The following is a 55733-nucleotide window of genomic DNA, read 5'->3' as shown; positions in this document are numbered from 1 at the left end:
GGCCCCGAAGATCGGCACGTAGCCGTCGTTGTAGAGGAAGGACAGCTCCGGCCCCCAGGCCACGAACATCGCCTGCCGGGAGGACAGGACGACGCTGACGATGGTGCGCAGGCTTTGCGGCCAGCCCTCCGGCGGCCCGAGCGCCGTGGACGCCCAGTCGTGGGAGCGCATCCGCTCTCCCATTTCGCCCCCACCGGACAGGAAATCCAAGTCGCGCCCCATCACCGGGCCGCCAACCACCGGCAGATCCGTCATGCGCCAGCCTCGCGGCTTTTGCACGGAATAGGAGATTGAATCCCAAGGATGCTATCGTCGGTCGTGGCTTTCATCGAGCTTTCGGGCCGAGGCGAAGTTGCGTCTGGTGTCTTAACACACGACGCCCGGAAAGATAGCCCGCCGAAGGGCGGTCTTCCCTAAACGTTCCGGCCGATGCGACCTCCGCGCCACGGTGCGGAGGCCGCCGGGCGCGCGCGGACTACTCTGCCGCGAAGCCCTGCGCCTGGAGCTGCCACAACGAGTTGAACAAGCCGCCGCGCCGTCGCAACTCGGTGGGGTGGCCATCCTCGGCGATGCGGCCGTCCACCAGGACCAGCACGCGGTCGAAGGCCGACACGGTGGACAGGCGGTGCGCCACCGCGACCACCGTCCGCCCCTGGGCCAGATCGGCCAGCGCCGCCTGGATCTCCTGCTCCGACTGGGTGTCGAGGGCGGAGGTCGCCTCGTCGAGGATCAGGATCGGCGCGTTCTTCAGGAAGGCGCGGGCGATGCCCAGCCGTTGCCGCTGCCCGCCCGACAGCCGCACGCCGCGTTCGCCGACCAGCGTGCCGTAGCCCTCCGGCAGTTGCCGGATGAAGCCGTCGCAGAAGGCGTGGCGGGCGGCCTCGAACACCTCCTCGTCGCTGGCGCCGGGACGGCCGTAGCGGATGTTCTCCAGGATCGGGCGGTGGAACAGCGCGATGTCCTGGGGCACCACGGCGATCTTGGCCCGCAGGTCGTCCTGAACCAGGGTGGTCAGCGGCTGGCCGTCGATGAGGATGTCGCCGCGCTGCACGTCGTCCAACCGCTGGATCAGGCTGATGATGGTCGACTTGCCGGCTCCCGACGGTCCGACCAGACCGACCTTCTGCCCGGCCGGGATGGTCAGGCTGAAATCCTCCAGCACCTTGCGCCCTTCGGGATAGCGGTAGGACACGCTCTCGAAGGCGATGGCGCCGCCGCCGGGCTTGGCGGGCTCGGCCGGCACGGGGTCGAGCACGTCGTGGGGGCGGGCGATCACCCGCAAACTTTCGTCGATGGCGCTGACCTGCTGGGTGGCGGTGACCAGCGCGAAGGCGAGGTCGCGGGAGCCGTGCAGGATGCGGAAGGTCAGCGCGCTGACGATCACCACGTCGCCGGTGGTGATCGTGCCGTCCCGCCACAGCAGCAACGCCCACAGCAGCATCGACCCGGCCATCACCCACAGGCAGATGTCATGGACGACGCGGGTCTTCTCCAGATGCATCCAACTGCGGCGGTGCGCCCCGGCCTCGACCGTGAAGGCCTGCCTCAGGCGCTCGCGCTCCCCCCCGCGGGCGGAGAAGGCCTTCACCGTCCAGACGTTGGACACCACGTCGACCAGTTCGCCGTTGGTGCGGGCGGACTGTTCGGCGAAGGCGTGGTGCACCGTCCGCCCGCGCAGCCCCAGACCGACGATGGCGACGGCGACCACCACGGCGAACATCACCAGCGCCGCCGCCATGCCCCAGTGGATCGTCAGCAGCACCAGCACCGCCCCCAGGAAGTCGGTGACCGGCGGGACGATGCTCCAGGTCAGCGTGCGGAAGATGGTGGTTGCCGCGTTCTCGGTGGCGGCGATGCGGTTTCCCAGCGACCCGGCGAGATGCTCCGAGAAGTAGCGCATCGAATGGCCGGTCAGGTGCCGGAACAGGTCGAGCCGCATGTCCACGCCGGTCGCCAGCACGGTCCGGCAGCCGAGCCAGCCGCCCAGCCGCCACAGCACGTTCTCCGCCGCGATGAAGCCCAGGAACAGGCCGAGCGGAGTCCAGACATCCGTCGCCGCCCGGTCGGGGGAGGCCATGGCGTCGATCAGCAGCTTCATCCCGTACTGCACGGCGACCGCACAGCCCGCCGCCGCCACGATCACCGATAACAGCCCGCCGAACGACCAGGGCCGCCGTCGGATGTAATGCAGCAGGAAGCGGCCGGGACGGTCCGGGATGGTTTCCGTGTTCGAACCGCTCATTGAGCCGCCTGGTACTGCGGCTGGCTGAGCAGCGCGCCGATGCGGGCCTGAGCGCGCTCCAACGCGGCGGCCAGCGGTTGGTGGAGGCAACGCCCGCCAACCTCGTCGCACAGGCCGTAGAGGCCGGTCTCGCAGTGGCGGTCGTTGGCCCAGCCGGGATAGTCGAGGATCGGGTAGAGGCAGATCCCCTCCACCGGCACATCGGCGCGCAGGGCCGTGACCACCTCCGCCGTCACATAGTCGAGCCAGGGCACGCGGGCGTCGCCCTCGGCTCCCGTCTCGGCCACCAGGACCGGGCGGCCGTAGCGCTGGTGGACCTCCGCCAAAATGTCGGCGAAGGGGCGGTAGCGCGGATCGTCGCGCCCGATGGTGCCGCCCTTCAGGAACCACTGGTTGTCGGAATAGTAGTTGACCCCGATCACGTCCAGATACTCCGGCTTGCCGCCCAGTCCCGGCCAGGCGTAGCCGCCGATCATGTCCCACGCCTCGTACTGGGCCAGCCGGGCGGCCTCAGCGGCCCCGGCGTCGCCCTTGCGGTCGGGGCGGGGGAGGACGTGGATGACCGGATCGACCTGGACGATGCGGGCGCGCGGGTCGGCGGCGCGGATCGCGTCGATGGCCGCGATGCTGGCGCGGACGAGCTGGTGCTTCAGTTCGAACCCGCGGCGCTCGGTCATCGGGTTGAAGCGTTTCATGTCGCCGCCGGCCCAGGCCCAGTAGGAGATCTCGTTGACCGGGCAATAGGCGGGCGTTTCAACGCCCTCGTCGCGGAGCAAGGCTGCGGCGGCCCCGGCGAAGCGGGCGAAGCGCTCCACGAAGGCGGGCCGCCAGATGTCGATGTCGTCCGGCCAGCCGTAATGGCAGAGGTCCCAGACGACCTGGACCCCGGCCTCCCGCGCGGCGCGGACCATAGGCAGCAGGCTGGACCAGTCGTAGTGGCCCGGCGTGGTCTCGATCAGGTGCCAGCGCACGCCGTCGCGCACGCTGCGCAGACCGTGGGCGGCCATGCGCCGGTAGTCCTCGGCGGCCAGCCGGTCGTGGCCGGTCGCCGCGATCAGGTCGAGCCGGCGCCCGTCATGCCGCCGGTGCGTCGAGCATTCGAAGCCGCCGAGGAAGACGCTGTCGAACAGGGTGGGGGTGTGCATGGGGGTGCTCTTCGTGGAGGGCGGGGAGTCGGGGAGGCATTGCCCCCTCCCTAACCCTCCCCCGCTGCGCAGGGGAGGGGATAATTCCCTCCCTTGCCGAAGGCGGAGGAGGGAAGGGGCCCATGCGGAGCATGGGAAGGGTGGGGGCAAGAGAGCGCGCTCCGCCTAATCCCCCATCCCCGCGACCCGAACCTCCCGCTCCGCGCCCAGCGAGCCGAAGGCCCGCGCGGCGGCGGCAAGACCGCGGCTCTGCTGCTCCTCCTTCTCCAGGCGGGCGTAGACCGCCAGCGCCTGCGCCACCACCTGGTCCATGTTGTAGTAGCGGTAGGTGCCGAGGCGCCCCAGGAAGATCACGTCCGGTGTGCCGTCGGCCAGCGCTTGGTACTTGCGGAACAGCTCCTGGTTCTCCGGGCGGGGGATCGGGTAGTAGGGATCGCCCTGCGCGGAGGGGTACTCGTAGGTGATGCTGGTCTTCGGGTGGCTTTGCCCGGTCAGGTGCTTGTACTCGGTGACGCGGGTGTAGGGCACCCCCTCCGACGGCTCGTTCACCACGGCGACCGGTTGGAACCATTCCTGATCCACCGTCTCATGCCGGAAGGTCAGGGAGCGGTAGGGCAGCTTGCCGAAGCGGTGGCCGAAATACTCGTCGATCGGGCCGGTGAAGACGATGCGGTCGTAGGCGATCTCGTCGCGCACGTCGTCGAAATCGGTGTTCAGCATCACCTTGATGTTCGGGTGGTCGAGCATGCTCTCGAACATCCGCGTGTAGCCGTTCAGCGGCATCGCCTGGAAGCTGTCGCCGAAATAGCGGTCGTCGTCGTTGGTCCGCGTCGGGACGCGGGCGGTGACCGCCTTGTCGAGCTGCGACGGGTCGAGGCCCCACTGCTTGCGGGTGTAGCCGCGGAAGAATTTCTCGTACAGTTCCCGCCCGACCGCGCCGACCACCACGTCCTCCGACGTGCGGACGTCGGCGACCGGCTCCGCCTGGCTCTTCAGGAACGCCGCGACGCCGGCCTCGTCGAGGTCCAGCCCGTAGAGCCGGTTGACCGTCGTCCGGTTGATCGGGATCGGGACGAGCCGTTCGTCCACCCGCGCCAGCACCCGGTGCTCGTAGGGCCGCCACTTGGTGAAGCGCGAGAGATAGTCCGCCACCGGCTTGGCGTTGGTGTGGAAGATGTGCGGGCCGTAGCGGTGGATCAGCACGCCCGCGTCGTCGTAGTGATCGTAGGCGTTGCCACCGATGTGCGGGCGCCGGTCGATCAGCAGGACGCGCTTGTTCAGCCCCGCCGCCAGACGTTCCGCCAGCACGCTGCCGGCGAAGCCCGCTCCGACGATCAGGTAGTCGAAGCCGGAGCGGCGGCCGGCGGCGCGCCCGTTGGCGTGCTTGGCCGGGTGCCTGGACGGATGAATCGCCGGTGCCGGGCGGTGGGCCGGCGGTGCGGCGCGCCCGCGCTGGCGGGCCTGCTCCATCAGCGTCTTCATGCGGCCCTGGGTCTTGTCCCAGGACATGTCGCGCAGGACGTGGTCGGCGGTGGCGCGCAGACGCTCCGGGTCGGCGGCGTCGGCCAGCGCGGCCTCGACGGCAGCGACAAAGTCCTCCGGCGCGTCGGCGATCCGCACGACGCCGCTGTCGCCATAGCCGCGCACCACGTCGGTGATCGAGGTGGAGACGACCGGGCGCCCGGCGGCCAGATATTCCGGAGTCTTGGTCGGGCTGATGAAGCGGGTGGACTCGTTGCGCGCGAAGGGCATCAGGGCGACGTCCCAGCCCGCCAGATAGTGCGGCAGGTCGTCGTAGCTCTTCGGGCCGAGATAGTGGATGTTCGGGCGGCGGGGCAGGTCGGCCGGGTCGATCTTCACCACCGGGCCGACCAGGACGAACTGCCAGTCGGGCCGGGCCGCGGCGGCGGCGTCGAGCAGGGCGATGTCCAGCCGCTCGTCGATGACGCCGTAGAAGCCGAGCCGCGGGTGCGGGATGGCCGCTTGGTCGGCGGACTCCTCAACGATGCCGCGGGCGGCGGCGAAATGGGCGACGTCCACGCTGCTAGGGAAAGCGTGGGCGTTGGGGTGCAGGGTGCGCTTGGCCTCATAGAGGCTGACGCCGCCGGTGAACACAACGTCGGCCCGCGCCATCAGCTGCCGCTCGCGCTCGACCAGTTCCGGCGGCGCGCCGTGGAAGGCCGACAATTCGTCCATGCAGTCGTAGACCACCAGCGCCCCGCGCAGATGGCCGGACAGGGCGAGGCTCATCGGCGTGTAGTACCAGAGGATCGGGTCGCTCACCCCCTCCTCGGCCAGATATCGGTCGAGAAGCTGGCGCTGGGCGGTGACGGCCGCCTCACCGTCCATGCCGGCGGGCAGGCGGGGCACCAGGACGAGGACGCCCTCATCCTCGCGCACGTCCAGCCAGGGCTCGGGCGTGTCGTTGTGGATCGGCTCCTCGACGAACAGCACGCGGTGGTCGCGCGCGAATCGCGACATAAGATGTTGTGGACGCTGATAAACAAAGCTCCAGCGCAGGTGCGAAAAGCAGATCAGGGTCTGCGAGGGCAGGGGGGCGATCTCGGAGTGTGGAGAGTCGGCGGTCTGACGTGTTCTTTTTCGGTTTCTGCCGATTGGGAACTGGTGTTGGCCGGCCCAACTCATGTTTCCATCCTCTCTTCAATGACGTATCGTCGGGTTGCCGCCGGGAATTCGCCACGAATACAGTGGATTTTTGCGGCGCAGCGGAATGGCGTCGAAAACCGGAAACCAACAACGGGATCGGCAGGGGTGGGTTCCGTGACAGAAATGCGCTGCGGAAACGGTTCCCCAATTTTTCAACGCTCGTTCTTTTGCGCCGGGTTGGCTGAGGTAAGCGCATATTTCAGCGGGCGGGAGGGTATCCGGGGAAGACCGCGCGTCTCCGGTGCTTTTTGATGCACGCGAATATGATGATGTTTCTGTCCTTTCATTCCACCTGAGCGGGTGGCGTCTTCCGGAAATTAATGCGCGACACGGATTTTCCGTTCATAGTGCATTTAAGGATTCGGAGAAGTTTGGAAGGAGACGAGGGATGTGCCGAATTTTTGCCGGTCAGGACCCGGAGCGCTTCCGCATGGTAACCCGGCGGGTCCGCCTCAGCGGTCATTCGACAAGCGTCTGTCTGGAGGCGGCCTTCTGGGACGCGCTGGAGGAAATCGCGGCGATGCAGGGCGTCTCGCTGGGGCGTTTCTTGTCAAAGTTGCACGATGAAGTCTTGGCCCGCGGGGTGGAGCGGCGCAACTTCGCCGGCCTGCTGCGCTGCGCCTGCCTGACCTACGCCCAGGAGGTCAAGGGCCACCGTCCCTGCGTGGAGGAACTGGAACGGGAGGCGCGCACCGATTTCGCCGCGGTCGCCGCCGCCGGCCTTCCGGCGCGAATTCCGACTGCCTTCACCGCCCCGGAAAAAGAACGCGAGACGGCCTGAGCGCAAAAGAGTGCCCCCCTCCTCCGTCCGGAAGAGAGGGGCTGTAATCCGCGGAAAGTCCCGAATAATGGGACAGAGCAGCGATCAGATCGCGTTCTTGGTCATTTGGCCGGCGATGTAGTCGGCTTGGCGCAGCGCCAGCGCGACGATGGTCAGGGTGGGATTTTCAGCCCCGCCGGTGGTGAATTGCGAGCCGTCGGAGACGAACAGGTTCGCCACGTCGTGGGTCTGGCCCCATTTGTTCACCACGCCGTCGCGCGCCTTCTCGCTCATCCGGTTGGTGCCCAGATTGTGGGTGGACGGGTAGGGCGGCGTCGGGAAGCTGCGGGTCGCCCCCACCGATTCATACAGCGCCATGCCTTGCCGGTAGGCGTGCTGACGCATGGCGACGTCGTTGGGGTGGTCGTCGAAATGGACGTTGGGGATGGGCATCCCGTACTTGTCCTTCTTGTCGGCGTGCAGGGTGATGCGGTTGTTTTCCTGCGGCATGTCCTCGCCGACCAGCCACATGCCGGCCATATGGTCGTAGCCGTCGAGCGCCGAGGTGAATTCCCGCCCCCAGGCGCCGGGGTCGAGGAAGGCGGCCATGAAGGGCAGGCCAAGCGACAGGGTCTCGATCTCGTAGCCGCCGACGAAGCCGCGGTCGGGCTTGTTCTTCGCCTCGTCGCGGATGATGCCGGCCATGGTGGTGCCGCGGTACATGCGCACCGGCTTCTCGAACACGCCGTAGACCGAGCCGGTCATGTGCCGCATGTAGTTCCGCCCCACCTGCCCGGAGGAGTTGGCGAGCCCGTCCGGGAACATGGAGGAGGCGGAGTTCAGCAGCAGGCGGGGGCTTTCGATGGAGTTGCCGGCCACCGCGACGATGCGGGCCTTCTGGCGCTGGATCGCCCCGTCCTTGTCGGCGTAGAGGACACCGGTCACCTTGCCCTTGGCGTCATGCTCGATCTTCAGCACCTGGGCGTTGGGTCGGACCTCCAGCTTGCCGGTTTCCTCGCCCTTGGGGATCTCGGCGATCAGGGTGGACCATTTCGCGCCGGACTTGCAGCCCTGGAAGCAGAAGCCGATCTGCTGGCAGGACCCGCGCCCGTCGCGGGGCTCCGAGTTGATGGCCATGTTGCCGGTGTGGCACTCCGTGTAACCCATCTTGTCGGCGCCGGCCTTAAGGACCTTGAAGTTGTTGTTGCCGGGCAGGCCGGGAATGCCGTTGGTGCGGGTGACGCCCATGCGGTCCTCCGCCTTGGCGTACCAGGGCTCCAACTCCTCCAGCGTGATCGGCCAGTCGAGCAGGTTGGCGCCGGCGACCTCGCCGTAGGTCGTGCGCGTCTTGAACTCGTGCGGCTGGAAGCGCAGCGCGGCCCCCGCCCAGTGCACGGTGGAGCCGCCGACCGCCTTGACGATCCAGGCCGGCAGGCCGGGAAAGTCCCGCGACACCCGCCAGCTTCCCGAGGTGGTGCGCGGGTCGAGCCAGGAGATCTGGGCGAAGCTGGCCCATTCGTCGTTCTGGAAATCCTCCATGTTGTGGCGCCCGCCGGCTTCCAGGATCACCGTCTTGATGCCCTTCAGCGCCAGTTGGGTGCCCAGCGTGCCGCCGCCGGCCCCGGAGCCCACGATCACCACGACGCTGTCGTCGTTCAGGTCGAATTTCGCTTCCATGGCTGAAACATCCTTCCTGAGACGGTGGTCAGAGCCACTCGATGTCGTTGAATCCGCGGTCGATGTAGCCGCCCTTGGCCGCGCTCTCGCCCTCGTAGCCGAAGAGCGGCCAGACCTCCTGGTTGTTGTAGATCCCGGTCACCAGCCCGCCGCGCACCGTCTGGAAGAAGGGATCGGCCTCGATCTCGTGCAGCAGGCGAACCCGGTCGGCTTCCCAGCCGATGTCGGCGTAGGGTGCGTCATGCTTGGCCTTGGCCAGCCGGTCGAGCTTCGCCATGCCGGACTCGTACAGCTCCTTGAGGGCGGCGTCGGCGGACGCCTTCTCGTCCTGCGCCTTCATGGCGACGGCGTAGAAGCGGTCGGCCAGCCGGTCGTGCGGGTAGATGTCCCGCGACACCCGGATCAGCGAGCGCATGGTGTCGGGTGCCAGCGCCTTGGTTTCGTACCCCCAGGCCTCGCGCGGGCAGAGGATCGCCCCGCCCGACACCAGGATGGCCGTCGCCGCGGCGGCGGTGGCCGAGGCCGCCAGGAAGGCGCGCCGGTGCATGGTGGAGTTCGGGGCGGGTTTTGCTGTTGTGCTCGTCGGAGAACGCATCGCTTCCTCCCAAGACCGTTTGTGATTTTTGCTTCGGGTGCCGCGCGCGCTTGGTGTCAGCGGTAGCGGCCGTGGCGCTGGAGGACCTCGATCTTGTAGCCGTCGGGGTCCTGGACGAAGAAGAAGCGGGCCATCAGCGCGCCGTCCCGAGCGAACTCCTTGATCGGGTTGGGGCCGTAGCCGAGCGCCGTGAAGCGCCGGTGCTCCCCATCCAGGTCGTCGACGCAGACGGCCAGATGGCCGTAGCCGTCGCCGTGGGCGTAGGGTTCGGTGCGGCCGTGGTTGATGGTGAGCTCGATCTCGAAGTCGTTCTCGGCGTTGCGCAGATAGACCAGGGTGAAGCCGTCGAAGGCGTAGCGGTCGGCACATTCCAGGCCGAACGCGCGGGCGTAGAAGTCCCGCGACCGCTCCTCGTCGAGGACCCGGATCATCATGTGGATGGCCTTGGCCATGGGGCTGGCTCCGTTCCGGTTGGTGGCTCCAGCGTGAATATTAGGAACACGGATTGTTGGTGTGGCAGTAAGTATCTACTACAGGACAAACGCGAAGGGAGTAGCCCGATCGGCCGCCGCCCATCCCTCCTTTCGGGACGGCTTTCATACCGCGATGGGGTATCCTGACGATCCGGAAAAGGAGCCTTCCATGCGACACAAGACAAGCCGACTCCTCGGCGCGGCGAGCCTTGCCACGCTGCTGGTGATGACCGCACCGGTGGCCCAGGCGGCATCGCCGACATCGGAGTGGCGCGGCTGGCTGTCCGACAGGACGGACGGGCTGCGCGATGGGGCGGAGCGCGCAATCATCCTGGGTGGCGCCCTGCTGTACCAGAACCGGCACATGGTGGCGGGGGCGTCGCTCGGCTGTCTGGCCGGCGGGGCGATGGGGGCGACGGGCGCCGTCGCGGCGGGGGCGGCGACCGGCGGGGCCGCCTTGCCGGCGACCGGCCCGGCCGCGGCGCTGGGCTGCGCCCTGGGTGCTGCGGCGGGTGGGGCGCTGGGCCGCCCGCTCGACCAGCCGATGGAGTAGACGCCACCACCCTGCGTTGGGGAACCATCGCCGCCACCTTCAGTTTGCCTACGAATGGTGAGCGGAACCGACCCTCACCCATCGCAGCACGGAGGACGGCGCATGGCGCGGCAGATCCCTCTCGATTCCGCGGGGCGGGCCGACGATCCGGAGCGGGACCGGGCGCGCGACGACGGCACGCGGGAGATCGCTCCCGACTTGGCCTACCGGCGCCTTGCCATCGTCAACGTCGTCTTCGTCGGCGCGCCGGGGGGCGGCGATCGGCCCGGCAGCGACCGGCCCAACAACGACCGACAATGGGTGCTGATCGACGCCGGCGTGATGGGCACGGCGGGCCTCATCACCAAGGCGGCGGCCGAGCGGTTCGGGCCGGACTCGCGACCTGCGGCCATTGTGATGACCCACGGGCATTTCGACCATGTCGGCGCCCTTGAGGAGCTGGCCGAGCGCTGGGACGCGCCGGTCTACGCCCACGGGCTGGAGCATCCCTATCTCGACGGCAGCGCGTCCTATCCGCCGCCCGATCCCTCGGTCGGCGGTGGCCTGATGTCGCTGATGGCGCCGCTGTATCCCCGCGGGCCGGTGAATGTGGGGAGGCGGCTGCACCGCCTAGCGAAGGACGGCAGCGTTCCGGGCATGCCGGGATGGCGGTGGCTCGCGACGCCGGGGCACAGCCCCGGACACGTCTCCTTCTGGCGCGCGGCGGACCGGACTCTCATCGCGGGCGACGCCTTCATCACGACGCGCCAGGAATCCGCCTACGCCGTGGCCATGCAGGACGCGGAGATGCACGGGCCGCCCATGTACTACACGACGGATTGGCAGAAGGCGCGGGACTCGGTGGTGCTGCTGGCGGGGCTGGAACCCGAACTTGTGGTCACCGGCCATGGCCCCGCCATGCGGGGAGACGGCATGCGGACCGCGCTTCATGAGCTTGCCCGCGATTTCGACCGGATCGCCGTACCGGACCACGGGACCTACGTCGACGTGCCCGCCCGCGCCGAGGACGGCAGCGCCTACCGTCCGCCCTGAACCGCCGGTCGGCTCACCCTTTCCAGAACGGTTTGTCCATCTCCTCCCGCGCCGCCGCCTCGTCGAAGCCGAGATCGGCCCAGAGATGCGCGTCCATGCGGGCCAGGGCGCGGCGCAGCGCCCGCCGCTCCCGCCAACCGTTCAGGCGGGCGAGCCAGGAGAGGGCGGTGGGGCCGGCGGTCGCTCCGCCGCCCCGCTTGTCGTGCGTTCCGCTCATGCTCGTCATGCGGCCCTCCCGCCGGTCGGTCATTCCTCGAAGCCGGAAAATCGCGCTTAGCCGCGTGGACGACAAACCATGCTTTCTCATAAGATGGATGAGCGAGACTCATCCATGGAGCGTACGATGCGGCGTGCCCTGCCGCCCCTTCATGCCCTGCGCGCCTTCGAGGCGGCGGCCCGCCACGAGAGCTTCTCCAAGGCGGCGGACGAGCTGTGCGTGACCCAGGGCGCGGTCAGCCGGCAGATCATGGGGCTGGAGGAGTGGCTGGGCGTGCCGCTGTTCCGGCGGCTGACCCGACGGGTCGAGCTGACCGACGATGGGCGCGCCCTGCTGCCGGTGCTGTCGGAGTCCTTCGACCGTATCGCCGGCACGGCGGCGCGGTTGGCGGCGCGGGGACGGGATTTGCGGATCAGGGTGGCCTTTTCCTTCGGCATCCGCTGGCTGATGCCGCGGCTTGTCCGCTTCCAGGCGCGCCACCCCGACGTGCAGGTGCGGGTGACCGTTGCCTGGAGCAGCGGGCTGGAGTTCGACCCGCAGGAGTTCGACGCCGCCATCCCCTATTGCCGGGAGGTGCCGCCCGGCTTCGCCGCCGCGGAGGTGCTGCCGGAACGCCTGACCGTCGTCTGTCCGCCGGCCCTGGCCGAGCGGCTGCGGGTGCCGATGGACCTCGGCGCCATCCCGCTGCTGCACGGCTGTTCGGAGGGGCAGGACTGGCGGACCTGGCTGGCCGCGGCGGGTCTGCCCTTCTTCGAGGCGCTGCGCCAAGGCGCGGTGTTCGACGCCATGGACCCGGCGATGCAGGCCGCCGCCGCCGGGATGGGCGCCACCGTCGCCGACCGCATGCTGTGCGCCGAGGATGTGGCAGCGGGGCGGCTCGTCCTGCCCTTCCCGGAGATCGAGGCGTCGTCCGGCAGCTATTGGTTCGTCTGTCCGGAGGGGATGCAGGACCGCCCGGCCGTCGCCGCCTTCCGCGGCTGGCTGCTGGAGGAGGCGCGCGGCGAGATGGTGCAACAAAGCGCTGCGGCGGCTGTTTCCCCGGTTTGAGCCGAAATTTTGACCGGGGGAGCGCCGCCATGGGAGCGCAGGGGGAGCCGCAACGGGAGCCGCGCAGAGAACTCGATGAGGACACCATCGCCTTCGCCGGCAAGCTGTTCCATTGGGCGCGCTCCGGCGGCACCGCCGAACTGACCGAGCTGCTGGAGATGGGCCTGCCGCCCAACCTGCGCAACGACAAGGGCGACAGCCTGCTGATGCTGGCCAGCTATCATGGCCATGCCGAACTGGCCCGCAACCTGATGCGCCACGGCGCCGATCCGGAGCTGGCCAACGACCGCGGGCAGACGCCGCTGGCCGCCGCCGCCTTCAAGGGGGATGAGGCGGTGCTGCGCGTCCTGCTGGAGGAGGGGGCCTTGGTGAACGGTTGCGGGCCTGACGGGCGGACCGCGCTGATGACCGCCGCTATGTTCGACCGCGTCGCGATGGTGGACGTTCTGCTGGCCCGCGGCGCCGATCCCGACGCGCGGGACGCCCGCGGCCTGACCGCCCGCGAGGCGGCGCTCGCCATGGGCGCCGCGAACGCCGCCGCCCGGTTGGCGCCCGGCGGGGGAGCCGTCTGACCCGGTCGCCAGCAAGGCAAAGCCGGATTGTCCCGGAAGCAGTGACGCATTCGTACCCGCGGTCGCGTGGGCGCGCTACACTGCGCCTCCGACGCCCTATCTATGGGCCAGCCGAACGGACCGTCATGAGCGCCAGCCGCAATTCTTCCCCTGCCACGCTCCAGGAGACGCTGGCGCAGGCCGTCGTCCATCACCAGAACGGACGGCTGACGGAGGCGCGCCCCCTCTACGAGCGCGTGCTGCGCCACATGCCGGAGCAGAGCGACGCGCTGCATCTGCTGGGGCTGTTGACGGCGCAGACCGGCGATCCGGAGGCCGGGATCACGCTGATCCGCAAGGCCGTGGCGAAGGACGGCGGCCAGCCCATCTTCCGCCTCAACCTGGGCCGCGTGCTGGAGTCAGTCGGGCGCTGGGCGGAGGCCGCGGACGCTTACAGCCACGCCGCCCGCCTCGCCCCGCTGGTCCCCGACCATCACCGGCTGGAGGCTGCCGCCCAGACGAAGCTGGGACAGGCGGAGGCCGCGGCGCGGGCCTTCCGTCGCCTGCTGGCGTTGGCGCCGGAGGATGGGGAGGCCGCGAACGCCCTGGCCGACGCGCTGTACGATCTGGGGCGGCCCGGTCCGGCGGCGGACTGGTACGGGCGGGCGTCGGCGCTCGCCCCCGGTGAGGTGCTGGCTGTCTACAACCAGGGGGCCGCGCTGCGCGACGCCGGGCGTCCGCGCGATGCGCTCGCCGCCTTCCGCCGCGCCGCCGCTTTGGCGCCGCTGCTGGTCCAGGCGCGGGAGCAGGTGACCGGCCTGTGCCACGCGCTGGGCGACATGGCCGGCGCGGCCGATGCCGGACGTCGGCTGATGGCGCTGGAGCCGGGGTACGGCGAGGGCGCGAAGATCCTGGGCGCGGCGCTGGCCGCGGCGGGGCCTTGGCGCGAGGGGGCGGCGTGGCTGGGGCGGTCGGCGGTTCTGGCTCCGGCTCTGGACTCCCTGCTGGTGCTCGGCAATCTGTGGCAGGAGCGCGGGCATCCCGTGGCGGCGCCGCGCTGTTATCGGCGTGCCCTGGCGCTGGCCCCGGAATCCGCCTCGGCGCTGACCGGGCTGGGCATGGCGCTGTCGGCCCTGGGCGCGATGGAGGAAGCCGCGACCGCCGCCCGCCGCGCCGTCCGCGCCGACCCGGAGGAGGCGGGCCACGCCCTCAACACCGGGGCCGTTCAGCACCGGGCCAAGCGTCCGGGGGAGGCGCGGGCGTGGTTCCGGCGTGCGCTGGCCCTGCAACCCGACGGCGCCGCCGGCTGGACCAACCTCGGCACCCACGCCATCGATGCGGGCGCCTTCGACGAGGCGCTGACCCTGCTGCGGCGGGCGCTGGTGCTGCGCGCGGCGGAGCGGGAGGCGCTGGCCAGCTCCAACCTGGGAGTCGCGCTGATGGCGCTCGGCCGCCACGGCGAGGCGGTGGCCGCCCTGCGCGCTGCGCTGGATCGCGCGCCTCAGGACGCGGAGGTGCGCTCCAACCTGCTGTTCTGCCTGTGCTTCGCCGAAGAGGCGGACCTCGGCGCGGTGTTCGAGGAACACAGGCGGTTCGAGCGCGCCGTGATGCCGGTGCCGCCGGCCGTCCCGCGTTTCGACGCGGCGGACCGCGATCCGGAGCGCCGCTTGCGCGTCGGCTACCTGTCGCCGGATTTCCAGCGCTACCCGGGGCCGGGCTATCACTTCCTGCTGCCGCTGGTCGAAGGCCACGACCGGGCGGCGGTGGAGGTGACCTGCTACTACGCCGACCTGCCCAAGGACGCGGCGACGGACCGCTTCGCCGCGCTGGCTGACCGCTGGCGCGCCGTCGCCGCCCTGCCGGACGACGAGCTGGAGCGGCTGATCCGGGCGGACGGCATCGACCTGCTGGTGGACTGCGGCGGACACATGTCGCGCAACCGCATGCCGCTGTTCATCCGGCGCCCGGCGCCGGTCCAGGTCAGCCTGCCGCTCTACCCGAACACGACGGGCCTGACGGCGATGGACTACCAGTTTTCCGACCACCGCTTCGCCGCGGCGAGCGCGGACGCCCTGCACACGGAAAAGCTGATCCGCCTGCCGGGAAGCGTGCTGTGCTACCGCCCCGCGGAGTCCACCGCCGTGCCGCCGGATCGTCCGCCGGTGGAGACGGCGGGGGTGTTCACCTTCGGCTCCTTCAACAACCTGACCAAGCTGAACGCCTCCACGCTCGCGCTGTGGGGTCGGGTGCTGGCAGCGGTGCCGGAGGCGCGGCTGATGCTGAAATGGCGGGGGCTGTCCGGCGGCGGGGTGGCGCGGCGGGTGCTGGACGCCTTCGCCGCCCATGGGGTGGCGGAGTCGCGGCTGCTGCTGCGCGGCACCGCCCCGGACCCCTACGAGGATTACCGGCTGCTCGATTGCGCGCTCGATCCCGTCTTCGCCAACGGCGGAACGACGACCTGCGACGCGCTGTGGATGGGGGTGCCGGTGCTGTCCATCGCGGGGGAGGCGATGATCTCCCGCTGGGGCGCCACCATGCTGGGCAGCGTCGGGCTGGGCGGGCTGGTGGTGGAGCGTGAGGACGATTACGTGGCGCTCGCCGTCCGGCTGGCCACGGACCGCGCCTTTCTGGAGGCGCAGCGCGTGGGCTTGCGCGAGCGCATGGCGCGCTCCCCGCTGATGGACGAGGCGGGGTACGTCCGGGCGGTCGAGGCCGGCTACCGCATGGCGTGGCGGCGCTGGTGCGCCGGTCTGCCGCCCACCCGCATCGACATGAGCGCGGCATGACGGACGCCGTCTTCGAACTTGCCTCCGCCCGGCGCATCCTGGTGGTGAAGCTGGACGAGGCGGGCGACTTCGTGCTCGCCACGCCCTTCCTGCGCGGTCTGCGGACCTCGGCGCCACAGGCACGAATCGTGCTGGCGGTGCGCCCGGCGGTGGCCGACCTCGCCATGACCTGTCCGCATGTCGACGCGGTGGTGGCGCCCCATCCGAAGCCGGGCGGCGGCATCGACCTGCGCGGCGTCACGCCGGGCGGTGCGGCGGCCTTCGCGGAGGCGTTCCGCGCCGGCTTCGACCTGACGCTGGTCCCCCGCTACGATTTCGACCGCCACGGCGCCACGGTGCTCGCCGCGAACAGCCGCGCCCGCGCCGTTGTTGGATTCTCCGAGGCAGTCACGCCTTGGAAGGCGTCGGGCAACGCCGGCTTCGACCGCGCCTACACCCACCGGCTGACGCCGCCGCCGGGCCGCCACGAGGTGGAGCAGAACCTCGCATTGCTGCGCTTCGCCGGCGGTGCGCCGGACGGCGACGGGGTGGAGCTGCACCTGACCGCGGAGGACCGGGCGGAGGCGGCCCGCCTGCTGGCCGATGCGGTGGGGGAGCGGATCGTCGCCGTGGCGCCGGGCGCCGCCGCCGCGCGCCGCGAATACCCGCCGGAGCGGCTGGCGGCGGTGGTCGCCGTGGTGGCGATCGCGCTCGGCGCGCGGGTGGCGGTTCTCGGCACGGAGTTGGAGCGGGCGGCGGCGGAGCGGATCGCCGCAGCCCTGCCGGGGCGCGTGACCGACCTGACCGGGCAGACCGGCCTGCGCTTGGCGGCCGCGGTGATAGAGCGGACGGCGGGGCTGATCGCCATGGATTCCGGCCCTGCCCATCTGGGGGCCGCCGTGGGCGTGCCGGTCGCCGTCTTCTCCTGCCATCCGGAGGGCGGGGACACCAACCACCTCCACGCGCCGGAACGCTTCCGCCCCTGGTGCGCGCGGGCGCTGGTGCTGCGGCCGGCGGCGGCGCTTCCGCCCTGCGCGGCGGAAAGCTGCACGGCGGTGGAGGCGCATTGCATCGCCTCGATCCCGCCGGAGCTTGCGGCGGCGCGCATTCTCGCCCTGTTCGGCGGGAGCGGCGGCGCGTCGCCCTGACCCGTCCACCCATCGATCCCTGTGGCCGATGGGCAACCTTTGACGGCGCCGGCCCGGCAAAGCCCTTTCGGAGTGCCGCTTTTCGGCCTGTGGCAGCGCTGCATCACCCCCCCGATATTTCGCGATACGGAAGCCACGCCCCTGGCACGAACGCCCTCGGAAACCGTATCTTATATGCATTGCAACATCAGCCGGTCCGTGAGGGATCATGAAGTCGTTCTTGTCCTCGCTTCAGCGGGATTGGGCGTCCTGGAGCCCGGTCGAGCGTTTCGTCGCCGTCGGCTTCGTCACGGCGGCTCCCATCGCCTCACTGGCTTTCCTGCTCACCCTCTGACCGGCCTAAATCCGGCGCTGTCCTTACGGCGCCCAAAGGCACGCGCACGCTTCCCTTGGCCCCGTCCTGCGTCCGGTGCGATACAGGAGGAGAAGGAACGGACGAACCGTTCCGGCAGGAGAGGGATGACGAATCATGGGCGATAAGGTTGCCATCATCACCGCGGGCGGCAGCGGCATGGGGGCCGCGGCGGCGCGGCGCCTCGCGGCGGACGGATTCAACATCGCGGTGCTGTCCTCCTCCGGCAAGGGCGAGGCTCTGGCGGAGGAGCTGGGCGGGATCGGCGTCACCGGCTCGAACCAATCCGCCGAGGATTTGGAGCGTCTGGTGACCCGGACGATGGAGCGCTGGGGCCGCATCGACGCGCTGGTGAACAGCGCCGGCCACGGCCCGCGAAAAGGCCTGCTGGAGCTGACCGACGAGGACTGGCACAAGGGGATCGAGGTCTATTTCCTGAACGTCGTCCGGGCGGTCCGGCTGGTGACCCCAGTCATGGTCGGGCAGAAGGGCGGGACGATCATCAACATCTCGACCGCCTGGGCCTTCGAGCCGAGCCCGATGTTCCCGACCTCCGCCGTCGCGCGGGCCGGGCTGGCCTCCTTCACCAAGCTGTTCGCCGACCAGTACGCCGCCGACAACGTGCGGATGAACAACGTGCTGCCCGGCTGGATCGACAGCCTGCCGGCGACCGAGGAGCGGCGCCAGGGCGTTCCGATGGCCCGCTACGGCAAGAGCGAGGAGATCGCGGCGACCGTCGCCTTCCTCGCCTCCGACGGGGCCGGCTACATCACCGGGCAGAACATCCGGGTGGACGGCGGCCTCATGCGGTCGGTCTGAGCACGCATAAAAAAAGGTGCGGATGGCGCTCCTTCCGGAACGCCGCCCGCACCGTGAGGTGAAGCGAGGGGGATCGCCTCAGCTCTTTTCGCCGACGATGGCCTGATACTGCTTCCAGATCTCAGGGTAGCGCCGGACGTAGTCCTGGTTGACCTTGTTGGCAATCTCGCGGAATTTCGCCTGCTCCGCCTCGGGCGCCACGGCCAGCCGCCCGCCCTGGGCGATCATCTGGTCCATGGTCTTCTTGTCGGCGTCGATGGCGCGCTGCCACTGCTTGGCGATGATCTCGTTGGTGGTCGTCTCCACCACCTGCCGCAGATCGTCGGGCAGGCCCTTCATCCACTTGTCGTCGACCAGGACGGAGTAGGTGAGCAGGCTCATGCCCGGTATCAGCGACGCGACCTTGGCGGCGTTGGTGCCGACCATTTCCCAGCCGCCGGCGGACGTGTAGATGCCGTCGATGGCCCCCTGCATCAGCGCCGCCGCCATTTCGGAGGCGGGCATCGACACCGGGCTGGCCCCGAAGTCGCGCATCAGAAGCTGCAGGACCCGGCCGCCGGTCAGGCGGATCTTGCTGCCCTTCAGGTCGCCGACGGAGTCGACCTCCTTGTCCTTGAAGAGGAAGATCAGGTCGGCGGTGCGCATCAGCCCCATGACGCGGATGCCCTTGTCGGACACCAGCCCGGACAGCAGCTTCGAGACCTCCTGCGCGGTTTCCGGCTTGGACATCGCGGCGTCGGTGACGGCGAAGGGCAGGTTCACCACGCCGTACTGCGGGGCGATGCTCTCAAGCTGCACGCTGACCGGCCAGACCATGTGCACGGCGCCCGACCCGAGGGCGGCGACGGCGTCCTTGTCCTTGTAGAGCGTGCCGGAGTGGAAGACCTTCGGCTTGATGCGGCCCTTCGAGCGCTCCTCGATGAGGGCGGCATACTCGTCCATCATCTTGGCGGTCCAGTGGGACGTCGCGATCTCGTCCGTCATCACCATCTCGACCGGCGCCGCCTGCGCGCGGGCCTGGCCCGGCGTCCCGGCGGCCAGCCCGGCCACGGTCATGCCGACCAGCAGCGTCTTCGCCCAGAATGGCCTGAAGAGTGACGGATTCAACATTGGCTTCCCTCCCATGACTGCGTTCGGACGCTTCTGGCCCGCTTGTCCGAACGATCATAGGGGAAAACAGTGGGCGATGCCAACAATATTGTACGTACAACTCTGCGCGATGGGCCTATGACCCCCGCCATCAAGTTTTGCGGCGCGACCAGAACAGGACGGCCGCCGCCCCGGCCAGAGGGAAGGCCATCATCAAGGCGAAGGTCTCGCCGTAGCTGCCGACCGTGTTGAACAGGGTGGCGAACAGCGCCGGACCGACGACCACGCCGGAGAAGGTGAACATCAACGCGCCGCCCGTCGCCGTGCTGGCCGTGCCTTTCGGGGCGACGCGCGCCACCTCCGCCAGGAACACGCCGTTCCAGCCGATGGCGGCGATGCCGAACACCGTCAGCACGCCGATCACCGCGGGCACCGGCCAGCTCGGCCCCAGGCCGGCGGTGGCCAAGGCCGAGACGGCGGACAGCCCGCCGATGCCGCCCAGCACCGCCACGCCGGAGCGCAGCCGGTCGGCCAGCAGCCCCCAGCCGATGCGCGCCGCCGCCCCCGCCGCCTGCATCACCGACACGGCCAGCCCGGCCGACACGATGGACCAGTGCAGGTCGTGCACCAGCATGTTCACCGTGAAGGCCATCAACGACAGCTGGATCGCCGAGAAGAAGAAGCCCATCAGGGCGAAGCCGCGCAGCGCCGGCACCCGCCAGACCAGCCGCGGCCCCTCCATCAGATTGCCGCGGATCGGCAGGCCGGGGCTGCGGTCGTCATCCCACACCCGGCGGCCCGGCGCGAAGAGGACCAGCAGCAGCGCGAACATGCCGGCCACCGCCAGCGCCGCCCCGCGCCAGCCGGCGATCTCGCCGATTCCCGGCAGGGTCAGCCCGGCCAGCACGCCGGCCAGCGGCACGCCAGTCTGCTTCAGCGAGAAGACCAGATTGCGCCGCGCTGGCGGGGTAAAGCGGTTCAACAGGTGGGAGGAGGACGGATTCACCAGCCCGTAGCCGATGCCGAGCAGCACCGACGCCAGCGCCGCGACCCACAGGGACCCGGTGGCGAGCCCCAGGCAACCGACCAGACCCAGCGCCAGCGCTAGGACGCCCACCGTCCCGGCGCCCCAGCGGCGGACCACCAGCCCGGCGAAGGCCGACACCAGGGCGGCGGCGCTGTAGATGACGCTGATCTGGTAGCCGACCGCCTCCGACCCCACCCCCAGCGAGGCCGCGGCCAGCGGGGCGACCGTCGCCAGCGTCAGAACCGACAGGGTGGCGACGGTCTGGACGCTGGTCACCTCCGCCAGCAGCAGGGGAAAGGGGGCGGGCGGGGTTTCTTGCGTGGTCATGGGCCCTACGTCTTGTGGAGTCCGGACAAGTGGTGGTGGCGCGGCGCGCGTGAACGGTCGATTCCTGGCCTACAGCATTCCGGCGCGACGGGCCAATGCCAGGATTCGATGGGACCCCAGCACCAGGGGCCGCTCGACCAGCTTGCCGTCCAGCACGCAGACCCCGCCGCCCGCCGCCTCGAAGGCGGCCAGGACCCGCCCGGCGCGCAGGACCGCCTCGGGCGACGGGGTATAGGCGTCGTGGATGGCGGTGATCTGCTTGGGATGGATGGCCGAGCGCGCGGTGAAGCCGTGCAGGACGCTGCGCGCCAACTCCTGGCGGTAGCCCTCCTCGTCGTCCAGCGCAATCCACGGCATGTCCAGCGCGTCCAGCCCGAAGCGGGCGGCGGCGTGGATGATCCGGGTGCGGGCCTGGACCAGCGGCTCCCAGGCCAGCGGCACACGCAGTTCCGCCGACAGGTCGGCCCCGCCGAACATCAGAAAGGACAGGCGGGGGGAGGCCGCGGCGATCGCCATGACGTTCTCCAGCCCGTCGGCGCTCTCGATCAGCGCGGCGAGCGCGCCGGGGAGGTTGCGCTCGTCGAGAAGCCCGGCGGCCAGCCGGACATCCTCGGCCCCGTCCACCTTCGGCAGCAGGATTCCCGCCCAGCGGGGCGCGGCGCCGTCCGGAGGATCGGTCAAAGCGAGGATGTCGAGCAGGCCGGTGCGGCTGCGCACTGAATTGGTTCGGACGAAAACCGCCGGGCCGCCCGCGCCGTCATGTTCCCGCAGGAAGGCGCAGACGGCGGCGCGGGCGCTGTCCTTGTCGCCGGGGGCCACCGCGTCCTCAAGATCGATGATGACCGCGTCGGCGCCGGCCCCCAGGGCCTTGGCGAAACGGTCCGGGCGGGCGCCGGGAACGAACAGGTAGGAGCGGCGGACCGGCGATTCCGGCGTCGTTGCTGCGTTCTGCGGATTGTTGGGCATGAAAACGCTTTCCAAGGGTGAGGGGGCGTGTTATTTGTACGTACAACATGCTATCACACGCGCTGAACATGTCACCTTGAAATGATCGGCGCCCCGCACTCACCCCTCCGATCCGCAGACAAGAGACGCCCGCCCATGCCCGATGTTCAGGAACCGCGGACCATCGTCGCCGACCTTGGCCGCTACCTCGAGGATTTCACCGTCGGCGATGTCTACGAGCACCGCCCCGGCCGGACCATCACGGAAGCGGACAACATCCAGTTCAGCCTGCTGACGATGAACCGCCACCCCATGCACTGCGACCACGCCTTCGCCGAGAAGTCGGAGTTCGGCAAGCCGCTGGTCAACAGCGGCCTGACGCTGGCCATGGTGCTGGGCATGACGGTGGACGACGTCTCCTACAAGTCCGTCGCCAACCTCGGCTGGAAGGAGATCAAGCTGGTCGCCCCGGTCTTCCCCGGAGACACGATCTACGCGCGCTCAAAGGTGCTGGACGTGCGCGAATCCAAGAAGCGCCCGACCCAGGGCATCGTGACCACCTACACCGAGGGCTACAAGGCCGACGGCACGGTCTTCCTGACCTTCGAACGGGCCAGCCTCGTCCCCAAGCGGGGCCATGGCATCGGCGACTGATCCGGGGCGACTGATCCGGAGCGACTGATCCGGACAATCCCAGACAAACAGATAGCCCGAGAAGAACAAAAGGGAGGAACCATGCCCGCCACCGATCCGACCATGGAATCCATTGCCGCCACGCTGGCGGCCTTCGTCGCCGACACCCCCGACGACGCCATTCCGGCGGAGGTCCGCGCCCGCGCGCCGCACCACATGCTGGACGCCGTGGGCATCGCGCTCGCCTCGACCCGCTACGACTTCGCCCACAAGACGCTGACCGCCCTGCGCGGGCTGGCGGGGGAGGGGCCGGTGCCGGTGATCGGCATGCCCGCCTCGCTGCCCGCCCGCGACGCGGCGACGGTCAACGGGCTGCTCTGCCACGGCCTCGACTACGACGACACCCACATCGGCGGCGTCATCCACCCGACCGCCAGCGTGATGCCCGCCGTGCTGTCGGCGGCGGCGATGACCGGGGCGGACGGCCGTTCCGTGGTCAGCGCCTATGTGCTGGGCGTCGAAGTGGCGGCCCGGCTCGGCGCGGTGGCGCGCGGCGGCTTCCATCAGGTGGGCTTCCACCCGACGGGCATGATCGGCGTGTTCGGCTGCGCGCTGGCCGCCGGCCGTCTGCTCGGCCTGACCCGCGCGCAGCTCGCCGCCGCCCAGGGCATCGCCCTGTCGATGGCGAGCGGCAGCCTGGAGTTCCTGGAGGACGGCGCCTGGAACAAGCGCCTGCATCCGGGCTGGGCAGCGGCGGCGGGCATCACCGCGGCGGCGCTGGCCCGGGAGGGCTTCACCGGCGTCACCCGCCCCTACGAAGGCCGCTTCGGCCTGTTCAACGCCTATCTCGGCAAGGAGGCCGGGCGCGCCGAACTGGGCATCGCCACCGCCGGCCTCGGCGAGACGTGGGAGCTGATGGCGACGGCGATCAAGCCCTATCCGGCCTGTCACTTCACCCACGCCTGCGTGGATGCCGCCCTGGAGCTGCGCCGCGACGGCCTCGACCTCGCGCGCATCCGCCGCATCGAGGCGCTGGTGCCCGAGCAGGTGGTCAAGACCGTCTGCGAGCCGGAGGCCAACAAGAAGCGGCCCTCCAACTCCTACGACGCACAGTTCAGCGTGCCCTTCCTGGTCGCCGCCGCGCTGGTGCGCGGGCGCCTGACCCTGGCGGAGCTGGAGAACGACGCGCTGGGCGACGCGGCGATCCTCGACATCGCGTCGAAGGTGTCATACCGCCACGACCCCGACTCGCCCTTCCCCAAGGCTTATTCGGGCGAGCTGGTCATCACGCTCGACGATGGGCGGGAGCTGCGCCACCGCGAGCACATCAACCGCGGCGCTGCCGACCGCCCGCTGTCCAATGCCGAGATCGTGGACAAGTACCGCGGCAACGCCGCCATGGCCGTGAACGAGACCGCCGCGGCGCGCATCGCCGACGCCGTCCTCGGCCTCGACTCCAGCCCGCGCGCGGCGGACTCGCTGTCCGTGCTGTCGCCGTCCGTCCGCTGACCATTCAATCCGGGAAACACGCCATGAGCGACGCCAACACCATGACCGACGCGGAGCGCGACGAGCAGGACCGCCTGATCCTCGACAGCGTGGACCGCTTCCTCGACCGCCACGTCCGTCCGGTCGCCCTGAAGCTGGAGCATGACGACGCCTACCCCGACGAGATCGTCGAGCGGATGAAGGAGCTGGGCCTGTTCGGGGCGACGATCCCCGAGGAATACGGCGGGCTGGGCCTGCGCCCCTCCACCTACGCCAAGATGATCGAGCGCATCTCGTCGGTCTGGATGTCGTTGTCCGGCATCATCAACTCGCACCTCATCATGGCCTTCATCGTCACCAAGACGGGGACGGAGGAGCAGAAGGCCGCCTTCCTGCCGCGCTTTGCCACCGGTGAGCTGCGCGGCGGCCTCGCTTTGACCGAGCCGGACTGCGGCACCGACCTCCAGGCCATCCGCACGGTGGCCAAGCGCGACGGCGACGACTACGTCATCAACGGCTCGAAGACCTGGATCACCAACGGCATCCAGGGAAGCTGCTTCGCCCTGCTGGTCAAGACCGACCCGACGGCGCAGCCCCGCCACAAGGGCATGACGATGTTCCTGGCCGAGAAGGGGCCGGGCTTCAAGGTCAGCCGCAAGCTGGAGAAGCTGGGCTACAAGGGCATCGATTCCGCCGAGCTGGTCTTCGAGGACTACCGCGTCCCGGCCGACCGGCTGATCGGCGGGGTCGAGGGCCGCGGCATGGCCTGCGCCATCTCCGGCCTGGAGCTTGGCCGGGTCAACGTGGCGTCGCGCGGCGTCGGCGTTGCCCAGGCGGCGCTGGACGAATCCGTCAAGTACAGCCAGCAGCGCAAGACCTTCGGCAAGCCGATCCACGAGCATCAGGCCGTGGCGATGAAGCTGGCCGACATGGCGACCCGCGTCTCCGCGGCGCGGCTCCTCGTGCAGCAGGCGGCCAAGGCGCTCGACCGCGGCGAGCGCTGCGACTACGAGGCCGGCATGGCCAAGCTCTTCGCCTCCGAGGCGGCGGTGGAGAATTCCCTGGACGCCATGCGCATCCATGGTGGCTACGGCTACTCCAAGGAGTTCGTGGTGGAGCGGCTCTACCGCGACGCCCCCCTGCTGTGCATCGGCGAGGGCACCAACGAGATCCAGCGCATCATCATCGCCAAGCGGCTGATCGAGCAGAATCCGGTGTGAGGGGAGGGTGATCGCGTCGGGCCCCCACCCTAACCCTCCCCCGCTGACGCAGGGGAGGGAACTTCTCTCCTCCCCCTGCGAAAGCGGGGGGAGGTCGGGAGGGGGGCTCCAGCGCAGCTACGCCCACACCACACACCCCGCACACCCCCATCAGGGAGACACCGCGTGCTACCCCTCGAAGGCGTCACCGTCATCGCCGTGGAGCAATACGGCGCCGGCCCGTTCGGCACCATGCTGCTGGCCGATCTCGGGGCCGAAGTCATCAAGGTCGAGAATCCCGCCGAAGGCGGCGAGGTCGGCCGGCATGTCGGCCCCCATTTCTTCGGCCCCGGCAACAGCCACTTCTACCAGTCCTTCAACCGTAACAAGCGCAGCATCACCCTCAACCTGAAGCACCCCGAGGGCATGGCGGTGCTGCACGAGCTGGTGCGCCACGCCGACGCCGTTCTGGACAATCTGCGCGGCGACCTGCCGGACAAGCTGGGCCTGACCTACGAGCATCTGAAGGCGGTCAACCCCAAGATCGTCTGCGCCCACCTGTCCGCCTACGGGCGCACGGGGCCGCGGCGGGCCTGGCCGGGCTACGACTATCTGATGCAGGCGGAGGCCGGCTATCTGTCGGTGACCGGCGAGCCGGACGGCCCGCCCGCCCGCTTCGGCATGTCGGTGGTCGACATGATGACCGGCCTGATGACCGCCTTCGGCCTCGTTTCCGGCGTGGTCGGGGCGCGGGCCAGCGGCAAGGGCTCGGACGTCGACGTCAGCCTGTTCGACACGGCGCTGCACAACATGACCTACCTCGCCACCTGGTACCTCAACGGCGGCCACAACCAGGGGCGGGAGCCGCGCTCCGCGCATCCCTCGCTGACCCCGTCGCAGCTCTACCGGACGCGCGACGGCTGGCTGTTCGTGATGTGCAACAAGGAGAAGTTCTGGCCGGTCTTCTGCGACAAGATCGGCAAGCCGGAATGGGGGGACGACCCGCGCTTCCGCAGCTTCAAGGACCGACTCGCCAACCGCGAACTGCTCACCGTCCTGCTGGACGAGGTGCTCGGCCAGCGCGACACGGCGGAGTGGGTGGAGATCCTCGGCGGTGCGGTTCCCGCCGCCCCGGTCCTCGACATCGCCCAGTCGCTGGAGAATCCCTTCGTCCGCGACAGCGACCGGGTCGCCGATTTCGCCGACCCGGACGGTGCCAACGGCGTGCGGATGCTGACCGGGCCGGTGCGCATCGGCGGCGAGCGGCTTCCCACCCGCCCCGCCCCGGCGCTGGGCGCCGACACCGAGGACGTTCTGGGCCGCATCGGCATCGGGCCGGAGCGGATCGCCGCGCTGCGCGAGCAGGGGGCTCTGTGAAGTCCGCCGTTCGCCCGGCCTCCGTCCGCCCGTCCGCCGCGGAGGGGCCGCGCTTCCAGGAGATCCTGGAGGCGCTGCGCGCCGACATCGCGGGCGGGCGGGTCGGGGTCGGCGAACGGCTGCCGACCGAGCAGGAGCTGTGCCTGCGCTTCTCCGCCAGCCGCTACACGGTGCGGGAAGCGCTGCGCCGGCTCCAGGATCTCGGCCTGATCGCGCGCCGCCAGGGCTCGGGATCGGTGGTGACCGCCGCCCGTCCCGACGGGCGATTCCACAACACGCTGTCCAGCCTCGCGGAGATCGGGCAGTACGCCTCCTCCACCCGGCTGGAGGTGCTGGCGGTGGAGAAGATCCTGGTCGAGGGGCGGACGGCGGAGCTTCTGCGCTCCCAGCCGGACACCCCCTGGGTCCGGGTGGTGGCGCTGCGCCGCCAGCCGGGGGAGCGGACCCCGCTCTGCTACACCGAGGTCTTCCTGCCCGCCGCCTTCGACGACGTGGCCCAGGCCATCGGGACCTTTCCGGTCGCCGTCTACGCGGTGCTGGAAAGCCGCTACGGCCTGCGCATCGAGGAGGTCGTGCAGTCGATCGAGGCCACCTCGGCGGACGCCAACCTGGCATCCCGCCTGTCGGTGGAGGTCGGCACCCCCATCCTGGTGGTGATCCGCCATTATCTGGACGCCGAAGGAAACGCGCTGGAGGTGGCGGTCAGCAGCCACGCGGCCGGACGATACCGCTATGAAATGACGCTGCAACGATCCGGGTAAGGGGGCCATTAAGGCCCTGCCCGCGGCGAACGGCCGGAAGAGCCGCGCGGGGACAGCACCGGAAGGGAGGGAAGGAATGACGGAAAACCTCATCGGGGACGCCGCTGATTGCGCACGGACCCTGGCCAGGATCCAGGGCGTGTCCCTGGACGATGCCGACGCCGCCCTGTGCGGGCGCCTGCTGGCCGCCGTGCCGGGTGCGCTGACGGCGGCGCATCCCGGCGGTTCGCTGTTCGACGTGCCGCTGGGCGCCCATGCCGCGCTCATCGCCGGGGAGCGGGCATGACCGATCCCACATCGCTGACCCTGACGGAGGCCGCAAGGGCGGTCCGCGACGGCGCGCTGCGGGCGGAAGCCCTGGCCGACGCCTGCCTGGACCGCATCGCCCGGCTGAATCCGACGCTCAACGCCTTCCTGTCGGTCGAGCCGGAGGAGGCGCTGGCCGCCGCCCGCGCCGCCGACGCGGAGGCGCGGGCCGGACGGCTGCGCGGGCCGCTGCACGGCGTACCGCTGGCCCACAAGGACATGTTCTATCGCGCCGGCAAGCGCTGCACCTGCGGCTCCCCGACGATCCGGGGCGGCTTCCGCCCGGAGCGGACGGCCACGGTGCTGGAGCGGCTGGACGCGGCGGGCGCGGTGACGCTCGGCACGCTGCACATGGCGGAATTCGCCATGGGGCCGACCGGGCACAACGCCCATCTCGGGCGCTGCCGCAACCCCTGGGACCCCGACCGCATTACCGGCGGCTCCTCCTCCGGCTCCGGTGCGGCGGTGGGGGGGCGGCTGGCCTTCGGCTCGCTGGGGTCGGACACCGGCGGGTCGGTGCGGCTCCCGGCGGCGCTGTGCGGCGTGGTCGGTCTGAAGCCGACGCAGGGGGCGACGCCGATGGACGGCGTGATGCCGCTGTCGGAAAGCCTGGACTGCGTCGGCCCGCTGGCGCGCAGCGCCGAGGACGCGGCGACGCTCTTCGCGGTCATCACCGGGCGGACGGACGCCGCCTCCGGCCTCGGCCAGGGGGTCGAGGGGCTGCGGCTGGGCATCCCGCGCCAATTCTACTACGACGGCCTTGACCCCGCCGTTGCCGCCGCGCTGGAGCGGGCGCGGGCGGTGCTGGAGCGCGCCGGCGCCCGCATCGTGGACGTGGACATCCCCGACCACGAGCCCTACGGCGACCTCGCCAACCTCGTCTTCACGCCGGAGGCGGCGGCCGTCCACGCGCCCTGGCTGCGCGAGCGTCCGCAGGACTACGGCCCTCAGGTCCGCGCGCGGCTTCTGCAGGGGCTGATGGTGCCGGCGGCCTCCTACCTCCAGGCGAAGCAGCTCCGCGCGCTTCATCTGCGGGCGATGATCGATGGCCCCTTCGCGCAATGCGACGCGCTGTTCGTTCCCGCCCTGCGCGGCCGGGTGCCGACCGCCGCCCAGACCGACGTGGGGGCCGGGCCGGCGATGGCCGCGGTGGTTGCCGGGGTGGCGGCGCTGACTCGCCCGGTCTCTTACCTTGGCCTGCCGGGGCTCGTCACGCCCGCCGGCTTCGATCCGGACGGGATGCCGATCGCCATGCAGCTCATCGCCCGCCCGCAGGCGGAAGCCACGCTGCTGCGCATCGCCGACGCCCACGAGCGCGCTGCCGGCTGGCTGAGCCGCGTCCCCCAGACACAGGTCTTCTCGTGAAGGGAGTTCCACCCATGCCGGGAACCGATACATTGACCCCCGCGTCTCCGCACGGCCATGCCGCCCCTCCTGACGCCCAGGCCCCCGACACCCAGGCCGCCGGTGCGGTCCAGCCGCGCGGCCTGCCGGGCTGGTGGAGCTTCATCGAGGACCGCATCCTCCTGAACGTCGCCACGATCCTGATGATGGCGGCCATCGGCATCATGTTCTACGAGGCGTCCAGCCGCTCGCTCCTGTCGGAGAGCCACTGGTGGGCGGAGGAGCTGGTCCGCTTCCTGGTGGTGTGGAGCGTGCTCCTGTCGCTGGGCGTCGGCACGCGGCACGGCCACTACATCCGCATGGACCTGCTGCTCAACATGATGCCGCAGGGTCTGCGGCTGGCCTTCTCCTGGCTGAACAGCCTGATCGGGCTGGGCTTCAGCGTGCTGCTGGTGGTCGCCGGGATCCAGGAGGTCGCCCACCTCCACGCCATCGGCATGTTCACCGAATCCAACCTCGACCTGCCGCTCTGGATGGTCCGGCTGGTGCTGCCGCTGGGCGGAGTGCTCTACGGCTTCGCCTTCGTCGGCAACATCATCCTGCTGCTGCGCGGCCAGGACCCCGATCCGCCCACCGAAGGCGAGAATCTCTAGGCGGCGATAAGAAAAGGGCAACCCAGTAAGGGGGAAGGAAACACCATGACATCCATCATCGCCGTCGTCAGCCTGCTGCTTCTCGTGGCAGGGGGCGTGCACATCGCTCTGGCACTGGGCGTCATCGCGGTCGGGCTGCTGACCTTCAACTTCAACATCCCGGTCGTCCTGGTCGCGCAGATGGCCTGGGATTCCGTGGACAAGTACGCGCTGGTCTGCATCCCGTTCTTCATCTTCGCCGGCAACCTGATGTCGCGCGGCAACCTCGCGCTGGTCATCCTGGAGCTGGTCGGGACGGTGATCCGTTGGTTCCGCGGCGGCGTCGCCCTGGCGCTGGCCATGTCCAGCGTGTTCTTCGCCGCGGTCAACGGCTCGTCGGTGGCCTGCGCCGTGGCGCTCGGCCCGGCGGCGGTGAAGCTGCTGCCGGCGGAGGGCTATCCGCCGCGTTTCGCCGCCTCGCTGGTGGCGGTTTGCGGCACGCTGGGTCTGATGATCCCACCGTCGCTGACCTTCATCCTGATCGGCTCCATCGTCGGCCTGCCGATCACCGACCTGTTCATCGCCGGCATCGTGCCCGGCCTGTTCGAGGCGTTCCTGCTCGGCCTCACCACGCTGATCGTCAGCCGGATCAACGGCTACGGCCGGGTCGGCGAGCGTCCGGACTGGAAGGGCTTCGGCCAGCGCCTGCCGGGTGCGGCCGGGGCGCTGATGATGCCGGTGATCATCATCGGCACGATCTACATGGGCTGGTTCACCCCGACCGAGGTGTCGGCGCTGGCCGCGGTCTATGCTGTGGTCCTGGTGACGATGGTCTACCGCACCGCCAACCTTGCCGCGGTGTGGGAGACGGCGCGGGAGTCGGTGCTCCAGACGGTGATGATCTACGGCGTGCTGCTCGGCTCCGGCCTGCTGACCGCGGTGCTGACCCGCCTTGGCCTGTCCGCCGAATTGACGGCGATGCTGAAGGAGGCGCAGGTCTCCCCCTTCGAGTTCCTGCTGGCGGTCAACCTGCTGCTGCTCGTCGTCGGCATGTTCCTGGACGGCGTGTCGATGATCGTGCTGCTGGCGCCGATCCTGTTCCCGATGGCGCACGCCGTGGGGGTGGACCTGATCCACTTCGCCGTCATCATGACCGCTCTTGTCGAGGTGGCGACCCTGACCCCGCCGGTCGGCCTGAACCTGTTTGTGATGAGCCGCATCACCAAGATGCCGCTCCATGCCATCGTGAAGGGCGTGCTGCCCTTCTACGGGATGCGGGTGGTGGCGCTGGTCGTCATCAACGCCTTCCCGGCCCTGTCGCTGGTCCTGCTGAAGTAAGCCCAGCCGCGCGGGAGCGTCGTACGCCGGTTGCATCGGCGCCCCGCCTCGTCCATCTTCCGGCATCATGAGGGATGCGATGACGGACGAAGCGGACAGCCTGAAGGACACCAGCGGCACGGACGGCGCGGCGGAGCGGGGGGAGACTCCACTCTACCAGGAGATCGTCCGCAGCCTGCTGGAGGAGATCGACGCCGGCACCTACGCCGTCGGCGACCGCCTGCCGACCGAGCAGGAGCTGTGCAGCCGCTTCGCCGTCAGCCGCCACACGGTGCGCGAGGCGCTGCGCCGGCTCCAGGAGATGGGCTACATCCTGCGCCGCCAGGGATCGGGGTCGGTCCTGGCGGCGCGCCGCGCCGATGGGCGCTTCGTCAATTCGATCAGTTCCCTGGACGAGTTGGTGCAATACGCCACCTCGACCCGCCTGGAAATCCTCTCCGTCGACCGGATCATCGTGGAGGAGGAACTGGCGGGCCGGCTGGGCTGCCGGCCGGACACGCAGTGGTTCCGCGTCAGCGCGCTGCGCCGCACCCGCGAGACGTCGGAGCCCTTCTCCTACGTCGAAGTCTACATCGACGCCGCCTTCTCCGACGTGGTGCGCAACCTGGAGGTGGTGCAGTACGCCATCTACACGGTGCTGGAGCAGCGCTACGGCGTCCGCATCGCCGAGGTGATGCAGGACATCGAGGCCGCCCCGGCTAGCCTCAACGTCGCCTCGCGCCTGCATGTCCCGCCGCAGTCGCCGATCCTCGTCATCACCCGGCGCTATTTCACCGACGACGGGCGTCTCGTGGAGATCGCCGTCAACACCCATCCTGGCGCCGGTTTCCGCTACACCATGGCGCTGCAGCGGCGCTGACCGCGCCTCAGTCGCCGCCCGGCGCGCAGCCGCCGGGACGCGGCTGGCAGAGTTCGGCGTTTCCCTGGCAGCAATTCTCGGTCAGGAAGCCGAGCAGCGCCTGGAAGCGCCCGACATCGACGCTGTAGATGATCAGCCGGCCCTGGCGGCGCGACGCGACGAGGCCGGCGTTGCTCAACTGCGAGAGGTGGAACGACAGGGTCGCCGGCGCGAGGCCCAGCCGCTCCGCCAGCACGCCCGCCGGAAGCCCCTCCGGCCCCTGCTGCACCAGCTCCCGGAACGCAGCCAGCCGGTGTTCCTGTGCCAGCGCTCCCAGCCCGGCGATGACATCCTTGACGTTCATGGGGCGCAGCCTATCGGACGGGCACCTTGGCAGCAAGCGCGCCGCCGGTCGCCCACGAATTCACTATTCCATATTTTGAAAAATATGGAAATATATGGACCCCAACGGTTTGGCCGGACATCTCCCATGACAACCATCGTCATCTACCACAACCCGGATTGCGGCACCTCGCGCAACACGCTGGCCATGATCCGCAACAGCGGCGTCGAGCCGGTCGTCGTCGAGTATCTGAAGACGCCGCCGAGCCGCCGGGACCTCGCCGATCTCATCCGCCGCATGGGCGTGCCGGTGCGCGCCGTTCTGCGTGAGAAGGGCACGCCCTACGCGGAACTCGGCCTCGACGATCCGGCGCTCGATGATGACCGGATCCTCGACGCCATGATCGCCCATCCCATCCTCATCAACCGGCCGATCGTCGTGACGCCGCTCGGCGTGCGGCTGTGCCGCCCGTCCGAATTGGTCCTGGACATTCTTCCCGACCGGCAGCGCGGCGCCTTCGCCAAGGAGGACGGCGAGGCGGTGGTGGACGGTGCCGGACAGCGCATCGGCCACGTCCGCCGGGAGGATGGCCCGGCATGACCGCTGACGTCCATCGGGAGGTGGGCCAAGTCAACCTGCCGGTGATGCTGTCGGTGGTCCCCATCGTGAAGCGGACCCGCGGCTGGTACGAGCGCGGAGCCGCCGCCAAACAAGGGTGACGCGGCGTCCTCCGCTAGCGCCGTCGCGGGTCGAGTCCCTCGCGCAGCCCCTCGGCCAGCAGGTTGACGGCCAGGGCGATGGCGGCGACGGTGACGGTCGTTGCGGCGATCAGGTGAGGGGCGTCGCGCAGCGCGGCCAACCCGTCGCGGATCAGCGTGCCCAGCGACACCGAAGGCTCCTGGATGCCCAGGCCGAGACCGCTCAGCGTCGCCTCCGCCACCATGACGGGACCGATGGACAGGGCGGCGCGGATGGCGACCGGCCCGGCGACCGCCGGCAGGAGATGGCGGCGGACCGCGTGCAGCGGCCCCGCTCCGAGGGCGGCGGAAGCCCGGACATGCTCGGCGGTGCGGCTCGACAGGGCCAGCGCCCGGCACCATCGAACCTGGGAGGGCCACGACGCAAGGGCGAGCGTCAGCACCATGGCCTCGGTGCCCGGACCGAGCAGCGCTGCGGCGACGATGGCGAGCGACAGCTCCGGGAAGCCGTGCAACAGGTCGGCCAGCCGCAGGACCACGGCATCCGCGCGTCCGCCGATCCAGCCCGCCACCCCGCCCGACGCGACGCCCAGCCCCACCGCCAGGGCGAGCGCCAGCCCGGCGATGGCGAATGAGGTTCCCGTCCCGGCGATGAGCCGGGCGGCAACGTCGCGGCCCAGCCCGTCGCACCCCAGCGGGTGGGTGACGGACGGTCCGGTCCAGGCCTGTCCGAGATCCATGGCGGATGGATCGAGCGGCAGCAGAAGGGCGGCCAGGGCCAGCAACGCAACCAGCGCCGCCGTGAGCAGCAGCCCGGCGCGTCCGGTGGGGGAGCGTGTGACGGTCATGGCGCTCCCGCATCGCCGCGCAGCCGCGGATCGGCAAGGCCGATCAGCAGTTCTGCGGTCAGGCTGATGGCGACCTGCATCAGGACGAAGACCAGGACGGCGGCCCCGGCCACCGTGTGGTCGCGGGCCAGCACCGCCTGGACGGCCAGGCGCCCGAGCCCCGGCAGGGCGAAGACGGTTTCCACCGCCGCCGTGGTGGTGAGGATCGTTCCGGCCACCGACCCGACCGCCGCCGCCAGCGGTACCAGGGCGTTCGGCAGGGCGTGGCGCAGCAGAACGGCGACCCGGCCCAGCCCCTTGGCGCGGGCGGTGCGGATGAAGTCGTGTCCCAGAACCTCCGTGAGCTGGGTCCGCGCCAGGCGGGCGATCATCGCCGCCGCCGGCAGCGCCAGCGCCGCCACGGCCCATGGCGCGGTCCCGGATCCAGCCAGCATCAGCCATGTCGCCAGAGCCAGCGGCGGCACCGACAGAGCCAGCACCGACCCGATGGTGAGGGCCGTGCCCGGCCATGCCCGGCGGTCGTCGGCGGCGGCGAGGCCCAGCGCGAGGCCGACGGGCAAGGCGAGGGCCGCCGCGCCCGTCATCAGCCCCAGCGTCACCGGCAGCGCCCCGCTCAGCAGCGCTGTCACCGGAACGCCGCCGTAGCGCAGCGACAGGCCGAGGTCGCCCTGCAGCAGGGCCAGCGCGTAGGAGAGGAACTGAACGCCCAGCGGCTGATCCAGACCGGCGCCTTCCCGCAGCCGGCGGATCATCTCCGGGTCGGCGGCCCGCCCGTCGACCATCAGCATGACCGGGTCACCGGGAAGCGCATGAGAGGCCAGGAAGCTTGCCAGCACGGCGGCTCCGGCCAGAAGAAGAAGCCCCGGCAGGCGCCGGGTCAAGCGCCAGGACAAGCGCCGGAACAGACCGCGGCGGTCGGGCCGGCATCCCGTCATGGCAACCGGGCGGAGTGGTAATCCGTCGTGCCGTCGGGCCGGATGACCACGCCGGTCACGCCCGGGCGCACCAATGCCACGAATTGCGGCGTGGCAAGGGGCACCGCCACCGCTTGGTCCCGGAGCAGGGCCTCGGCCTCCCGGTAGAGCGCGTTGCGGGCGACGGGGTCGGCGAGGCCGCGCGCCCGCTCCATGAGCCGGTCGAAGCCCGGGTTGCGCCAGTGGGTGCGGTTGGTCGGGCTTGCGCTGTGCCACTGGGTGGCGAGTTGGTCGATGGGATCGGGGAAATCCGCCGTCCAGCCGTTGATGAACAGCGCCTCCTGCCCCTCGTTGATCGCCGCCACGAAGGCCGCGCGCTCCTGGATGCGCACACCGACCGGAATCCCCAGCACCGCGGTGAGCTGGGCGGCGAAATAGGTGGCCTCCTCGCGTACATTGGGTCCGCCGGCGATCTGGAGCGGCGGCAGACCACGCCCGCCGTCATGGCCGGCCTCCGCCAGCAGCGCCTTGGCCCGGTCCGGATCGCCCGGCGGCAGCGGCACCGCGTCGGGCTGGTAGCCGCCCAGGCCGGGCGTGACGAATCCGTTCGTCAGCGCCGCCCGCCCGGCGTGGAGACCATTGACCGTGGCGACCCGGTCCAGCGCGAGGCCGACCGCCTCGCGCACGCGGCGGTCGCGGAAGGGCGGGTAGAGGTCCTGGTTCAGCGCGAGATAGCGCACCTGAGCGCGGGCGAAGGCCTTGATCTGCCCGTCGTAGCGCGGCTGGCGCACCACGGTGCGTACGGCGTTGTCGGGAAGCGTCGCGACGTCGAGGTCTCCGGCGTCGTAGCGTGCCAGCAGCGTGTTGGTGTCGGGCAGCACCGCCAGGGACACCGCGTCCACCGTGGGGGCCCCGCCCCAATATGCGGCGTGGGCCTCCAGACGCACGGACTCGCCGCGCTGCCAGGACATGAGGCGGAATGGGCCGGTGCCGCCGGACGCCCGCTCGTGCCATGCCGGTCCGTGCTCGCCCTCCATGCCGCGGTCGACAAACAGGAAGGGGTAAAGCGGGAACAGCGCGTCGGGTTCGGTCAGCCGCACGACGAGTGTGTGAGGGTCGGAAATCTCCACGCCGGCCAGTGTGGTGGAGGATCCCTGCCGAAGCGCCGCGGCCCCCTCAACTCCGCGCAGGTAGAAGGCGCTGTAGCCGGGCTGCGGCTTGCGCGTCAGATGATGTTCCCACGTCCACAGGACGTCGGCGGCGGTGAAGAGGCGTCCCGAGTGGAAGCGCGCGTCCGGGCGCAGGGCGAAGCGCCAGGTCCGCCCGCCGTCCGGCGTCTCCCAGCGGGTGGCCAGCGCCGGAACGGTGTTGCCGGCGGCGTCGAACGCGGTGAAGCCCTCATAAACCTGCCGGAGGACGCCGGAGGAAACCAGACCGGGAAAGGCGAACGGGTCGATGGTCGTCAGATCGTCGGACAGGCCGGCCCGCAAGGTTCCCGCCGCCGCCGGAAGCGTGGCGCCGGAAAGGCCGGCTGTGATCGCGAGAAAGGTCAGAAGCAGGCGGAGGACGGCGGGCAGCGGCATGATGCGGGACATTGTGGGGTGGTGGGTGGGGGATGGCAAAACAGACGCCCCTGCCACTTTCACAGACTCCGGCCAGAGCGGAGCCGGAACCGCACCGGACGTCCGCCATATGTATGCACAGGAGTGCGTTCATATCCAGGTATTCGCGCGGCCGGCGATGCCTCAGGCACCATACGCGGATTCGATCAGACGCGCGACCCGAAATGCCAGCAGATCGTCGTCACCTGACGCACGATTCCCGCTTGGTTGCGGAGCCCGGTCTTGCCCAGGATGGACGAAACCTGGTTGTAGACGGTCCGCCGCTCCACCCCGCGGTCCTCGGCGATCTCGTCGACGCTTCGCCCGGAGCACAGGGCCAGCGCGATCTCGGCTTCCGAGCCGGTGATCTGGAGAAGCTCGGCAACGGCGCGTGCCGACACGGTCGGCAGCACGTCCGGATCGACGAGGGTCAGCAGGAGGATGCCGTTCATCGGGCCCGCGCTTCCGACGCTCTGGGCCGGCGGCTCCGACAGGGTGGCGAAATAGGGAGCCGGCTGGTCCAAGCGCGACACGCGCATCGTGATCGGCGTGCGGGTGCGGCGGCGGAAGAAGCCGGCGGCCCGCTTGGCCAACTCCGCCTGTTCGGTCGGTGCGTCGGGAGCGCACAACCGTCCGCCGACTATGGACAGCCCATCCCCCCGCGACAGGATCGAAGCGAAGGACTGATTGCCGTCAATGACTTGACAGCGCGGGGTCAGCAGCGCCGCCGGGTAGGGAAGGGCGTCGAGAAGCCGCACGACGAAGGCGGGCTGGGCCGCTTGCGGCAGGGCTCCACCGCCGTTGAGGGAGATCAGGCTGTCGAAACCGCTCCGGAAATTTTCCAGGACGTTGCTGGTGACGTCGCGGCGGATCTGGTACCACCAGCCGTCCGTGTCATCCAACCTTTCATAGGTGATCTGGATGACCCGGCCATCGGAATGAAGTGTGAAGGACTGCCAGAACCGGTTGAACCGGCGAAGGTTTTCGGCATAGCCGATCCAGCGGTCCGGATCGGAATAGATGGTGTCCGATCCGAATTTCTTATGCTTCACACACTCCCATACGATGTCGCGGAAGGTGACCGCGCGCGAATAGTCGATGAACGGATAGATGGTCTTCTGCTTGTCGTTGGTCGCCAGCAGCGTGTCGCTCTTGTCGAAGACGGCGAGCCCGGCGTTCATGTCCCTGGCGCGGCCGGAAAGATCGTGGACCAGATCAGACACCAATCCCTCCTTCCTCGCGTCGCTGGGGGCTGGCAGGCACCCCCCTGTGCGTGGCCTTGGCCGCCGTCCAGGGGGGCATCCACGAAGCGTGCTGCCATTCGAGTGAATTTAGCAGCAAACGCACCGCATCATGCAACGATCAATACGATCGTATGACGCTCAGGCCGCCTCGACCGTGAGGAAGCAGCCCGCGAGTTCCTCCGTCCGCAGTTCCACGCCAAGCGTCGCCCGGAAGGCGTCCTGGGTGTTGGCGACGGCCTTCTGCCACGCGGCGGCGTCGGGAGCGTCCGGGTGATGACGGACCCGGGCACCGACTAGTCGCATCATGTCCGCTTCGTAGCGGTCCATGAACAGGATGTGCTCGTGCCACGCCGCGTCCGCAGCCTTCGTCGGCACCAGGATCAGGTTCGGCTTCGCCGCCACGACGACGAGGAATTGGCGGTAGGCCTCAACCGATTCCGCGGCCTGCTCCGGCGTGTAGCCGGCCGTCTCCAGCCGCGTGTTGATGAAGGAGAGGTCCAGGTTCGCCGGCTGCACGGACGGGACGCGTTCGCTGTTGTCGTTCATTCTCGATGATCCTTTCAGAAGGGATGAGGTTCACTTCGGTCTTCAAGGACCTCCACCCGATGACGCCGGCCCGAGCGCCGCGGCGGAACTACGGCCGCCCGCACCCGTGGGTCGGTTCAAGCGAGAGGGGTTCTGGCCGGTCGTGCCCAACCGGCCGGCGCGGGGCACCGGTCGGCAAGGTCCGGCTGCCGCCGGAGGCAGACCGCCAAGGCTGCGTTCGTACGCGCAACACGCCCCGTTAGCACCTGCAACAGGCCCGCCATGCGCCCCTCCTGCATACCCGAGTGTATCATAGTATCGGTTGTGCAACCGCTCAAGAGAATATCGCGGATTTGTATTGAATCTGAACCGTATACGTCCTCATGGTCGCATACATACGAAATCTTATCTGGATAAGTTACGAAGGATCCAAAAAATTCTCTTTGTTCGATTGTACTTTTCCCCATGACATCAACGAATGGCTGACGTCTTCTGCAAGAAGTTGCGCTTCGTCCCGGGATCATGGGGGAGTGCCGCCGTGAGGCCGGCGGCTCGCGCCGGGTGAGGCGGTACCGGCTCAGGGCAGCAGGATCGCCGATTGCCATTGCTGCAGGAAACGCTCCCGCTTCAGCCGGTCGAGGAAGACCAGCAGAGCCGGGCTGAGCGCGATGGGGTGCAGCGGTGCCGCGGTGCTGGAGCGCAGGCCCGATGCCGAGGCCTCCCGTTTGATGCCGGAGGAGATGGCGTAGAGTGCGGAGCGCTCGGCAACCACCTCCTGCCCGCGTGGCGACAGCAGGTAGTCGATGAACTGACCGGCAAGCCGCGGCCGTGACGCCGTCCGGGGAATCACCGCGACGCGGGAGATGACCAGCGTGTAGTCCTCCGGCACCACAATGCCGATCGGCGCCCCCGCCGCCGCCCGCGCCCGCGCGTAGGAGCCGAGGACATTGTAGGCAATCAACACCTCCCCCCGCTCCACCAGGTCGAGGATATCGCCGGAGCAGCAGGCCAGCCGCGCCTGGGCGTTGCCCATCATCGCGACGAGCTGCCAGTACTGGCCGAACAGCAGGGCGTCGTGCGCCGCCAGCAGATAGCCGATGCCGCTGGTGGCCGTGTCGTAGGTGGCGACGCGCCGGCCGAAGCGCACCGGGTCGTCGCGCAGCAGCCGGATCAGCGCCGGGCGCGTGCGCGGCGCCTCCGCGTCCGGCAGAAGGTCGCGGTTGTAGGCGATCACCGCCGGCTCGAAGGTGAAGCCGAACGCCTCGTCCCGCCAGTTCGCCCAGTCCGGCAGCGCGTCGGTCAGGGCGGAGCGGTGGGGCTGGGTGTAACCGTCGTTGACCAGCTTCACCTGCAGGTCGGAGGCGGAACTGATGAGCAGGTCGGGCGTCTCCGCCGCTCTCCTCTTGGCCGGCGCGGCCACCGCCTCGGCGTAGAGGTCGGCGGTGTCCATGTCCTTGTATTCGATGGTGACGTCGGGATGGAGCTGCTGGAAATCGAGGACCAGTGGCTCGATGGCCTGACGGTCGGTGGCCGAGTGGATGCGCAGCCGCTCCCGCTCGCCGCCGGGGGCGGGGTAGGTGATGAGCTGCGCCGCCTGCGCCCAGGGGGACCAGAGCAGGGCGCAGAGGACCAGAAGCGGCAGCAAAGCCCGCGCGGCCCCTCCCCCTGCCGTGGTGCCGCCGCCGCCCGCCTCCGGGAAGTCGATGCGCACGATCAGCCCGCCACCGGGACGGTCGAGCAGCGCGAACGCCGCCCCGTGCGCCTCCACCACCGAGGTGACGATGGCGAGGCCGAGGCCGCTGCCCGCCACCCCGGCGGCGGAACTGCCGCGCCCGAACCGCTCCAGCACGCGGCGCTTCTCGGCGTCCGGCACGCCGGGACCGCGGTCGGCGATCTCCACGCGCAGGCCGCGCCCGTTTGGCGAAGGGGTCAGGGACAGGTCGATGGGTCCGGACGGGCCGGCGTACTTCACCGCGTTGTCGAGCAGGTTGGTCAGCGCCTCGCGCAGGCTGATGGCGTCGCCGGGGACGGTGGCCGGCTCCGCCGCGCGGTCGATGTCCAGGCGGATCGCCGTGTCGCCGGCCACCGCGCGGGCGCGCTGGAACACCTGCTCCAGCAGGGCGCCGAGGTCGACGTCCTCCGGCTTCAGCGCCTCGCTGCGGTGGACCACCATGGCGTGGTTGAGGAGCTGGCTGGTGAGCTGGCTGGCTTCCACCGCGTTGCGGTGCACGCGCTGGGCGATGCGGTGCAGGGCGTCGGGGTCGTCCTCGTCGATGGCGAGTTCGGCCTGCAGGCGCAGGCTGGCCAGCGGCGTGCGGATCTGGTGGGCGGCGTCGGCCAGGAAAGTCTGCATGGTGTCGAGATTGGATTGGAGCCGGGCCATGAGCTGGTTGATCGCCTGGACGAGCTGCGAGACCTCCTGCGGCGGCGGCATGGCGATGGGGGAGAAGTCGTGGGGCTGCCGCTCGCGGATCATCCGCTCCAGCGAGCCGAGCGGGGCCAGCGCCTGCCGCACCCCGAACCAGATCAGCCCGCCCGCCGCAACCACGGTGAAGGCGATGGGCAGGAAGGCGTTCGCCAGGATGTCGCGCGCCAGCGCCCCGCGCTCCTCCCGCGTCTGGGCGACGGCGATGGTGACCCAGCCACTGAGGTCCGGCTGTGCCGCGAAGCGCTTCAGGATGGCGACCCGCACCGGCATGCCGCGGAAGGTGGCGTTCTCGAACCGGGTGGCGGAGTCGCCGACGGCCGCCCCGACAACCCCGGCCTTGGCGGGCGTCACCGGCAGGTCGTGGTAGCCGGTGACCAGCTCGCCGTCCGGCGCGGTGATCCGGTAGAACACGCGGTCGCGCCGCGCCTGGGCCAGGATGCCCAGCGAGGAGTAGGGCAGGTCAACGGAAAAGCGCCCATCCTCCACACGCACCGTGTCGGAGATCGACAGCGCCGACGCCATCAGCAGCCGGTCGAAGGCGGCGTCGGCGGCGCGCTGGGCGTAGGCGCTGACGAACAGGAACAGCCCGGCGGTCAGGATCGCCAGCACGCCGAGCAGCCGGATGAACAGCCGCCGCCGCAGCGAGAATCCTTCAGCCTTCGGCACACACTTCCGCCACATACCCCAGCCCCCGAACCGTCCGGATCTCCACCGACGCGCCCTCCAGCTTGCGCCGGAGGCGGGAGACATACAACTCGATGGCGTTCAGCGCCGTGGGCTGGTCGAGGCTGAACAGACGGTCCATCAGATCCTCCTTGGACAGGACCGTGTTCAGGTTGCTGAGGAACAGCTCCAGGAGGCGGAACTCGCGGCCCCCCAGATCGACCGGGCGGCCGTCGACCAGAACTTTCTTGGCCGCGGCGTCGAAGACCAGATTGCCGAACTGCGTGCGCGAGGAGGCGAGCCCGTGCGAGCGGCGCAGCAGGGCGCGGCAGCGGGCCTCCAGCTCCCGCAGGTCGAAGGGCTTGACGATGAAGTCGTCGGCGCCGAGGTCGAGTAGGTCGACCCGGACATTCACCTGCGAGCGGGCGGTCATCACCAGGACCGGCGTCGCGTCGCGGCGCTGGCGCAGGCGGTTCAGCAGCGTCTGTCCGTCCACCCCCGGCAGCATGATGTCGAGCAGGACGAGCTGGTAGGCCTCCTGGCGCAGCAACTCCTCCGCCTCGTCCCCGGTCGGCGCCCAGTCAACAGCGTAGCCCAGCTTGCGCAGCCGGTGGACGATGGCGTCGGCCAGATCCTCGGTGTCCTCGACGACGAGTATGCGCATGGTCCGTCTCCGGCCTTCATAGCCCTTTCCCCTCCGGGGAGAGGGGGCATGAGTCCATGTATCAGTGCGCCATGAAGATGGGAATGGCGGGCGGTTCGCGCAGCACGTCGAGCGTCACGCCGCCCCACACCCGTTCGCGGACACGGCTGTGGCCGTAGGCGCCCATCACCAGCAGGTCGCAGCCGGCCTCCGCCGCCGTTTCCTGCAAGGCCCGCCCGACCGCGCGGCCCGACGCGGAGACCCGGCGGATCGACGCCGCGACGCCGTGCAGCGCCAAATAGGCCGACAGGCGGTCGGGATCGGAAGCGCGTCCGGGGTCGGCGACCTCCGCCGACAGGATGACCGCCTTGCCGGCGCGTTGCAGCAGCGGCAGCGCCGCCGCGACCGCTCGCGAGGCCGCGGCCCCGCCGTCCCAGGCCACGGCGACCGCGGAGCCGACCGACGCCGGTTCGGCCGCCGGGGCCAGCAGCAGCGGGCGGCCGGAACCGAACAGGCTGGCCTCGATGGCCGGCCCCATGGCGTTGGTCCCGTCGGAGGTCTGGGCGATCACCACCAAGTCGGCGAGCCGCGCCTCCTCCGCCAGGGTCTCGGCCAGCGGGCCGGTCGCCTGCTGCCAGGAGGCGGTCGGACCCTCCGCGCCCACGGCACCGCCGGTCAGGCTGTCCGCCTCGGCGGCGGCGAAGCGGGTGCGGAACTCTTCGAACAACTCATGAGCGGAATCGACCACCCGCGCCTGATCCTCTTGCCCGATGCGGATGAGCTGCTCGACCAGCGCCTTGGGGATCGCGGCGCTTTCGACGGAGGTGCGGATTTCGACCTGCGGCATGACGCTCAACCCCTCCACATGGGCGCGGAAGCGGTCGGCGAGCAGAAAGGCCGTGGCGATGGCGCGGCGGTCCAGCGGCCGTCCGGTCAGGGGAACGAGAACCTTCTTGATCATCGGAAGCGCTCCGTCACGATAGCCAGGAGGTGTGCATGAGGACTTCGTTGCTGCCGCGCCAGATCATGTCGAGCGCCACATAGGTGATGATGACGAGACCGACCCAGCCGACCCAACGATGCTTGTGCAGGACATGCGCGATCATGTTGGCCGCGGCGCCCATCAGGACGACGGACAGCAGCAGGCCGATGACCAGGATGGTGGGGTGGTCCTTGGCGGCGCCGGCCACCGCCAGAACGTTGTCGAGCGACATCGACACGTCCGCCACCACGATCTGCCAGATGGCCGCACCCACCGTGACGCCGCCGACCGCGGCCCCGGCGGCGGCGTTTCCCGACACGCCCACCGGCGCGTCGGGGGCCTCCATCGCCTCGTCGGGGGCCACCTCGTCCGTGCCGTGGGAGCGCAGCTCGCGGTACATCTTCCAGCAGACCCACAGCAGCAGGACGCCGCCGGCGAGCGTCAGCCCGATGATGGCAAGAAGCTGGGTGGTGATCAGCGCGAAGAAGATGCGCAGGACGATCGCCGCTCCGATGCCCCAGAAGATCACCTTGCGGCGCTGCGCCAGCGGCACCGCGGCGGCGGCCATGCCGACGACGATGGCGTTGTCGCCGGCCAGCACGAGGTCGATGGCGACCACCTGCCCGAGGGCGGCGAGCTGCGACCAGAGATCGACGCTTTCCATGGAAAAGTCCTTCGCGGGATGACGGTCTTACGTCGCGGGATGGCTGCCGGACGGCGAGGCGCTGTCGCCCTTGCCCGTGCCATTGCCCGCGCCCTTGCCGGCCCCATTGCTTCGGAAGCGCAGGACCATCGGGCCGATCACCAGCAGGGCGGCGATGATCAGCAGGGCCGCCGAGATCGGGTGGGTCAGGAAGACCGAGGGGTCGCCCTGGCTGATCGCCAGCGCCCGGCGGAACTGCTGTTCGGCCAGCGGCCCCAGGATCAGCCCGACCACGCAGGGCGCCACCGGCACGTTCAGCACGCGCATGCCGAAGCCGAGCAGCCCGATCACCCACAGGATGACCAGATCGATGACGTTGTTGTTCAGCGTGTAGGCGCCCAGCGACGAGAAGACCAGGATGCCGGCGTACAGCCAGGGCCGCGGGATCAGCAGCAGCTTCACCCAGAAGCCGACCAGCGGCAGGTTCAGCACCAGCAGCAGCACGTTGCCGATGTAGAGGCTGGCGATCATGCCCCAGACCAGCTCGGGGTTGTTGTCGAACAGCGTCGGGCCGGGTTGCAGGCCGTATTGCTGGAAGGCGGCCAGCATGATGGCGGCGGTCGCCGAGGTCGGCAGGCCGAGCGACAGCAGCGGCGCCAGCACGCCGGCGGCCGACGCGTTGTTGGCGGCCTCCGGACCGGCGACGGCCTCGATGGCGCCCTTGCCGAACTCCTCCGGCTTCTTCGCCAGACGCTTCTCGACCAGATAGGACAGGAAGGTCGGGATCTCGCTGCCGCCCGCCGGCAGGGTGCCGATGGGGAAGCCCAGCAGCGTGCCGCGCAGCCACGGCTTCCAGGAGCGCGACCAGTCCTCGCGGCTCATCCATTTGGAGCCCTTGAGCGCGTAGATTTCCTCCGTCTCGAAGCGGTGGCGGGAGGCGACGTAGAGCGTCTCGCCGACCGCGAACAGGCCGACCGCGACGACCACCGTGTCGATGCCGTCGAGCAGCTCCGGCACGCCGAAGGCCAGCCGCGCCTGACCGGTCTGCATGTCGATGCCGACCAGACCCAGCGCCAGACCGAGGAACAGGCTCGCCAGACCGCGCGCCAGCGAGCTGCCCAGCACCGCGGTGACGGTGGTCAGCGCCAGCACCATCAGCGCGAAATACTCGGCCGGGCCGAACAGCAGGGCCATCTTGACCATCAGCGGGGCGACGAAGGTCAGCGCCGCGGTGGCGATGGTTCCGGCGATGAAGGAGCCGATGGCGGCGGTCGCCAGCGCCTGGGCGCCGCGGCCCTGACGGGCCATGGCGTGACCGTCGATGGCGGTGACGATGCTGCCGGACTCGCCCGGCGCGTTCAGCAGGATCGAGGTCGTCGAGCCGCCGTACATCGCGCCGTAGTAGATGCCGGCGAACATGATGAAGGCGGAGGTCGGTTCCAGCCCGTAGGTGACCGGCAGCAGCAGCGCCACGGTCAGCGCCGGGCCGATACCGGGCAGCACACCGACCGCGGTGCCCACCGTCACGCCGATCGCCGACCACAGCAGGTTGTAGGGCGTCAGCGCCACGAGGAAGCCGTGGCCCAGGGCGGCAAGGGTGTCCATTGTGCAGTTTCCTTCCCGAAGCGGGGCTTTCCGGCGTCCTTACTCGGCGTCGGGCGACGTGAGCCGTTCGACGATGCTGCCCTCGGGCAGGTTCAGGCCGAGCCCGTAATTGAAGGCCACGAAGGTGAAGGCGGCGAGCGCGAGCCCGATGGCGAGATTGACCACCAGCCGCCGGCCGCCGAAGGCGCGGGAGACCGCTGCGAACAGGATGGTGGTGGAGGGGATCCAGCCCAGCGTGTCGAGCAGCAGGAACTGGACTGCCAGCCCCGCCGCGACCAGCGCCACCGCCCAGAGGTCCAGCTCCAGCCCCTCGGCGTGGGCGACGGCTCCGGCGAAGGCCTCGCGCAGCAGGGACAGGCCGACCAGGACGAGGCCGCCCGAGATCAGGTAGGGGAACAGGGCCGGGCCGACCACCGCCCGGCCGACGCTCGGGGTCAGCATGGTTTCGACCGCGATCAAGCCCCCCAGGGCGATCAGCCCGCCGCCCAGCACCGCCTCTCCGGCGCGCATGCTCCGACCGGTGGTCATCGCTTCATCCTCCCAGACTGTTTTTTGCGGACCCGTGGGCGCGGCGACCGCGCCCACCCCTTGCGGTCCTTACTTCACGAGGCCGATGTCCTTCAGCGTGCCTTCGATCTGCGCGCGCTCCTGCTTCAGGAAGGAGGCGAACTCGGCGGAGGGCTGGTAGAGGTCGATCCAGCCGCGCTGCTTCACGGCCTGCTTCCACTCGTCGCTGGCGACGGCCTTGGCGACGGCCTCCTGGAGTTCCTTCAGCTCCGCTGGCTTGGCGGAGGCCTGGGCGAAGACGCCGCGCCAGTTCACGAACTCCAGGTCGACGCCCTGCTCCTTCAGGGTCGGCGTGTCGGAGCCCGGCAGGCGCTGCGGGGCGGAGACGGCGATGGCGCGCAGCTTGCCCGCCTGGAACTGCGGGGCGAACTCGCTGTAGCCACCCATGCCGAGCGTCACATGGCCGCCGAGCGCCGAGGCCAGCAGCTCGCCGCCGCCCGCGGTGGCGACGTAGTTGACCTTGTTGGGATCGACGCCGACCGCCTTGGCGATCAGCCCGGCGAGGATCTGGTCGCTGCCGCCCGCCGAGCCGCCGCCCCAGGAGACCGAGCCGGGGTCCGCCTTGAACTTCTTGAGCAGGTCGTCGAAGGTCTTGATGGGCGATTCCGGCGGAACGACGATGGCGGTGTACTCGCCGGTCAGCCGGGCCAGCGGGGTCACCTGATCGAGCGTCACCGCCGACTTGTTGGTGACGATGGCGCCCAGCATGATCTGGCCGCCGACCAGCACCGTCGGCGAGCGCTTCTTGGCGGTGACGAACTGGGCGAGGCCGACCGTGCCGCCGGCGCCGGGGATGTTCACGACCTGGATGCCCGAGGCCAGCTTCTGGTCCTGGAGGACCTGCTGCAGGGTGCGGGCGTGCTGGTCCCAGCCGCCGCCGGGGCTGGCCGGGGCGATGATCTCCAGCCCCTTGATCTCGGCCAGCGACGGGGTGGCGGCGAGGGCGGCCGTGGCGAGAACGGCGGCGGTCAGGACGCCCTTCACGGCGCCCGGCATGCGGATGGTCATGACGCTTCGCTCCATGGGTGTGTCTTGTTTTGGGCTGTGTTTTGTTTTGAGACGGTGGTCCCGGCGGCCCGCCGCCGGGGGCCGGTCACTTGACGAGGCCGAGGTCCGTCAGCACGCCTTCGATCCGCGTCCGCTCGTCCTTGATGAAGGCGGCGAACTGGTCGGACGGCAGGTAGAGGTCGATCCAGCCGCGCTCCTCGGCGATGCGCTTCCACTCGTCGGTGCGGACCATGGCGCCGACCGCGTCGTCGAGGACCTGCTTCTCCGACGCCTTCAGGTTGCCCGGCGCCATCACGGCGCGCCAGTTCACCAGCTCCACATCCACGCCCTGCTCCTTGAAGGTCGGGACGTCGATCCCGGGAAGGCGCTGCGGGGCGGAGATCGCCAGCGCGCGCAGCTTTCCGGCCTGGAGCTGCGAGGCCATCTCGTTGTAGCCGCCGGTCGCCACGGTGATGTGGCCGCCCAGCACCGAGGCCATCATCTCGCCGCCCGCACCGGCGGCGATGTAGTTCATCTTGGAGACGTCGCCCCCGATCGCCTTGACCAGCAGGCCGTAGAGGATGTGGTCGGGGCTGCCGACGGCGAAGCCGCCCCACGAGACGGAACCGGGATCGGCCTTGAACTTCTTCACGAGGTCGTCGAGCGTCTTCAGCGGAGAATCCGCGGCCACGACGATGGGCTGGTACTCGCCGGTCAGGCGGGCCAGCGGGGTCACCTGATCGAGCGACACCGGCGACTTGTTGATCAGGATCGCCCCGATCATGCCGAGGCCGGAGATCATCAGGCCGGGGTTGCGTTTCTTGGCGGTGACGAACTGGCTGAGGCCGATGGTGCCGCCGGCGCCCGGGATGTTGACCACCTGGACGCTGGAGGCCAGCTTGTGCTCCTGAAGCACCTGCTGCATGGCGCGCGCGTGCTGGTCATAGCCGCCGCCGGCGTTGGCGGGGGCGATGATCTCCAGATTCTTGATCTCCGCGGACGCGGGAACGGCGAACAGGGCGGCAGCGGCCAGCACGGCCGCCGCCAGCATCCCCTTGGCGGGGTTGCCGAGGCTCATGGTGTTTCCTCCGAATGGACTTTTTGCTTTTTGGACGGCGCTTGTTGCGCCTTACGGTGCCTTGGCGGTGGAGTTCTGCGGGCGCGCCTCGTAGAGGAGGACGGAGCCGCCGGCCCCCGCGCCGCAGGCGGCGCCATAAAAGAGCGGGGTCCGCTGGTCCGCCGATGCGGTCTTCGCCGTGGGTTCCGCCGGCTTTCGGGCTGCGGATTCGGTCGCCATGGTGGAGGTTCCGGGAACGGTGGTTGGTTGTTCCAACTGTTTAGCAGGCGAACCTGTCATGAACCTGTCAGCCACCACCCAGGCACGCAAAATTTCGGCCCTCCACCCGGAAGAGGCGGAGACCGGTCATCGGCGGGTTTTCCCCCGCCGGGGTTGAGGGTGGGAGCACTTTGCCCCCTCCCTAACCCTCCCCCGCTCTCGGCGGACCGAAGGTCCGCCTGCCGCGTCAGCGCAAACCAAAGGTTTGCGCGAGAGCTTCGCAGGAGAGGGAACCAAATCTCCCTCCCCTGCGTCAGCGGGGGAGGGCCGGGGTGGGGGCAAGACCCCCCTGAACCTACCCCACCACCAGCAGGAACAGCCCCTGGCCGAGATAGACGGTGCCGGTCAGGGCGACCAGACGCTGGCTCCAGATGCGGAACTGGGCGTCGCTCATGGCGTCCAGCACGCGGCGCGACAGGTTGGTGCCCAGAACGGCCATGCCGATGCACAGGGCCGTCACCGTGATGTCCAGCGCCTCCGCCTCCGACGCCGCGACGAGGGAGCCGAAATAGACCGTCTTGAACAGGTGGCCGAAGACCTGCATCGTCGCCTTGGTCGCGACGACGCTCTGCCGCGACAGGCTGGACTTCACGAAGAAGACGTCGAGCAGCGGCCCCGAGATGCCGGCAATCAGCTGCACGCCCATGCACAGCAGGCCGGCCAGTGTGCTGTGGCCACGCCGCGACACGTTCGGAGACCAATTCGACGGGACGGCCATCGCCATGAAGGGCGACAGGCCCAGCAGGATCAGCGACTCCGCCTTGCCGGGCACGTAGCGGATCAGGGTGAAGACGCCCACCGCCACCGCCCCACCCAGCAGGAACTGGGCCACGATCCCCCATTGCACATGCCGCCGCCACAGCCACGCCCGCCAGCCGTTGGCGGTCATCTGCGTGATCCCGTGCAGCAGCATGGCCGAGGACACCGGCAGCAGCACCAGCAGCAACCCCATCAGCACCATGCCGCCGGCCATGCCGAACAGGCCCGACAGGAACGAGGTCACCAGCGCCGCAAGGCCGAGTCCGAGTGTCAGGGGAACCGTCAGCATCCCGCTCATCCGAAAGTTTTCTTTGGCTGTGGACGGCATCATGCCCCTGGCGCGCTTGCCCCGCAAACGGGATTGTCTGATGCTGACCCCCAGGAAATGTTGGGGTGCGTGGAGGAGGGGATCGGATGCGGCGCCTGCCATCGCTGAACGCCTTGCGGGCGTTCGAGGCCGCGGCCCGGCACGGCAGCTTCACCGGGGCGGCGGGCGAGTTGAACGTCTCGCAGGCCGCGGTCAGCCGCATGGTGCGCCTGCTGGAGGAGCGCATGGGCTTCCCGCTGTTCGAGCGGCGGGCCAACGCGCTGGAGCTGACCGACCGCGGGCGGGCGCTGCAACCCGGCCTGACCGGCGCCTTCGACGCGATCGCGGACAGCGTCGAGCGGGTCGCCGCCATGCGCGACGGTCCGGTGCTGACGCTGGGGGTGGGCGCCACCTTCGCGGTGCGCTGGCTGATCCCGCGCCTGTCGGCCTTCCACGAGAGCCACCCTGATGTGGAGGTTCGCATCGCCACCGGCGGCGCCGGCGCGCCGATCCGCGAGGACTGGACCTGCGCCCTGCTGCTGGGCGACGGGCATTGGCCGGGTTACGAGGTGGAGGAGCTGTTCACCGCCGACATGCTGCCGGTCTGCGCGCCGGCCCTGGCGCGGAGCCTGCGCCGTCCGGAGGATCTGCTGTCGGCGACGCTGCTGTCGGTGTCGCACTGGGCGGACGACTGGCCGCACTGGTTCGCCTCGGCGGGGCTGTCGCCGCCGGCCTCGAAGGGGCTGTCCTTCGGCAGCTACGCCATGACCTTGCAGGCGGCGGCGGACGGGGTGGGGGTGGCGCTGGGGGCGCGGCTCTACATCGCCGACGATCTGGCGGCGGGCCGGCTGGTCACGCCCTTCGCTCTGGCCGTGCCGATGGGGCGGGCGTGGTATCTGGTTTCGCGGCCGGCGCGGCACCGGGAGCCGGGCTTCACCGTTTTCCGCGACTGGCTGCGCGCCGCGGCCGGGTCGCCGGACCCTGGAAAGAAAAGACCGCCGGAGCGTGCCCCGGCGGTCTGAAGTCGCACTTTGGAGAAACGTCACTCGGCGGAACCACGCGCATGGCGCGGCCTGCCGACTGGGTTTCAAAGGATAACCGAACGAAAACACTTATACTAGTATATCACTCTTGGCGCAAGCCCTTTCGCTCACATGACGGCTCCCATCTGCCAGGGCGTGAACTCGTCGGAGCCGAAGCCCAGCTCCTCGCTCTTGGTCTTCCGGCCCGACGCGGTGTCGAGGATGAGCTGGAAGATCGCCCGCCCGACCTCCTCGATGGTGGCGTCGCCGGTGGCGATGGGGCCGCAGTCGATGTCCATGTCGTCGGTCATCTTGCGGTAGAGCGGCGTGTTGGTGGCGAGCTTCAGCGAGGGCGTCGGCTTGCAGCCGAAGACGGAGCCGCGGCCCGTGGTGAAGCACAGCACGTTGGCGCCGCCCGCCACCTGTCCGGTGGCCGAAACCGGGTCATAGCCCGGCGTGTCCATGAAGACGAGGCCCGGCCCGGTGATCGGCTCGGCGTAGCGCACCACCTCGACGAGGTTGGTCGTGCCGGCCTTGGCGACGGCGCCCAGCGACTTCTCCAGGATGGTGGTCAGGCCGCCCTTCTTGTTGCCGGGCGACGGGTTGTTGTTCATCTCGCCGCCGGTGCGGCTGGTGTAGTCCTCCCACCAGCGGATGCGCTCGACCAGCGTCTCGCCGACCGCCGGGCTGACGGCGCGGCGGGTCAGCAGATGCTCGGCGCCGTAGACCTCCGGCGTCTCGCTCAGCACCGCGGTGCCGCCGTTGCGGATCAGCAGGTCAACGGCGTGGCCCAGTGCCGGGTTGGCGGTGATTCCTGAATAGCCGTCCGACCCTCCGCATTGCAGCGCCAGGATCAGGTGGCTGGCCGGCACGGTCTCGCGCGTCACGTCGTTGACGCGGGGCAGCAGCGCGCGGACGCGCTCCACGCTCGCCCGCACGGTGGCGGCGGTGCCGCCGCTCTCCTGGATCGCCAGCGTCTGCAGGGTGTCGCCGACGGTCAGCCCCTCGACCTCGACCAGCTTGTCGATCTGGTTGACCTCGCAGCCGAGGCCGAGCACCAGCACCGCGGCGAAGTTCGGGTGGCGGGCGTAGCCGGCGATGGTCCGGCGCAGCGCGTCGATGGCGTCGCCCTGCGAGCCCATGCCGCAGCCGTAGGCGTGGGTCAGCGCGACCACCCCGTCGATGTTGGGGTAGGCGGCCAGCGCGTCGCCGCGGAACTGGTCGGCGATCATCCGCGCGGCGGTGGCCGAGCAGTTCACCGTGGTCAGGATGCCGATGTAGTTGCGGGTCGCCACGCGCCCGTCCGGGCGGACGATGCCCTGGAAGGTGGCGCGCTCCGCCTCCGGAAGGAGGTCGGTGGGGTGGACGTCGGCGCCGAAGGCGTAATCGCGCTCGAAGCTGTCGCCCACGCCGATGTTGTGGACATGGACATGGTCGCCCGGCGCGATGGGCGCGGTCGCGAAGCCGATGACCTGGTTGTACTTGCGCACCGGCTCGCCGACCGCGATGGCCTGCACCGCGACCTTGTGGCCGGAGGGAATCGTGGTCCGGGCGACGACGCCGGTGTCGGGCAGGGTGGTGCCCTCCGGCAGGTCGGCGCCGGCAACGACGACGTTGTCCGCGGGATGCAGGCGGATGGTCAGCGATGCCATGGTGATGGTCCTTTTCCTGAAGATCCCCTTTCCCGTCCCGGGAGAGGGAGGGGCCCGCCGCGGGCGGCGGGAGGGTGAGGGTGCCGGCAAGGATGGAGACTTTGATCCTTGGCTGTACCCTCACCCGCCCGCTCCGCGGGCACCCTCTCCCGGGGCGGGAGAGGGGCTGTCGTCAGGCTCCGGTCAGAGCTTGTACGCCTTCTTCGCCAGGGTGTAGGCGAGATCCACCGCCAACTCCGCGGCCTCGTCCTCCTCCAGCCGGTGCTCGGCGACGAGGCGGGCCAGGAAGGCGCAGTCCACGCGGCGGGCCACGTCGTGACGGGCCGGGATGGAACAGAAGGCGCGCGTGTCGTCGTTGAAGCCGACCGTGTTGTAGAAGCCCGCCGTCTCCGTGATCATCTCGCGGTAGCGGCGCATGCCCTCGGGGCTGTCGTGGAACCACCAGGCCGGGCCGACGCGCAGCGCCGGGTAATGGCCGGCCAGCGGCGCCAGCTCGCGGGCGTAGCTGGTCTCGTCGAGCGTGAACAGGATGATGGTCAGGTCGCGCTCGTTGCCGACGCGGTCGAGCAGCGGCTTCAGCGCCCGCACATACTCGGTGCCGGTCGGGATGTCGGCGCCCTTGTCGCGGCCGAAGCGCTCGAAGACGCCCGGGTTGTGGTTGCGGAAGCTGCCGGGGTGGATCTGCATGACCAGCCCGTCGTCCAGGCTCATCTTGGCCATCTCGGTCAGCATCTGGCCGCGGAAGATCTCCGCCTCGGCCGCCGTGATGGTGCCGCGCAGCGCCTTCTCGAACAGCCGCTCGGCGTCGGCGTCCGACAGATCGGCGGTGGTCGCCGTGGCGTGGCCGTGATCGGTCGAGGTGGCGCCGCCGACCTCCTTGAAATACTGGCGGCGGTTGCGCAGGGCGGCGAGGTAGCCGGCCCAGGTGCCGGTGTTCTCACCGGACAGCGCGCCAAGCGTCTCGACGTTGGCCTGGAAGCCCTCGAACTCCGGGTCGACGACCGGGTCGGGGCGGAAGGCGGTGATGACGCGACCCGTCCAGCCGCTCTCGCGGATGGCGCGGTGATGCTCCAGCGTGTCGAGCGGGGACTCGGTGGTCGCCAGCAGCTCGATGTTGAAGCGCTCGAACAGGGCGCGCGGCAGGAAGTCCGGCTTCTGCAGGCAGGCGTCGATCTGGTCGAAGATGCGGTCGGCGCTGGCCCCGCTCAGCCGCTCCGTCACGCCGAACACCGTCTCGAAGGCGTGGTCGAGCCACATGCGCGTCGGGGTGCCGCGGAACAGGTGCCAGTTCTGGGCGAGCTGGCGCCAAATCTTGCGGGGATCGCTCTCCACCGCCCCGCCGTCCTTGCGCGGCACGCCCAGGCTCTCCATCGTCACGCCCTGGCTGTAGAGCATGCGGAAGGCGTAATGGTCGGGCACCACGAACAGCGACGCCGGGTTCGGGAACGCCTCGTTCTTGGCGAACCAGGACGGGTCCGTGTGGCCGTGCGGGCTGATGATCGGCAGGTGGCCCACCTCCGCGTACAGCCGACGCGCGATGTCGCGCTGCGTGGGATCGCTGGGGAAGAGGCGGTCGGGGTGGAGCATCGCTCATCTCCGGATAAAGGGATGCCGGACGGGGGTCCGGTGCCCATTTGAATGGGTGGTTCGGGTGTGGCGCGTGGTGCCCGCGCCGGTCGTGCCCCGCATGACGGAATATATTAATATATCAGTTCCGGATGCAAGCACTTTGTGCGTCCCGCCTACAATTCAGTCGGCGCTGCGCGCAATTCAAGAGGGAGGCCGTTCAGAGGCGGCGCGAATCGTGGGCGGCGAAGTCCACGGCCCGCGGGCGGTAGCCGCTGGTGAAGAGGGGGGAGGAGATCACCATGTCGGCGGTCGCCTCGTTGCAGGCCATCGGGATGTTGTAGAGCGTGGCGAGGCGGGTCAGCGCTTTCACGTCCACGTCGTGGGGCTGGGCGGTCATCGGGTCGACGAAGAAGACGAGCAGGTCGATCCGGCCCTCCGCGATCATCGCGCCGATCTGCTGATCGCCGCCCAGCGGACCGCTCTTCAGCGAGGTGATGTCCAGTTGGGGATGGGCTTCCCGGACTAATCGGCCGGTGGTGCCGGTGGACCAGAAGACGTTCCCCTCCAGCGCGTGGATGTTGGCGCCGAGCCAGCCGATCAGGTCGGGCTTGCGGGCGTCGTGGGCGACGAGGGCGATGCGTTTGCGGTCCACGGTGACGGTCCTTACGGCTGTGCGCTCTGCGGTGGAGCTTTTGTCAATATACTAGTATACTGACAGGCGGTGCAACGCGCTTCCCGGTGGGACAAACTGGCGCGGAACCGGGGCGCCGCGCGGGGCCAAGGCGTTTGACCCACCCCGCCGGGTATTAGTATATTGCGATGAAGGGCGGACCGTCTGCGGCGTGAACCAGCGGGTTCGACGCCGGTGTCCCGGAGATCCGGCGCCCTGAATTTTCCTGGCAGGAGCGGGTGTTGAAAAAGGCGGCGCAGACATCGACGGCGGATTCCGAACAGGCCGAGGGCGTCAGGACGCGGACCCGGCGCCGTACGGCGGCGGCGCTCGCCCGCCCGGCCCAGCGCGGCACCACCGTGGCCGCCACGATCTACCGCGACCTGCGCAACGAGATCGTGTCGCTCCGCCGCAAGCCGGGCGAGCCGGTCGCCGAGAAGGTGATCGCCCAGGACTACGGCGTCAGCCGCACCCCGGTGCGCGAGGCCGTGCTGCGTCTGGCGGACGAGGGGCTGATCGAGATCTTCCCGCAATCGGGCACCTTCGTCTCCCGCATCCCGCTGGGCGCCCTGCCGGAAGCCATTGCCATCCGCAAGGCGCTGGAGGAGGCGACCGTCCGCTACGCCGCCAAGCGCGCCACCCGCAGCCAGATCGCCAAGCTGCGCGCCAACCTGGAACTCCAGCGCGAGATGGAGGCCGCCCAGAATTTCGATGGCTTCCACCAGGCCGACGAGACCTTCCACGCGCTGCTGGCGGAGACCGCCGGCTATCCGGGATTCTGGAGCCTGACGCAGCAGGTGAAGGTGCAGGTGGACCGCTACCGCCTGCTGACCCTGCCGGTGCTGGGCCGCGTACCGGACGTGATCGCCGAGCATTCGGTCATCATCGAGGCCATCGCCAACAACGACCCGGAGGCGGCGGCCAAGGCCATCGACCTGCATCTGGACTATCTCCAGGTCACCATCGCCGACGCGCAGAAGGCCAACCCGCTCTATTTCACCGCCCCCTCCGAAGACGAGGCCGAGCCGGTCTGAAGGCTGCTCTGCGCACTTGGCTTTGGACCGTGGCTGATTTCTAATATATCAGTCACCTTCCTCCCAACACCGCGCAAGACAGCCAGGAGACCGCGATGCAATCGCTCTACCGCGCCGATCCGGCCCGCTACACGGGCATGACCTACCGCCGCAGCGGGCGGAGCGGGCTCGACCTGCCGGCCATCTCGCTGGGGCTGTGGCAGAATTTTGGCGGCACTGATGTGTTCGAGACCGGGCGCGCCGTGCTGCGCCGGGCTTTCGACCGCGGCGTCACCCATTTCGACCTCGCCAACAACTACGGCCCGCCGCCGGGCTCGGCGGAGGAGAATTTCGGGCGCGTCCTGGCGACCGACTTCAAAGCCCACCGCGACGAGCTGATCGTCTCTACCAAGGCCGGCTACGACATGTGGCCCGGCCCCTACGGAAGCTGGGGCTCGCGCAAGTACCTGACGGCCAGCCTGGACCAGAGCCTCACGCGCATGGGGCTCGACTATGTGGACATCTTCTACTCGCACCGCGTCGATCCGCGCACCCCGCTGGAGGAGACGATGGGCGCGCTCGACCACGCCGTGCGGCAGGGCAAGGCGCTCTATGTCGGCATCTCCTCCTACTCGCCGGAGATGACCCGGCGGGCGGCGGCGATCCTCAAGGACCTCGGCACCCCCTGCCTGATCCACCAGCCGTCCTATTCGATGCTGAACCGCTGGATCGAGGGCGGGCTGCTCGACGCGCTGGAGGAGACGGGGATGGGCTGCATCGCCTTCTCGCCGCTGGCCCAGGGCATGCTGACCACCAAGTACCTGAACGGCCAGCCCACCGACGCCCGCGCCGCCAAGGGCGGCACGCTGAAGGCGCATTTCCTGTCGCCGGAGAATCTGGAGCGGGTGCGCGCCCTGGACGCCATCGCCCAGCGGCGCGGCCAGACGCTGGCCCAGATGGCCATCGCCTGGGTGCTGCGCGACCCGCGGGTGACCTCCGCCCTGATCGGCGCCCGCAACGTGGAGCAGCTCGACAACTCGCTCGACGCGCTGAAGAACGCTGCCTTCACGCCGGAGGAGCTGGCGGAGATCGACCGCCACGCCATCGATGGCGGGCTGAACCTGTGGCAGAACTCCTCGAACGCCGAAGCAGGCTGATCCGTCAAAGGCGAACAGAAAAGGGCCGCGCCGGGGATGCCGGCGCGGCCCTTTTTCGTGACCCTATGGGCCTCAGCGCATGAGGAGGTGGGGCAGCCAGAGGGAGAAGGTTGGGACGTAGGTGACGAGGAGGAGGGTGATGAAGAGGGCGCCGTAGAAGGGTGTGATGGAGCGCATGACCTGCCCGACCGAGACCTCGCCGATGGCGCA

54 protein-coding genes (1 of these 54 running past the window's edge) are annotated in these 55733 nt (G+C 69.8%); 24 read left to right on the top strand and 30 right to left on the bottom strand.

The genetic code is table 11. The annotated features are described in order from the left end of the window. The 4 genes from FHW79_RS27230 to glf form a co-directional block, all read right to left on the bottom strand. Positions 1 to 255, bottom strand: partial view of a PAS domain-containing protein gene (locus FHW79_RS27230; RefSeq protein ID WP_183181808.1) — the 5' portion only. It extends 2715 nt beyond the left edge of the window; 255 of the gene's 2970 nt are visible here — the first part of the coding sequence; it begins with the start codon at positions 253 to 255; its stop codon lies beyond the left edge, outside the window. Between the two features lie 220 nt (positions 256 to 475). After that, complete coding sequence (locus FHW79_RS27225; protein ID WP_183181807.1) at positions 476 to 2242, bottom strand: ABC transporter ATP-binding protein; 1767 nt, start codon at positions 2240 to 2242, stop codon at positions 476 to 478. Next, the gene (locus FHW79_RS27220; protein ID WP_183181806.1) at positions 2239 to 3387 is read right to left on the bottom strand and encodes a beta-galactosidase; all 1149 of its coding nucleotides are present in this window, start codon (positions 3385 to 3387) and stop codon (positions 2239 to 2241) included. Before FHW79_RS27220 ends, FHW79_RS27225 begins: the two co-directional genes overlap by 4 nt. Before the next feature lie 165 nt (positions 3388 to 3552). Continuing rightward, complete coding sequence (gene glf / locus FHW79_RS27215; RefSeq protein WP_183181805.1) at positions 3553 to 5868, bottom strand: UDP-galactopyranose mutase; 2316 nt, start codon at positions 5866 to 5868, stop codon at positions 3553 to 3555. A gap of 574 nt (positions 5869 to 6442) precedes the next feature. On the opposite strand from glf, the gene FHW79_RS27210 reads away from it, so the two are divergent. Further along, on the top strand, positions 6443 to 6835 hold the full coding sequence (locus tag FHW79_RS27210; RefSeq protein ID WP_145677800.1) for a ribbon-helix-helix domain-containing protein: 393 nt from the start codon (positions 6443 to 6445) through the stop codon (positions 6833 to 6835). Between the two features lie 84 nt (positions 6836 to 6919). Here the strand turns inward: FHW79_RS27210 and FHW79_RS27205 are convergent, their stop codons facing one another. The 3 genes from FHW79_RS27205 to FHW79_RS27195 are packed head-to-tail and all read right to left on the bottom strand — an operon-like array spanning position 6920 to position 9538. Then, positions 6920 to 8491 (bottom strand): GMC family oxidoreductase, encoded by a 1572-nt coding sequence (locus FHW79_RS27205; RefSeq protein WP_183181804.1) that lies wholly within the window; start codon positions 8489 to 8491, stop codon positions 6920 to 6922. Between the two features lie 28 nt (positions 8492 to 8519). Continuing rightward, complete coding sequence (locus FHW79_RS27200) at positions 8520 to 9086, bottom strand: Twin-arginine translocation pathway signal (protein WP_247884627.1); 567 nt, start codon at positions 9084 to 9086, stop codon at positions 8520 to 8522. 56 nt (positions 9087 to 9142) lie between these two features. Further along, the gene (locus tag FHW79_RS27195; RefSeq protein WP_094306072.1) at positions 9143 to 9538 is read right to left on the bottom strand and encodes a VOC family protein; all 396 of its coding nucleotides are present in this window, start codon (positions 9536 to 9538) and stop codon (positions 9143 to 9145) included. A gap of 190 nt (positions 9539 to 9728) precedes the next feature. Between FHW79_RS27195 and FHW79_RS27190 the strand changes: the two genes are divergently transcribed. Next, a complete protein-coding gene (locus tag FHW79_RS27190) occupies positions 9729 to 10112 on the top strand; it encodes a hypothetical protein (protein ID WP_183181803.1) in 384 nt (127 codons plus the stop codon). A 102-nt stretch (positions 10113 to 10214) separates the two neighbouring features. Next, positions 10215 to 11144, top strand: coding sequence for an MBL fold metallo-hydrolase (locus tag FHW79_RS27185; protein ID WP_183181802.1), 930 nt, complete (start codon positions 10215 to 10217; stop codon positions 11142 to 11144). 13 nt (positions 11145 to 11157) lie between these two features. Here the strand turns inward: FHW79_RS27185 and FHW79_RS27180 are convergent, their stop codons facing one another. Next, the gene (locus FHW79_RS27180; protein WP_183181801.1) at positions 11158 to 11370 is read right to left on the bottom strand and encodes a DUF1127 domain-containing protein; all 213 of its coding nucleotides are present in this window, start codon (positions 11368 to 11370) and stop codon (positions 11158 to 11160) included. A 105-nt stretch (positions 11371 to 11475) separates the two neighbouring features. Between FHW79_RS27180 and gcvA (FHW79_RS27175) the strand changes: the two genes are divergently transcribed. From gcvA (FHW79_RS27175) to FHW79_RS27155, 6 genes are all read left to right on the top strand, one after another. After that, positions 11476 to 12408: a transcriptional regulator GcvA gene (gcvA, locus tag FHW79_RS27175; RefSeq protein WP_247884626.1), complete on the top strand. Its 933-nt coding sequence runs from the start codon at positions 11476 to 11478 to the stop codon at positions 12406 to 12408. Positions 12409 to 12437: 29 nt separating this feature from the next. Continuing rightward, positions 12438 to 12980 carry an ankyrin repeat domain-containing protein gene (locus FHW79_RS27170; RefSeq protein ID WP_183181800.1) on the top strand — a complete coding sequence of 181 codons (543 nt, stop codon included), beginning with the start codon at positions 12438 to 12440 and terminating at the stop codon, positions 12978 to 12980. A gap of 125 nt (positions 12981 to 13105) precedes the next feature. Then, a complete protein-coding gene (locus tag FHW79_RS33390; protein ID WP_183181799.1) occupies positions 13106 to 15745 on the top strand; it encodes a tetratricopeptide repeat protein in 2640 nt (879 codons plus the stop codon). Further along, positions 15742 to 16872 carry a glycosyltransferase family 9 protein gene (locus FHW79_RS27160; protein WP_183181798.1) on the top strand — a complete coding sequence of 377 codons (1131 nt, stop codon included), beginning with the start codon at positions 15742 to 15744 and terminating at the stop codon, positions 16870 to 16872. The genes FHW79_RS33390 and FHW79_RS27160 overlap by 4 nt, the downstream gene beginning before the upstream one ends. 208 nt (positions 16873 to 17080) lie before the next feature. Beyond that, positions 17081 to 17206, top strand: a complete 126-nt coding sequence (locus FHW79_RS33385; protein ID WP_257792944.1) for a hypothetical protein — start codon at positions 17081 to 17083, stop codon at positions 17204 to 17206. A gap of 135 nt (positions 17207 to 17341) precedes the next feature. Next, positions 17342 to 18043, top strand: a complete 702-nt coding sequence (locus tag FHW79_RS27155; protein WP_200478674.1) for an SDR family oxidoreductase — start codon at positions 17342 to 17344, stop codon at positions 18041 to 18043. 78 nt (positions 18044 to 18121) lie between these two features. Here FHW79_RS27155 and dctP read toward each other — a convergent pair whose 3' ends face one another. The 3 genes from dctP to FHW79_RS27140 all read right to left on the bottom strand — a co-directional run bounded on the left by dctP (position 18122) and on the right by FHW79_RS27140 (position 21452). Beyond that, complete coding sequence (dctP, locus tag FHW79_RS27150; RefSeq protein ID WP_183181797.1) at positions 18122 to 19153, bottom strand: TRAP transporter substrate-binding protein DctP; 1032 nt, start codon at positions 19151 to 19153, stop codon at positions 18122 to 18124. Positions 19154 to 19283: 130 nt separating this feature from the next. Next, a complete protein-coding gene (locus FHW79_RS27145; RefSeq protein ID WP_183181796.1) occupies positions 19284 to 20486 on the bottom strand; it encodes an MFS transporter in 1203 nt (400 codons plus the stop codon). A gap of 69 nt (positions 20487 to 20555) precedes the next feature. Beyond that, positions 20556 to 21452, bottom strand: a complete 897-nt coding sequence (locus FHW79_RS27140; RefSeq protein ID WP_183181795.1) for a CoA ester lyase — start codon at positions 21450 to 21452, stop codon at positions 20556 to 20558. Positions 21453 to 21587: 135 nt separating this feature from the next. Here FHW79_RS27140 and FHW79_RS27135 point away from each other — a divergent pair, with 135 nt between their 5' ends. The 10 genes from FHW79_RS27135 (at position 21588) to FHW79_RS27090 (ending at position 31368) form a co-directional block, all read left to right on the top strand. Then, the gene (locus FHW79_RS27135) at positions 21588 to 22085 is read left to right on the top strand and encodes a MaoC family dehydratase (protein ID WP_014200021.1); all 498 of its coding nucleotides are present in this window, start codon (positions 21588 to 21590) and stop codon (positions 22083 to 22085) included. Positions 22086 to 22166: 81 nt separating this feature from the next. Further along, positions 22167 to 23573 carry an MmgE/PrpD family protein gene (locus tag FHW79_RS27130; RefSeq protein WP_183181794.1) on the top strand — a complete coding sequence of 469 codons (1407 nt, stop codon included), beginning with the start codon at positions 22167 to 22169 and terminating at the stop codon, positions 23571 to 23573. 23 nt (positions 23574 to 23596) lie between these two features. After that, positions 23597 to 24772, top strand: coding sequence for an acyl-CoA dehydrogenase family protein (locus tag FHW79_RS27125; protein ID WP_051140958.1), 1176 nt, complete (start codon positions 23597 to 23599; stop codon positions 24770 to 24772). Between the two features lie 165 nt (positions 24773 to 24937). Then, positions 24938 to 26128: a CoA transferase gene (locus FHW79_RS27120; protein WP_183181793.1), complete on the top strand. Its 1191-nt coding sequence runs from the start codon at positions 24938 to 24940 to the stop codon at positions 26126 to 26128. Next, positions 26125 to 26889, top strand: a complete 765-nt coding sequence (locus FHW79_RS27115; protein ID WP_183181792.1) for a GntR family transcriptional regulator — start codon at positions 26125 to 26127, stop codon at positions 26887 to 26889. The genes FHW79_RS27120 and FHW79_RS27115 overlap by 4 nt, the downstream gene beginning before the upstream one ends. A 76-nt stretch (positions 26890 to 26965) precedes the next feature. Next, entirely contained in the window at positions 26966 to 27175 is a 210-nt protein-coding gene (locus tag FHW79_RS27110; protein ID WP_183181791.1) for a hypothetical protein, read from the top strand. After that, complete coding sequence (locus FHW79_RS27105; protein ID WP_183181790.1) at positions 27172 to 28560, top strand: amidase; 1389 nt, start codon at positions 27172 to 27174, stop codon at positions 28558 to 28560. Before FHW79_RS27110 ends, FHW79_RS27105 begins: the two co-directional genes overlap by 4 nt. 14 nt (positions 28561 to 28574) lie before the next feature. Next, positions 28575 to 29192, top strand: coding sequence for a TRAP transporter small permease (locus FHW79_RS27100; RefSeq protein ID WP_183181789.1), 618 nt, complete (start codon positions 28575 to 28577; stop codon positions 29190 to 29192). A 45-nt stretch (positions 29193 to 29237) separates the two neighbouring features. After that, positions 29238 to 30509 carry a TRAP transporter large permease gene (locus tag FHW79_RS27095; protein ID WP_183181788.1) on the top strand — a complete coding sequence of 424 codons (1272 nt, stop codon included), beginning with the start codon at positions 29238 to 29240 and terminating at the stop codon, positions 30507 to 30509. A 79-nt stretch (positions 30510 to 30588) separates the two neighbouring features. Next, positions 30589 to 31368, top strand: coding sequence for a GntR family transcriptional regulator (locus FHW79_RS27090; protein WP_183181787.1), 780 nt, complete (start codon positions 30589 to 30591; stop codon positions 31366 to 31368). Positions 31369 to 31375: 7 nt separating this feature from the next. Here the strand turns inward: FHW79_RS27090 and FHW79_RS27085 are convergent, their stop codons facing one another. Next, complete coding sequence (locus FHW79_RS27085; RefSeq protein ID WP_183181786.1) at positions 31376 to 31711, bottom strand: metalloregulator ArsR/SmtB family transcription factor; 336 nt, start codon at positions 31709 to 31711, stop codon at positions 31376 to 31378. 126 nt (positions 31712 to 31837) lie between these two features. Between FHW79_RS27085 and arsC the strand changes: the two genes are divergently transcribed. Together arsC and FHW79_RS33380 are read left to right on the top strand one after the other, a co-directional pair. Beyond that, entirely contained in the window at positions 31838 to 32290 is a 453-nt protein-coding gene (arsC, locus tag FHW79_RS27080) for an arsenate reductase (glutaredoxin) (protein WP_183181785.1), read from the top strand. Further along, positions 32287 to 32409, top strand: coding sequence for a hypothetical protein (locus tag FHW79_RS33380; protein WP_282184036.1), 123 nt, complete (start codon positions 32287 to 32289; stop codon positions 32407 to 32409). The genes arsC and FHW79_RS33380 overlap by 4 nt, the downstream gene beginning before the upstream one ends. A 14-nt stretch (positions 32410 to 32423) precedes the next feature. Here the strand turns inward: FHW79_RS33380 and FHW79_RS27075 are convergent, their stop codons facing one another. From FHW79_RS27075 to FHW79_RS27005, 15 genes are all read right to left on the bottom strand, one after another. Beyond that, positions 32424 to 33236, bottom strand: a complete 813-nt coding sequence (locus FHW79_RS27075; RefSeq protein ID WP_183181784.1) for an ABC transporter permease — start codon at positions 33234 to 33236, stop codon at positions 32424 to 32426. After that, positions 33233 to 34171 carry an ABC transporter permease gene (locus FHW79_RS27070; RefSeq protein WP_183181783.1) on the bottom strand — a complete coding sequence of 313 codons (939 nt, stop codon included), beginning with the start codon at positions 34169 to 34171 and terminating at the stop codon, positions 33233 to 33235. The genes FHW79_RS27075 and FHW79_RS27070 overlap by 4 nt, the downstream gene beginning before the upstream one ends. Further along, positions 34168 to 35733: an ABC transporter substrate-binding protein gene (locus FHW79_RS27065; protein WP_183181782.1), complete on the bottom strand. Its 1566-nt coding sequence runs from the start codon at positions 35731 to 35733 to the stop codon at positions 34168 to 34170. Before FHW79_RS27065 ends, FHW79_RS27070 begins: the two co-directional genes overlap by 4 nt. 185 nt (positions 35734 to 35918) lie before the next feature. Then, entirely contained in the window at positions 35919 to 36974 is a 1056-nt protein-coding gene (locus tag FHW79_RS27060) for a helix-turn-helix transcriptional regulator (protein ID WP_183181781.1), read from the bottom strand. Positions 36975 to 37133: 159 nt separating this feature from the next. Further along, positions 37134 to 37541, bottom strand: coding sequence for a hypothetical protein (locus FHW79_RS27055; RefSeq protein ID WP_183181780.1), 408 nt, complete (start codon positions 37539 to 37541; stop codon positions 37134 to 37136). A gap of 556 nt (positions 37542 to 38097) precedes the next feature. After that, positions 38098 to 40614: an extracellular solute-binding protein gene (locus FHW79_RS27050; RefSeq protein WP_348984286.1), complete on the bottom strand. Its 2517-nt coding sequence runs from the start codon at positions 40612 to 40614 to the stop codon at positions 38098 to 38100. Continuing rightward, positions 40601 to 41275, bottom strand: coding sequence for a response regulator transcription factor (locus FHW79_RS27045; protein WP_014200002.1), 675 nt, complete (start codon positions 41273 to 41275; stop codon positions 40601 to 40603). The genes FHW79_RS27050 and FHW79_RS27045 overlap by 14 nt, the downstream gene beginning before the upstream one ends. Before the next feature lie 61 nt (positions 41276 to 41336). After that, a complete protein-coding gene (locus FHW79_RS27040) occupies positions 41337 to 42215 on the bottom strand; it encodes a universal stress protein (protein ID WP_183181778.1) in 879 nt (292 codons plus the stop codon). A gap of 13 nt (positions 42216 to 42228) precedes the next feature. Then, positions 42229 to 42900 (bottom strand): TerC family protein, encoded by a 672-nt coding sequence (locus tag FHW79_RS27035; protein WP_183181777.1) that lies wholly within the window; start codon positions 42898 to 42900, stop codon positions 42229 to 42231. A gap of 27 nt (positions 42901 to 42927) precedes the next feature. Beyond that, entirely contained in the window at positions 42928 to 44484 is a 1557-nt protein-coding gene (locus FHW79_RS27030; protein ID WP_183181776.1) for a tripartite tricarboxylate transporter permease, read from the bottom strand. A gap of 39 nt (positions 44485 to 44523) precedes the next feature. Beyond that, positions 44524 to 45012 (bottom strand): tripartite tricarboxylate transporter TctB family protein, encoded by a 489-nt coding sequence (locus tag FHW79_RS27025; RefSeq protein WP_183181775.1) that lies wholly within the window; start codon positions 45010 to 45012, stop codon positions 44524 to 44526. Between the two features lie 69 nt (positions 45013 to 45081). Beyond that, on the bottom strand, positions 45082 to 46059 hold the full coding sequence (locus FHW79_RS27020; protein ID WP_247884625.1) for a tripartite tricarboxylate transporter substrate-binding protein: 978 nt from the start codon (positions 46057 to 46059) through the stop codon (positions 45082 to 45084). Between the two features lie 85 nt (positions 46060 to 46144). After that, positions 46145 to 47116 carry a tripartite tricarboxylate transporter substrate binding protein gene (locus FHW79_RS27015; RefSeq protein ID WP_183181774.1) on the bottom strand — a complete coding sequence of 324 codons (972 nt, stop codon included), beginning with the start codon at positions 47114 to 47116 and terminating at the stop codon, positions 46145 to 46147. A 51-nt stretch (positions 47117 to 47167) separates the two neighbouring features. After that, on the bottom strand, positions 47168 to 47335 hold the full coding sequence (locus FHW79_RS27010) for a hypothetical protein (RefSeq protein ID WP_183181773.1): 168 nt from the start codon (positions 47333 to 47335) through the stop codon (positions 47168 to 47170). Positions 47336 to 47669: 334 nt separating this feature from the next. After that, positions 47670 to 48422 carry a TSUP family transporter gene (locus tag FHW79_RS27005; RefSeq protein ID WP_247884624.1) on the bottom strand — a complete coding sequence of 251 codons (753 nt, stop codon included), beginning with the start codon at positions 48420 to 48422 and terminating at the stop codon, positions 47670 to 47672. Between the two features lie 125 nt (positions 48423 to 48547). Here FHW79_RS27005 and gcvA (FHW79_RS27000) point away from each other — a divergent pair, with 125 nt between their 5' ends. Then, a complete protein-coding gene (gene gcvA, locus FHW79_RS27000; protein ID WP_183181771.1) occupies positions 48548 to 49462 on the top strand; it encodes a transcriptional regulator GcvA in 915 nt (304 codons plus the stop codon). Positions 49463 to 49590: 128 nt separating this feature from the next. On the opposite strand, the gene FHW79_RS26995 is transcribed toward gcvA (FHW79_RS27000), so the two are convergent. The 3 genes from FHW79_RS26995 to FHW79_RS26985 form a co-directional block, all read right to left on the bottom strand. After that, complete coding sequence (locus FHW79_RS26995) at positions 49591 to 51114, bottom strand: altronate dehydratase family protein (RefSeq protein ID WP_183181770.1); 1524 nt, start codon at positions 51112 to 51114, stop codon at positions 49591 to 49593. Between the two features lie 183 nt (positions 51115 to 51297). Beyond that, positions 51298 to 52701, bottom strand: coding sequence for a glucuronate isomerase (gene uxaC / locus FHW79_RS26990; protein ID WP_183181769.1), 1404 nt, complete (start codon positions 52699 to 52701; stop codon positions 51298 to 51300). 199 nt (positions 52702 to 52900) lie between these two features. Continuing rightward, the gene (locus FHW79_RS26985) at positions 52901 to 53335 is read right to left on the bottom strand and encodes a methylglyoxal synthase (protein ID WP_014199988.1); all 435 of its coding nucleotides are present in this window, start codon (positions 53333 to 53335) and stop codon (positions 52901 to 52903) included. Positions 53336 to 53595: 260 nt separating this feature from the next. On the opposite strand from FHW79_RS26985, the gene FHW79_RS26980 reads away from it, so the two are divergent. Together FHW79_RS26980 and mgrA are read left to right on the top strand one after the other, a co-directional pair. Continuing rightward, positions 53596 to 54387 carry a GntR family transcriptional regulator gene (locus FHW79_RS26980; protein ID WP_183181768.1) on the top strand — a complete coding sequence of 264 codons (792 nt, stop codon included), beginning with the start codon at positions 53596 to 53598 and terminating at the stop codon, positions 54385 to 54387. Positions 54388 to 54482: 95 nt separating this feature from the next. Beyond that, entirely contained in the window at positions 54483 to 55523 is a 1041-nt protein-coding gene (gene mgrA, locus FHW79_RS26975; protein WP_183181767.1) for an L-glyceraldehyde 3-phosphate reductase, read from the top strand. The last annotated feature ends 210 nt before the right edge of the window (positions 55524 to 55733 follow it).

The organism is Azospirillum sp. OGB3 (assembly GCF_014192915.1).
GTDB lineage: Bacteria > Pseudomonadota > Alphaproteobacteria > Azospirillales > Azospirillaceae > Azospirillum.
Note: the sequence above shows the minus strand (reverse complement) of the source record. Positions and strands in the feature narration are given on the sequence as shown.

Excerpts from the sequence above, each read along its gene's own strand:
- FHW79_RS27225 (WP_183181807.1), bottom strand. The coding sequence starts at position 2,242 with ATGAGCGGTTCGAACACGGAAACCATCCCGGACCGTCCCGGCCGCTTC.
- FHW79_RS27220 (WP_183181806.1), bottom strand. The coding sequence starts at position 3,387 with ATGCACACCCCCACCCTGTTCGACAGCGTCTTCCTCGGCGGCTTCGAA.
- glf (WP_183181805.1), bottom strand. The coding sequence starts at position 5,868 with ATGTCGCGATTCGCGCGCGACCACCGCGTGCTGTTCGTCGAGGAGCCG.
- FHW79_RS27210 (WP_145677800.1), top strand. The coding sequence starts at position 6,443 with ATGTGCCGAATTTTTGCCGGTCAGGACCCGGAGCGCTTCCGCATGGTA.
- FHW79_RS27205 (WP_183181804.1), bottom strand. The coding sequence starts at position 8,491 with ATGGAAGCGAAATTCGACCTGAACGACGACAGCGTCGTGGTGATCGTG.
- FHW79_RS27200 (WP_247884627.1), bottom strand. The coding sequence starts at position 9,086 with ATGCGTTCTCCGACGAGCACAACAGCAAAACCCGCCCCGAACTCCACC.
- FHW79_RS27195 (WP_094306072.1), bottom strand. The coding sequence starts at position 9,538 with ATGGCCAAGGCCATCCACATGATGATCCGGGTCCTCGACGAGGAGCGG.
- FHW79_RS27190 (WP_183181803.1), top strand. The coding sequence starts at position 9,729 with ATGCGACACAAGACAAGCCGACTCCTCGGCGCGGCGAGCCTTGCCACG.
- FHW79_RS27185 (WP_183181802.1), top strand. The coding sequence starts at position 10,215 with ATGGCGCGGCAGATCCCTCTCGATTCCGCGGGGCGGGCCGACGATCCG.
- FHW79_RS27180 (WP_183181801.1), bottom strand. The coding sequence starts at position 11,370 with ATGACGAGCATGAGCGGAACGCACGACAAGCGGGGCGGCGGAGCGACC.
- gcvA (WP_247884626.1), top strand. The coding sequence starts at position 11,476 with ATGGAGCGTACGATGCGGCGTGCCCTGCCGCCCCTTCATGCCCTGCGC.
- FHW79_RS27170 (WP_183181800.1), top strand. The coding sequence starts at position 12,438 with ATGGGAGCGCAGGGGGAGCCGCAACGGGAGCCGCGCAGAGAACTCGAT.
- FHW79_RS33390 (WP_183181799.1), top strand. The coding sequence starts at position 13,106 with ATGAGCGCCAGCCGCAATTCTTCCCCTGCCACGCTCCAGGAGACGCTG.
- FHW79_RS27160 (WP_183181798.1), top strand. The coding sequence starts at position 15,742 with ATGACGGACGCCGTCTTCGAACTTGCCTCCGCCCGGCGCATCCTGGTG.
- FHW79_RS33385 (WP_257792944.1), top strand. The coding sequence starts at position 17,081 with ATGAAGTCGTTCTTGTCCTCGCTTCAGCGGGATTGGGCGTCCTGGAGC.
- FHW79_RS27155 (WP_200478674.1), top strand. The coding sequence starts at position 17,342 with ATGGGCGATAAGGTTGCCATCATCACCGCGGGCGGCAGCGGCATGGGG.
- dctP (WP_183181797.1), bottom strand. The coding sequence starts at position 19,153 with ATGTTGAATCCGTCACTCTTCAGGCCATTCTGGGCGAAGACGCTGCTG.
- FHW79_RS27145 (WP_183181796.1), bottom strand. The coding sequence starts at position 20,486 with ATGACCACGCAAGAAACCCCGCCCGCCCCCTTTCCCCTGCTGCTGGCG.
- FHW79_RS27140 (WP_183181795.1), bottom strand. The coding sequence starts at position 21,452 with ATGCCCAACAATCCGCAGAACGCAGCAACGACGCCGGAATCGCCGGTC.
- FHW79_RS27135 (WP_014200021.1), top strand. The coding sequence starts at position 21,588 with ATGCCCGATGTTCAGGAACCGCGGACCATCGTCGCCGACCTTGGCCGC.
- FHW79_RS27130 (WP_183181794.1), top strand. The coding sequence starts at position 22,167 with ATGCCCGCCACCGATCCGACCATGGAATCCATTGCCGCCACGCTGGCG.
- FHW79_RS27125 (WP_051140958.1), top strand. The coding sequence starts at position 23,597 with ATGAGCGACGCCAACACCATGACCGACGCGGAGCGCGACGAGCAGGAC.
- FHW79_RS27110 (WP_183181791.1), top strand. The coding sequence starts at position 26,966 with ATGACGGAAAACCTCATCGGGGACGCCGCTGATTGCGCACGGACCCTG.
- FHW79_RS27105 (WP_183181790.1), top strand. The coding sequence starts at position 27,172 with ATGACCGATCCCACATCGCTGACCCTGACGGAGGCCGCAAGGGCGGTC.
- FHW79_RS27100 (WP_183181789.1), top strand. The coding sequence starts at position 28,575 with ATGCCGGGAACCGATACATTGACCCCCGCGTCTCCGCACGGCCATGCC.
- FHW79_RS27095 (WP_183181788.1), top strand. The coding sequence starts at position 29,238 with ATGACATCCATCATCGCCGTCGTCAGCCTGCTGCTTCTCGTGGCAGGG.
- FHW79_RS27090 (WP_183181787.1), top strand. The coding sequence starts at position 30,589 with ATGACGGACGAAGCGGACAGCCTGAAGGACACCAGCGGCACGGACGGC.
- FHW79_RS27085 (WP_183181786.1), bottom strand. The coding sequence starts at position 31,711 with ATGAACGTCAAGGATGTCATCGCCGGGCTGGGAGCGCTGGCACAGGAA.
- arsC (WP_183181785.1), top strand. The coding sequence starts at position 31,838 with ATGACAACCATCGTCATCTACCACAACCCGGATTGCGGCACCTCGCGC.
- FHW79_RS33380 (WP_282184036.1), top strand. The coding sequence starts at position 32,287 with ATGACCGCTGACGTCCATCGGGAGGTGGGCCAAGTCAACCTGCCGGTG.
- FHW79_RS27075 (WP_183181784.1), bottom strand. The coding sequence starts at position 33,236 with ATGACCGTCACACGCTCCCCCACCGGACGCGCCGGGCTGCTGCTCACG.
- FHW79_RS27070 (WP_183181783.1), bottom strand. The coding sequence starts at position 34,171 with ATGACGGGATGCCGGCCCGACCGCCGCGGTCTGTTCCGGCGCTTGTCC.
- FHW79_RS27065 (WP_183181782.1), bottom strand. The coding sequence starts at position 35,733 with ATGCCGCTGCCCGCCGTCCTCCGCCTGCTTCTGACCTTTCTCGCGATC.
- FHW79_RS27055 (WP_183181780.1), bottom strand. The coding sequence starts at position 37,541 with ATGAACGACAACAGCGAACGCGTCCCGTCCGTGCAGCCGGCGAACCTG.
- FHW79_RS27045 (WP_014200002.1), bottom strand. The coding sequence starts at position 41,275 with ATGCGCATACTCGTCGTCGAGGACACCGAGGATCTGGCCGACGCCATC.
- FHW79_RS27040 (WP_183181778.1), bottom strand. The coding sequence starts at position 42,215 with ATGATCAAGAAGGTTCTCGTTCCCCTGACCGGACGGCCGCTGGACCGC.
- FHW79_RS27035 (WP_183181777.1), bottom strand. The coding sequence starts at position 42,900 with ATGGAAAGCGTCGATCTCTGGTCGCAGCTCGCCGCCCTCGGGCAGGTG.
- FHW79_RS27030 (WP_183181776.1), bottom strand. The coding sequence starts at position 44,484 with ATGGACACCCTTGCCGCCCTGGGCCACGGCTTCCTCGTGGCGCTGACG.
- FHW79_RS27025 (WP_183181775.1), bottom strand. The coding sequence starts at position 45,012 with ATGACCACCGGTCGGAGCATGCGCGCCGGAGAGGCGGTGCTGGGCGGC.
- FHW79_RS27020 (WP_247884625.1), bottom strand. The coding sequence starts at position 46,059 with ATGACCATCCGCATGCCGGGCGCCGTGAAGGGCGTCCTGACCGCCGCC.
- FHW79_RS27015 (WP_183181774.1), bottom strand. The coding sequence starts at position 47,116 with ATGAGCCTCGGCAACCCCGCCAAGGGGATGCTGGCGGCGGCCGTGCTG.
- FHW79_RS27010 (WP_183181773.1), bottom strand. The coding sequence starts at position 47,335 with ATGGCGACCGAATCCGCAGCCCGAAAGCCGGCGGAACCCACGGCGAAG.
- FHW79_RS27005 (WP_247884624.1), bottom strand. The coding sequence starts at position 48,422 with ATGCTGACGGTTCCCCTGACACTCGGACTCGGCCTTGCGGCGCTGGTG.
- gcvA (WP_183181771.1), top strand. The coding sequence starts at position 48,548 with ATGCGGCGCCTGCCATCGCTGAACGCCTTGCGGGCGTTCGAGGCCGCG.
- FHW79_RS26995 (WP_183181770.1), bottom strand. The coding sequence starts at position 51,114 with ATGGCATCGCTGACCATCCGCCTGCATCCCGCGGACAACGTCGTCGTT.
- uxaC (WP_183181769.1), bottom strand. The coding sequence starts at position 52,701 with ATGCTCCACCCCGACCGCCTCTTCCCCAGCGATCCCACGCAGCGCGAC.
- mgrA (WP_183181767.1), top strand. The coding sequence starts at position 54,483 with ATGCAATCGCTCTACCGCGCCGATCCGGCCCGCTACACGGGCATGACC.